Source organism: Halomonas sp. Ps84H-12 (genome assembly GCF_024124725.1).
Taxonomy (GTDB): Bacteria; Pseudomonadota; Gammaproteobacteria; order Pseudomonadales; family Halomonadaceae; genus Vreelandella; species Vreelandella aquamarina.
This window is the reverse complement of the sequence record NZ_JAMXSJ010000009.1, coordinates 1-57,671: the sequence shown is the minus strand read 5'-3', so window position 1 is coordinate 57,671 and position 57,671 is coordinate 1. Positions and strand designations below refer to the sequence as shown.

The window sequence follows — 57,671 nt, the reverse complement described above, 5'->3', positions numbered from 1 at the left end:
TCACTATAAAAATCTATCTGGAGGAGAAAAGGCGGCATTCGACCTCCTATTGGATTTTATCATTAAACGAAAGAAGTTTAATGACACCATCTTCTGTATCGACGAACCAGAGTTGCACATGCACACACGCCTGCAGGCCACGCTGCTAGAAGCCATGTTCAACCTGATCCCAGACAACTGTCAACTTTGGTTATCCACGCACTCTATTGGCATGGCACGCAAGGCAGCCGAGCTCAATGCAGCCAATCCAGGGCAAGTTGCATTCATCGACTTTCATGAGCAAGATTTCGATCAACAAGTGAAGTTAAAGCCGATAAAGCCCGGCAGGCAATTTTGGCAGCAGATGTTCCATACCGCTCTTGATGATTTAGCAGAGCTTGTTGTTCCAGAGTATGTTGTTTTTTGCGAAGGCCGAAAGGTTAATCAAGCAGGCAAAAAGCCAAGCTTCGATGCAGCTGTCTATCAGATAATTTTTAGCCCCTGGCATCCGGAGATTGAATTTATTCCTTTGGGCGGCACGAATGAAGTTCAATTTGATGGGAAGGCGTTTGACTACCTACTTACCAAGCTCGCTCCTGGAATAAAAACTTGGAAGGTTCTTGATCAAGATGATCGGAATTCAACCGAAGTTGATCAATTAAGGGGTGAAGAAACATACGTTCTATCTCGCAGGGACATCGAGAGTTTCCTGTGGGACGACGAAGTTTTGCGGAAGCTCTGCGAGGTTCATGGATCGCTTGAATCCTTCTCAGAAATACAGCTGGAAAAGCAGTCCCAGCTTCAGTCGCTTCCGAGTCGAGGTAAACCCGCTGATGACATTAAGGCTATATCCGATAGTTTATATAATAAGTGTAAGCAAGTGCTCAATCTACACGGTTGCGGAAACACAGCGGAAGCCTTCTCTATAGAAAAACTTGCACCGTTGATTCAACCCGGGATGGCCGTTTATGAAGAGCTGGCTGAAACAATATTGGCACCTCTAAGAAAGCAGGATAAATAATGGCCTCGATCAAATCTCCCAAAAAACTTATCGAAGTGGCCCTCCCGCTGGATGACATCAACGTCGCCGCCGCTCGCGAGAAATCCATCCGCCACGGCCACCCCAGCACCCTGCACCTTTGGTGGGCGCGCCGGCCTTTAGCTGCTGCGCGGGCGGTGTTGTTTGCACAATTGGTGAACGACCCCGGCTATCAGCGGGAACTGGGGCATGGCGTCAACAAAAAAGAAGCGGAGATCAAGCGGGAAAAGCTGTTCCAGATCATCCGTGATCTGGTGAAGTGGGAAAACACCAACAACGAAGAAGTGCTTGGCCGTGCGCGGAAAGCCATCCGGGAGAGCTGGCGGGAAACTTGCCGCCTGAACCGCCATCATCCGCAGGCGGGCGAACTGTTTGATCCAGAAAAACTACCCGCCTTCCATGATCCCTTTGCCGGTGGTGGTGCCATTCCGCTGGAAGCCCAGCGCCTGGGGCTGGAAAGTTACGCCAGCGACCTGAACCCGGTCGCGGTGATGATCAACAAAGCCATGATCGAAATCCCGCCCAAATTCGCAGGCCAGGCGCCAGTTGGCCCGCTGCCGGACGGCGAAAAGCAGCAGAACATGATGGAAGACTGGGCCGGTGCCAAGGGCCTGGCTGAAGACGTGCGCCGCTATGGCCACTGGATGCGCGAAAAGGCTTTCAAGCGCATTGGCCATTTGTACCCAAAAATCAAGATCACTTCGGATATGGCCGCGGAGCGGCCCGACCTGAAAGCCTATGAAGGCGAAGAACTAACTGTGATCGCTTGGCTGTGGGCCAGAACGGTGAGAAGCCCGAATCCCGCGTTCAGTGATGTAGATGTCCCCTTGGTGCGCTCGTTTGTGCTGTCCTCCAAAAAGGACAGGGAGGCTTGGGTAGAGCCGGTTATAGAGGGTGACAACTATAGCTTTGAAGTCAGGATGGGGCAGCAACCCGCCGGAGCAATTGAAGGTACGGTAAAGCGCACCGGCGCGACTTGCATCATGTCGCAGACAGCTATGCCATTTAAGTATGTCAGGGCAGAAGGTAAAGCGGGGCGAATGGGCGAACGGCTGATGGCTATTGTGGCTGAGGGGACTCGAGGCAGAATTTACCTCTCACCGACCGAAGAAATGATAAAGATTGCTCGGACGGCGCAGCCCGAGTGGAAACCGGAGCACAAATTGCCGGTGAATCCACGAGACTTCAAAACACCAAACTACGGACTCAATACCTTTGGTGACCTTTTTACTCCTCGCCAACTGGTGGCCTTAACCACCTTTTCCGATCTGGTGCAGGAAGCCCGAGTAAAAGCCATTGCCGACGCCAAAGCCGCCGGCCTGCCGGCGGATGGCCAAGGCCTGGCTCAAGGCGGCGCAGGAGCTATAGCGTATGGGGATGCTCTCGCTGTATTCCTCACTTTCGCCTTGGATAAAGTGGTAGACCGAGGATCAACAATAACCCGCTGGGACCCTACTCCCACGCAAAGCGGGATCATTAATACTTTTAGTCGCCAAGCGATTCCGATGACTTGGGACTTTTCAGAGTCTAATCCTCTCGGCGACGCGTCGGGAAATTTTGTCAGCAGCACAATACTAGTTGCAAAGGTAATGGATAAATTCCCGTGCCTGAGAAGTGGATCAATAACCCAGAATGACGCAGCAACTCAAACGGTTTCTCAAAATAAGGTGATATCTACCGACCCCCCTTACTATGACAACATTGGCTATGCTGATCTATCCGATTTTTTTTACGTTTGGATGCGGCGCGCCCTAAGAAATATATACCCGTCTCTATTTGCAACTATGGCTGTTCCGAAAGCCGAAGAGTTAGTCGCTACCCCATATCGCCATGGTGGAAAAGAAGTTGCTGAATCTTTTTTTATGGATGGCATGACTCGCGCTATCCATAACCTAGCAGTGCTAGGCCATCCTGCATTCCCGGTTTCGATTTACTATGCATTCAAGCAATCTGAAACGAAAGACGGCAGTACCACTAGCACAGGCTGGGTGACATTTCTTGAGGCCGTGATTCAGGCGGGCTTTTCTATCGACGGCACTTGGCCAATGCGTACCGAACTGGCCAATCGCATGATTGGGTCGGGCACCAATGCGCTTGCATCCTCAATTATCCTGATCTGCCGCAAACGCGAAACCAACGCCGAATCCATTTCCCGCCGTGACTTCCAACGTCAACTGCGGGAAGAAATGCCCGAGGCCCTGGAAACGATGATCGGCGGGCAGACCGGTCAAACCCCCATTGCGCCGGTGGATTTGGCTCAGGCCGCTATAGGCCCAGGAATGGCCATCTATTCCAAATACGAAGCGGTGCTAAACCAGGACGGCACCCGTATGAGCGTTCACGATGCCCTGGTACTGATCAACCGCGCCATAACCGAGTATCTGAGTCCAGATTCCGGCAGCTTCGATGCCGATACCCAGTTCTGCTCCAGTTGGTTTGAGCAGTACGGTTGGAGCCATGGCCAGTTCGGCGAAGCCGATACCCTAGCCCGTGCTAAGGGCACCAGCGTGGATGGCGTCAAAGCCGCTGGTGTAGCCGAATCCGGGAGCGGCAAAGTACGTCTGCTGAAATGGTCCGAGTACGAATCCGACTGGGACCCCACCAGGGACGCTCGAACGCCCGTGTGGGAAGCCTGCCACCAAATGATCCGTCGTCTGAACAACCAAGGCGAATCCGCTGCCGGTGAATTGCTGGCCAAAATGCCGGAAAAAGGTGAAGCCATCCGCCAACTGACCTACCACCTGTATACCCTGTGCGAGCGCAAGAAATGGGCCGAAGAAGCCCGCGCCTACAATGAACTGATCGGCTCCTGGCACGCTATTGTCGCCGCTTCCCACGATTTGGGGCACAAAGGTGAACAACACGGACTGAACTTTTAAGAGGCACTTATGCTGAACAAACTTACTTTAAACGGTTTTACCGTATTTACTGATACCGAGCTGAGATTCGCCTCTGGTTTAAACGTGGTGATTGGTGAAAATGGCTGCGGTAAGTCCCATTTGCTCAAGGCAGCCTACTCGGTCATCGCCAATAGTGCGGAGGAGGGGAAAAAGCCCACCGCCGGTGAACCGACCAAAGTGGCGCTGCAAAAGTCCATTGCCGATAAATTGGTCCATGTCATGCGGCCAGAGTCACTCGGGCGTCTTGCCAGTCGGATTCAGGGGCGGAAGCGATGTGAATTATCTTTTCAGTTCAACGACGCCAACTTGAACTGCGCGTTGAGCTTCGCAACGTCGAGCAAATCAGAGGTTCAGGTCGATAAGCTGCCCAAAAAGTGGCATGAAAAAGCACCCGTTTTTTTGCCTACCCGAGAGCTGCTGACAATCTTTCCAAACTTCATATCCGTTTACGAAAATCATTATCTGGAGTTTGAAGAAACCTACCGGGATACATGCTTGTTACTGGGGGCGCTCGCCTTGCGAGGACCCAGAGAAAAACAGGCCGCCGAATTGCTGAAACCACTGGAAGAAGCGATGGGCGGCAAGGTGGTGCTCGATAAGAATGGCCGTTTTTATCTTCAGCTGCCGGGTAAAGGGAATATGGAGATGCCTCTGGTGGCAGAGGGTCTGCGTAAGCTTGCAATGATCGCCCGCCTGATCAGTACGGGTTCACTATTAGATAAGGGCTATTTGTTCTGGGATGAACCCGAAACGAACCTGAACCCCAAGTTGATTAAGCTCGTTGCACGTGTGATCTATCACCTCTGCCAGCAAGGTATTCAGGTCTTTATCGCAACTCACTCTCTGTTCCTACTCAGGGAGCTGGAGGTACTTTCTCAGAGCAGTGAATTCAAAAAGATCAAGCATCGCTTCTTCGCTCTGAGGCCCGAACCGAACGGCGTTGAAGTGGAGCAAGGTGATCGAGTAGATGATCTGAATACACTTGTTCTCCTAGATGAAGAGCTGTCCCAGTCTGACCGCTTTATGGAGGTAAACCCCTGACATGAGACAGTTCCACGAGGGCCGTTTAACATTTACCTTTCCAGACCCACTTGAGGCAGCCCAATACGACAGTTGGGCATTCTATCGAAACCAGTTCAACAGTGCTTTCGGCGGCACCAAGGCAATCGACTTTATTTGTATTGACAACGATAAGACCTGGTTAATTGAGGTGAAAGACTACAGAGCCAACCGGCGAACCAAAGCCATCGATCTGGCCGATGAAGTCGCGCTAAAAGTCAGGGACACACTTGCAGGACTTGCCGCAGCAAAGTCCAATGCAAATAACCAAAGCGAGCGGGCTTGTGCCCGAAAGGCTCTCAAGAAAAACCGGTTGAGGGTCGTATTGCATCTTGAGCAACCGAGGAAGCCCAGCAAACTATTCCCTCAAGCAGTTGACCCTTCAAAGCTGATTATGAAACTAAAGCAGGTTTTGAAGGCGGTCGACCCGCATCCGGTCATCGTCGACCAGACATGTTTGAAGCCTGATATGCACTGGCAGGTCACAGGATAATACTATGAGTTTGAAACCATGGCGAGAGATCGCCCGCCCACATAAAGACGTTCTGGAAGGCTCTTTCAAGCAATCCGAATTTGCCGCTGACATATCTCAGGTGGCCGGCGGAACCGCGCCTGATGAGTATCAGAACGCCGAGAAGTTTTTCTCACGAACCTATATAACTGAGGGGATGCGCCTTTTGCTGATCTCCGTGGCCCAGCGTCTGGCAGGTCATGGTGGTGATCCAGTCATTCAGCTTCAAACGGCATTCGGTGGCGGTAAAACACATACCATGCTGGCCGTATTCCACCTGGCCAGCCGTGAAGTCAGCACCGACAAACTGATGGGCATTCCCCCAGTGCTGGATGAAGCGGGTATCAGCGAGTTACCCCGAGCGCGTATGGCGGTGATTGATGGTATTCGCCTGTCGCCCAGTCAGGCTCGGACCTACGGCTCTATAACCGTCAATACCCTATGGGGCGAGCTGGCCTGGCAGTTGCTTGGCGAAGAAGGCTTTTCCCTGGTCGCCGACAGTGATGCGGACGGTACATCGCCGGGCAAGGAAGTGCTGAAAGAACTGTTAAGCCGCGCCGCGCCCTGCGTAATCCTGATTGATGAGCTGGTGGCGTTTACCCGGCAACTGGAGTTGGGCAAGCAATATAAAGCGGGTACTTTTGACAGTAACATCAGTTTTATTCAGGGGCTAACGGAAGCGCTAAAGGCCGTACCTAATGCGATTCTTCTTGCCTCATTGCCAGAATCTGAGCTGGAGGTGGGCGGCACCATGGGCCAGCGCGCTCTGGAATCGCTGGAGACATATTTTGCCCGTGTAGAGTCTGTGTGGAAGCCCGTGGGCTCCCGTGAGGCTTTCGAAATTGTGCGCCGCCGCCTGTTCGAAAGCTCCGGTGAACGTGCCGAGGTCGAAGGTATCAGTCGACAATTTTCAGACTTCTACCGGCAGCACGCGGATAAGTTCCCCGTGGAGACCCAATCCAACGAATACTTTGAGCGACTATGCTCTTCCTACCCGATTCACCCTGAGGTATTCGATAGACTTTACGAAGACTGGTCCACTCTGGACAAATTCCAGCGAACCCGTGGTGTACTTCAGTACATGGCCATTGTGATTCATCGCCTTTGGAACTCCGACAATCGGGACGCGCTTATCATGCCCGGTTCGTTGCCGCTGGAAGACACCAATGTGCGCAACAAGAGCATTCACTATCTGCCCCAAGGGTGGGAGCCGGTTATTGAAAAAGAAGTGGATGGCCCTCGCTCTATCCCCGCCGACATTGATGGCCACCACACTTTGTTCGGCGGAGTCCAGGCTGCCCGGCGTACTGCACGTAGTATCTTTCTAGGCAGCGCCCCTTCCAGCCAGGAACAGATGATACGCGGCATTCAGGCCGAGCGAATTTTATTGGGCACTGTGCAACCGGGACAAACTATCGGTGTGTTTGAAGATGTACTCAAACGGCTTCGGGATCGTTTGCACTATCTGTACGCCGAACAGGATCGCTATTGGCTGGATACCAAGCCCAACCTGCGACGGGAAATGGAAAGCCGCAAACAGAATATCAGTGAGCGCGATGACCTGACTCCCATGCTGAAAGAGCGCGTGAATCGGTCGTTTGGTAAAAATCACCACTTCGGTGGCATTCATGTGTTCACGCCGTCCGTGGATGTGCCCGATGATTACGGTTCTGGTCCTCGTCTGGTGGTACTGCCCACTCAGGCTGGTTACAGTCGCACTGAGACTAACCAGGCCTTTGGCGAGGCAGAAAAGATTCTGCGCAACCGTGGCGAGCAACCGCGCCAGAAACAAAATCGTCTGATCTTCCTGGCACCGGATTTTGATGTCGTCAGCCGCTTGAAGGAGCAAGGCAGAATTTTCCTGGCCTGGCGTTCAATCGTGGCAGATATCGAAAGCGGCACGCTCAATCAGGATCTGTCGCATCTGAACCAGGCCAAGCGTAATCGTGACGGAGCAGAACAATCGCTTACCCAGCTCATCCGGGAAACCTGGAAATGGCTTCTGGCACCCGTTGAGGATTTTGTGAAGGGGCGCCCCGAGTTGAACTGGGAAGTGGTGTCTATTCCGCCGACAGCTCCGAATCTCATTCAGAACATTGAGGATAAACTGCGTGAAGAAGAATGGCTGGTCTACGAATGGTCGCCGATTCACCTGCGCAAAGTGCTCAATGACTGGTACCTGAAGGGTGGTGTGACAGAAGTCAGTGCGCTGAAAGTCTGGCAAGACAGTTGTCACTATCTCTACCTGCCCCGGTTGGTCAACGACCAAGTGTTTCGCAACGCCATCAGCCAGGGTGTAGAAACTGAGGATTATTTTGCGTACGCCTCCGGAAAGGAAGGAGACCGCTACCTTGGTTTCAGCTTCGGGCGAGGATCCATTGCTCCACTGGACGATTCATCGCTGCTGATAGAACGTGAGGCGGCAGCCGCCTATGCTGAGAAGCAGCGTCAGGCACAGCAACCCCAACCTCAGCCCGGAGTAGACATGGGCAGCCCTACGGGCGTTACTGGAGGAATCGGCGGCACACAAGGCGGTGGCGGCTCTCCGGTCAATACTCCACCCGGGGTTATCGACGATACCGGTGGTGCCGGAAACAGTGGTTCCGGAGTGGTAAAAACACACTTTTATGGAACCGCATCACTGGATCCAGTAAAGGCTAAAATGGACTTTGCCACCATCATGGATGAAGTGGTTCAGCAGTTCACAGCGCAACTGGGTGTTGAGGTGACAATCTCGGTCGAAATCGAGGCCAAAAAGAAGGACGGTTTCGACGAGTCATTGCAGCGAACCATTAAGGAAAACTGCAATGTGCTGAGGTTCAGTTCTTCAGAGTTCGAAGAGGACTGATTGGGCTTCTCGTACACGTAAAGGCCGTAACTCAAGCTTGGTTGCGGCCTTCGTATCTTTCTGTCCCTACTTTTTCCCGGTGCCCTCAGTTTTGGCTGCCCTGGCGAGAGGGGCCAGTATTTCCTCCAGATAGGCTTCCAGCTCGGCCAGTAAGCAGACACTCGATTTCAGCGTTCTCCTGAGTTGCGTCAGATTAGCATTAAGCCTGCGGATCAGTTCGAAACCATCTTCTATATCTGCAATAACTGGATTTTCCCAGTCTTGCGCACGCGCGAATGCAGACTTGAAATACCGGTACTGACCCTCTTTAGAAATATGTTCGCTGTAAACGGCGTGTCCGGTTCCGCCTTCTTTTGGCACGAATGAATTGTAATACCAGGACAGTTCCAGTTTTCTTCCCCTCAGCCTGACACGGCATCCATGATGGCCAGGGTAACCCTCCGTCTGATCGGTTCGGTGAGCAATATTGTGCTCCCAATATACATCACAGATACGTTGGGCTAAGTATCGATATCTGGCCTGTTCAATGTCAATCAAGTCCATAAGCGTTTGCAAAAATGCTTTAGATTGCTCAGTCGCTGCCTGGGTGCCCCGTGTGTGATCAACCCCTTCTAGTCGACTTGCATGACACCAGTGGTCGACTACCTGCTGCTTGTTCATTCGCGTCATTCACTTACTCCTCTCGCTCTGAATGCACGAATGATGCTAACCGGATTTGATCATTACGGTGGCCCGTGCTTTTGCCCTTTTTGGGCGCAACGGCGAACTTGGGATGAAAAAGTCACAAAATGCCAAGGGACTTTCCAGTTCCTTTCCACATAACTATCTGATTTGGGACTTCTGCGCTGTGCTCCCATCCCCAAAGGCATAAGTGGCATGGGCTAAAAGCGTGGATCGCCGTTATTTATTTGGGACCTACCGCCCCATTTGCTGGGAAGACTCAGGTATGCAACGGCTTGATGTAACCGGACTGACTGTCGTCGCTACAACAATTCCCGGTACCTCCTCGGGGCACTCACAAAGGGCTTGGAAGAGACCTTTTGGAGCCCCTGTGTGATACGGGCATGCCCCGTAAAATAACAGGGCCTCGAAAAGGCTCTTTAAGAGGCTGTTTTGATCACGTCAAGCATTGACTTTCACATGTGAAAGTCAATGAGCATTACCGAGTCACAAAATGATGCCGTGATGGTGGCGGGCAACAGCGATTGCTTACATTTTCGCCAGATTTTGCCCGTAAACCGATGGGATTCACATGGAAATCGCCCAAATAACAAAAAATAATATTTAAATTCAGCTGGTTATAAATTTTTCTCTTTGCGCCCAAAATGGCCAATTCCGCGGTTCTAGTGTGAATTCAGGACTATTCATAATCACTCCTGTCCGTTAAACAACGAACCAGGAGTGGATTATGCAACGACAGTATTTCAACGAAACGAATGAACGTTTGCTCACCTATGAAGAGGTTTGTGCCGTCACCCAGCTTTCGCAATCCACGCTTCGAAGGTACGTGAAAGCAGGTCGTTTCCCTGCCCCCATAAAGCCAAGCCCGCAAGGAAGAGCCGTCAGGTTCCGGATTCAGGATGTTCGTGACTGGCTGGACCGGTTGTGACGGAGGGACGAATGAAATTTCAACTGAGAGACTCCGGGCTTTACTGCTATAGCTCTGAAGAATGGCAGAGAGTTGGCGGGTGGATTGAGGTTATTGCCAGAACCCGACTTGTAGACAAGAGGCGCGGTCATGGTGCGCTACTCCAGTGGAAGAATATGGATGGCGTCATGCTTCAAGAAGTTGTCTATGCCCGAATTCTTAATGGGGAAAACTCACGTCAGGTGAGAGAGTTGTTGGTGGATACCGGATACCCTCTGGAACCAACGAATACAAGTTGGTCTAGGTTGCAACGATACCTCCTGGAGGAAATGGCGAAGGCACAGCCTGCAACAACAGTTGATAGAGCTGGGTGGCATGGGTCGATATTTGCGACCAGCGGCTGGACAATCGGGGAGGCAGATGAAAAACATCACTTCGTTGGGCAGCTAGCGGCCTCGCCCGTTCTTCAGGAAAGTGGGACACTTGAAGAGTGGCAAGCCAACGTCGGAAGGCTATGCCGGGGTAACCCTCTTGCGATTTTCAGTGTTGGAGTTGCCTTGGCTGCCCCCCTACTCAAACACGCAGAAATCGAGAATGGTGCCAAGCACATCGTTGGTAACTCCAGCGGTGGCAAGTCGACGCTTCTTCAAATAGCAGCCAGCATCTATAGCTCTCCAAGCTTTGTGCGGAGTTGGGCCTCCACTTCAAATGGCCTATCTGCTGCTTCAGCGGAACACAACGACATACTACTCGCCCTTGACGAAATCGGCCTGGCACGGCCTGAGGACGTGGATACAGCGATCTATCAGATTGTAAATGGCACAAGTAAATTGAGGGCGACCATCACGGGCGAGCTCGCTGGACAAGCCTGTTGGCGCACTCTCGTGCTCAGTACAGGCGAAATTTGGCTGTCTGAGGTTTTTCAAAGGCTGGGAAAGGAGGTGAAAGCAGGGCAAGAGACACGTCTCGTCGAAATACCGGTTTTCGGTCGTTACGGAGCATTTGACGAGCTCCACGAATTCTGCAGCGCTCAGGAGCTGGTTGACGCCCTGAAAAGTGCGACACGGCACTATTACGGCACACTGTTTCGCGCATGGATAGAATGTTTAACAGAGCGGGGGGATGAGCTCTCGATATACGCAAAGGGGGAGGTAAAGAGGCTAACCGATCAATGGACCACACCCTTGATGGCATCGCAAGTTGTCCGAGTGATGCGGCGGTTCGCGTTAATCTCTACGGCCCTTGGATTGGCCTGTAGAAACTATTTGCTGCCCTGGACCGAGGAAGAATCTGAACAAGCAGTGCATCAAGTGGCCGACGCCTGGATAAAGTCGAGAGGACACATATTCAACAAGGAAGAGTACCGGATCCTGTTGAAGCTCAATGAATATATGAGGTCGCGGAGACATAGCTTCGCCCCAATCGAGAAGGGCAGAGCGGAGCCACCCTACGAGGGATTCAAGAGAATGGTGGATGGTGAAAAGCAGCTACTTGTTAGGAAAGCCAACTTCTTGCAGTTTTTCGGGCTTCCTACTCGGTATATGCGTGAAATCGAATTCCTGATCCAGAAAGACCTGTTGGAAACTAATGAAAGGAGCCGGGGCACCCTGAGAGTCAAAGTAAATGGCAGATTTGAAAGGTTTTTCGCCTTATGGCCGGATCGCATCAGGAGCTATCTGAATTCCTTATCAGATCTTGATGGGCTATCCCAGTTTCCCACTCTTCCCAGTGAAAATTCGGAGGTAACGGAGAATGAGTGACAAAACTTTCAGTCCGCCTTCGGAGGAGCTGCGCACTAAGCTGCTGGCTCGTTCTGGACAGTGTGAGCGGCTGGTCCGGGAGTCAGACCGTCGAGCGATTACAGGTGTCAGCCGGACTCAGTGGTGGACCTTGGAACGAAAGCGAGCGGCTCCGGCACGGCTCAAGCTGGGCTGCAACTCGGTGGCGTGGCGGCTATCGGATCTGTTGGCCTGGATCGAGCAGCAAGGGGCTTGATCTGGCCCCTTTTACTCTCCAGAACTGACCTCCCCTCTCACGATGGGCGCTAGCCATTCGCAGAGCGCCTCGTGGGCCTCTCTTCGTTCTTCAAAGTACGCATGCTTGTTATAGACCCGGTCCGTCCGGTTGCCGGGTAGCTGATTCAGGCAGCGCTGAGCCAGATTATCATCAAAACCGAGCTTGCCTAGCTTCGTCCGGGCCGTGCCACGCAGATCGTGGACGCGGCGCTTGTCGAATGAGAAGAGTTTTTTCTCAAAGAGCTTCTTGAGCGCATGGTTCAGCGTGTTTTCACACACATGCGGAGTCCGTGCCTTTTTACTGATCCTGCGAGCTGGAAACACCCAATCACTCCCACAGGAGCGTACTTTCAGTTCATTCAACCATTCCACGGCGGGTTCCGCCAACGGGATATCGATGGCCCTTCTCTTTTTGGTCCTTTCCTCGGGCAGGTACCAGATACGGCTCTCCAGATCGAATTCCGACCAAGGCGCTGCCAGAAGCTCCATTTTTCTCGTACAGGTCGCAATCAACAAAGCACAGGCCAGGTAGTTTTCACGGCTGAACTGCGCCGGAATCACCCGGAGCTTGTTGAAGAACTCGATAACCTCGGGTTCCGTCATTGGGTAGTTGGCGGCCTTCTCCTCCCCGCCGGCGTCCCGGGGGCGGAATGGCGAGGCTGGATTGAACCTGGTGACGTCCAATTTGATGCCATGATCAAACAGGTTTCTCAGCAGGCGCATCAAATCATTTGATAGGGTTGGGCGGGGCTTATTGTCGTCATAGCCAGTGGCCACGTCCCGCAGGATTTCACTGATATCCACTGGTCGGATCTTTTCAAGTTCCACCTTTCCGATGCGCCAGGCGACCTCACGCTCGTACAGGCTCTTCTCTTTATGGTGGGACGCGATTTCTCGTTTGCGAAGCTCGTAGTAGTCCGCGTACAGGTCATTTAGCGTTTTGAAGGGGTTTTGGTTGACCTTCTGCCGCTCCTGAACCGGGTCAGCACCCTCACGCTTGATCGCCAACCTCAGCTTCGCCGCCTCATCACGGGCGTCGGCCAATGACCAGTCGTCCACCTTGCCGATGGTGTATTCGCGCCGGAGCTTGGTAGCTGGGGTGGTATAGCGCAGCATCCAGTAGGCATCGCCGCGCTTCGGGGTCATGAGGTAGAGGCCATTGCCGTCGGCATGTCGCACGGATGGATTCTCTTTGATCAGTTTCTTGACGGTCTTGTCGTGTAGCTTGCCCACTTTCCTGCCTTAAAAAAATTGGGGAGTACAATCTCGCTGATACAATATAGCGAGAAAATACTCCCCAATCTACTACCCATCACTACCCAAACTTGGCAGAACTTACATGAACGCGGTGACTGTAAAAATTACATAACCATTTGATTTTTAAAGAACTAAAGAACAACGATAAACACCCAAGAACATCACTCTATGTTTTGAATCTGCTCCCGCATCTGCTCGATCAACACCTTCAGCTCCACCGCGCAGCGGGTCGTCTCTGCTACCACCGATTTTGACGAGAGCGTATTGGCTTCCCGGTTAAGCTCCTGCATCAGGAAATCCAGGCGGCGGCCTTTGGGGCCTTTTTGGGCGAGCTGGTGGCGCACTTCTTCAATGTGCGCGGTCAGGCGGTCGAGTTCTTCATCCACATCGGCTTTTTGGGCGACCAGTACCAGCTCGGCTTCCAGGCGTTGGGGATCGAGTTCGGTTTTGGCGACTTCTAAGCGCTCTAGCAGCTGGGCGCGTTGGCGTTCCAGAATCTGCGGCAGCAGGCTGCGTACGGTGGCTACTTGCTCGCTGACGGCGTCCAGGCGAGTGGTGATCATCTCGGCCAGTTTTTCGCCTTCCCGGGCACGGGCGTCGATCAGTTCATCCAGCGCTTGGTTAAAGAGCGCGTTGGCGGCGGCTTTGATGGCGTCTTGGTCGAGGTGCTGGGTTTCCATCACGCCGGGCTGGTTGAGCAGCGCCAGCGTAGTGGGCGGCACGGCGCTGGGCACCTGCTGCTGAATGGCGGCCAGGGCGTCGGCAATCTCTTTTAGGCGCTGGGCGTTCACGGCCGGTGCTTGGGCGGTGTCGGCGCTCTCGAAGCGTACGCTGCACTCAACCTTACCTCGGGCCAGGCGCGTGCGTAGCGCTTCGCGCAGCACAGGTTCTAAATCTCGCAGGCTTTCATGAAGGCGAAAGTGCGGCTCTAGGTAGCGCTGGTTCACTGAGCGAATCTCGACCTGCAGGGTGCCAAACGGGGCGGCCTGCTCGGTGCGGGCGAAGGCGGTCATGCTGTGTACGCGGCGGGAAGCGGCCATAAGTCGATGCATCCTTTACATCAATGTGATTCCGAACAGTCTAACCGATAGGCCCATCCGCGCACGCTCAGACGTGTACAATAGAGGGCTTTTCCACTTTTAAGATGATGTGAGGTGCTATGCGTCCTGATGTTGTTCGCCCCAGCGGTCGCGAGGCCGACCAGCTCCGTGAGATTCGCTTGACCCGTGATTACACCCGCCATGCGGAAGGCTCCGTGCTGGTGGAGTTTGGCGATACCAAGGTGCTGTGTAACGCGAGCGTGGAAGCGGGCGTGCCGCGCTGGCTGCGCGGTAAAAATCAGGGCTGGATTACTGCCGAATACGGCATGCTGCCCCGCGCGACTCATACCCGCAGCGGCCGCGAAGCGACCCGTGGCAAACAGGGTGGCCGCACGCTGGAGATTCAGCGCCTGATTGGCCGCAGCCTGCGTGCGGCGGTGAATTTGAAGAAGCTGGGCGAGTTCACCATCACCGTGGATTGCGATGTGATTCAGGCCGATGGCGGCACGCGCACGGCAGCCATTACCGGCGGCTGCGTGGCGCTGGTGGATGCGCTCCGCTACCTACAGCGAGAAAAGAAGATCAAAGGCGACCCCTTCAAGCAGCTGGTCAGCGCGATCTCAGTCGGCATCTACAAAGGCGTGCCGGTGCTGGACCTGGATTACCCCGAAGATAGCAAAGCCGACACCGACCTGAACGTGGTGATGACCGAAAGCGGCGAGCTGATTGAAGTACAGGGCACGGCGGAAGCGGGCGCGTTTAACCGTAAAGAGCTGAACGCGATGCTGGATTTGGCCGAGAAAGCCGGTGATGAATTGCGTGAGAAGCAGCGTGAAGCGCTGGGGATTCGCGGTTAAAGGAGCCCAGCATGACTCGGGCCCTGAAACCCAACAGGCCAGCGGTAAGCTGGCCTGTTGGCGGTGCGACGCGGGAAGTAGCTAACGCTTAAAGCGTTAGATCATACTCAACGATCAGCGGTGCGAACTCTGAGAAGGTCGCATCGTAATCAATCCACGCGTCCACCACGTGACGACGGAAGTTGGGGCCGACCAGTTGGTAGTCGATCCGCCAGCCTTCTTGACGATCACGGGGCACGTCTTGGTCAAGTTTTGGCCACCAGGTGTACTCGCCTGCATCGCGATTAATTTCGCGGAAGGTGTCGATAAAGCCTGTTGGGCCAAGCACCTGATCCATCCAGGCACGCTCTTCCGGGCGGAAACCCGAGGTGAGCTGGTTGTCCGACCAGTTGGCCAAATCGATGGTTTTGTGGGCAATGTGCCAGGTACCGCAGATGATGTATTCGCGGCGTTTGCGCGACATCTTCGTCAGGTACTCCTGGTACTGCTCCATAAACGCCTGTTTGGCTTTTTGGTCGCTGCCATCAGGCATCAGGAAGGTGGCAATACTGAAGCGGTCGTAATCCGCCTGCAGAAAGCGCCCTTCGTGGTCGCACTGAGGGAACCCCAGGCCGTACATGATGGCTTTGGGGATTTTGCGGCAATAGAGTGCCACACCGGAGAAACCATCCTCCTCAGCATCCAGGAAGTAGCCTTCGTAGCCTTCCGGATAGAGGATGTGGTCACCCAGTTCGAAACTTTTCGCCTTGATGTTCTGCACGCAGACCACGTCGGCATCCTGCTGAGCCAGCCAGTCCAGGAAGCCACGGTCGACGGCATCACGTATACCATTGACATTGATGCTGGCAATTTTCATAAATCGTCCCTTTTGCGTCGCTGCTGTATGATACCCGACGTTTAGACGTTTGGGTAAAGGCAGCGAGTAAAACTTGCCATTTACCCTACTTTTATTGTTGCTTTCGTGCCGATTGAAACCTACCGCTTAGTGAGGAATGCCGTGGCCACCACTCTACAACCCTACCAGCGCGATTTCATTGCTTTTGCCATTGAACAGGGCGTACTTAAGTTTGGCGAGTTTACGCTAAAATCTGGCCGCGTTAGCCCCTACTTTTTTAATGCTGGGCTGTTTCAAACCGGTCGGGCGCTGGCCAAGTTAGGCCGCTTTTACGCTCAAGCGATTGTCGATAGCGGCCTGCAGGCGGATGTACTGTTTGGCCCCGCCTATAAGGGCATTCCCTTGGCGGCGGTCACCGCGGCGGCCCTAGCCGACCACCACGACCGGGATATGCCTTATGCGTTCAATCGTAAAGAAGCCAAAACCCACGGCGAGGGCGGCAACATCGTGGGTGCCCCGCTTTCTGGCGATATTTTGATCATTGATGATGTGATCACCGCAGGCACCGCAATCCGTGAGGTGATGGGCCTGATTGAGCAAAGCGGCGCTCGCGCAGGCGGCGTTATTATTGCGCTTGACCGTCAAGAGCGCGGCCAGGGCGAACAGAGCGCTATTCAGGAAGTACAGGCCCAGTACGGCATGCCAGTGGTCAGTATCGTTACCTTAGAGCAAGTGCTGACGTATCTAGAAGAGCACGCGGGCGGCGAAATGCTGGCTTACGCCGAGGCCGTTCGCGCTTATCGCGACCGCTACGGCATCGCTGGCTAGTCTTGCCTGTTACTCGCTGCCTAATGCGCCAGCATAGCCTTGCTGGCGCCACGCTTCATAGCTCACCACGGCGACCGCGTTGGAAAGATTCAAACTACGGTTATTGGGCTGCATGGGGATGCGCAGTTTCTGCTCAGCCGGCAGCATAGCGTGCACCTCCGGGGAGAGCCCGGCGGTTTCTGAGCCGAACAGCAGCACGTCTCCCGGCGCAAAAGCCGCGTCGCTGTGGGCACGGGTGCCTTTGGTGGTAATCGCCCAGATAGTACGCCCCTGCATGGCGGTGTAAAACGCCGTAAAATCCGCATGGCGCGTCACGTTGGCAAGGTCGCGGTAGTCTAGCCCAGCGCGACGTAGCTTTTTCTCTTCGAGATCAAAGCCCAGCGGCTCGATCAAATGGAGACGGCAGCCGTTGTTCGCCACTAGGCGCATAATGTTGCCCGTATTGGGAGCCATGCGCGGCTCGAATAGCGCTACTTCAAACATCACCACCTGCCTATGAGTTACCTGCTGTATTAGCCTGCTGCGCCTTCGTCAGCGCTGCTGATTGTAATAGAAATTGCCCCGAAACACTTGTAGAGGTCACCCTTCGCCATGACGCCCCAACCGCCAAAGAGCATTCTTAGCCGTATCAAAGGGCTCAACCCACGCCAGCAAGAAGCGGTGCGCTATATCGATGGCCCCTGCCTGGTACTGGCGGGCGCGGGGTCGGGCAAAACCAGCGTGATCACCACCAAGATTGCCTACCTCGTGCAAGAGTGCGGCATGAGCGCCCGCCGGATCGCCGCGGTGACCTTTACCAACAAGGCCGCCCGGGAGATGAAAGAGCGGGTGGGCCAGATGCTGAAGGGCAAAGAGGGCCACGGGCTAACGGTTTCGACGTTTCACAACCTGGGGCTCAACATCATTCGCGGCGAGCTAAAGACCTTGGGCTACAAGCCGGGGTTTTCGCTGTTCGACCCGGAAGACGCCAAGGCGCTGCTGCGGGACTTGATGAATAAAGACGCTCAGGTCGATGCCGAGCAGATCAACGCCGTTCAGGCCAAGATTTCCCAGTGGAAGAACGACCTGGTGCTGCCCGGGGATGCGCTTTCGTTTGCTGCCGATGACGACGAGCATTTCGCGGCACGGGTGTACGAAGCCTACGTTCGCCACCTGAAAGCCTACAACGCGGTGGATTTCGACGACCTGATTCTGCTGCCCGTAGTGCTCTTGCAGCGTGACCCGGAAGCGCTGGCCCGCTGGCGGCGCAAAATCCACTACATGCTGGTGGATGAGTACCAGGACACCAACGTTTCCCAGTACCTGCTGGTGAAGCTGCTGATGGCCGAACGCGCCACCTTTACCGTGGTCGGCGACGACGACCAGTCGATTTACGCCTGGCGGGGAGCTCGGCCGGAAAACCTGGTCACCCTGGGGGAGGATTTCCCGCGCTTGAAGGTCATCAAGCTGGAGCAGAATTACCGCTCTACCGGCACGATACTGCGCGCCGCCAACACGCTGATTGCCAATAACCCCCACGTCTACGACAAAACCCTGTGGTCGGAGATGGGCGACGGCGCGCCGATTCGCGTGGTGGTGAACCGCCATGAGGAGGCCGAAGCCGAGCGAGTGGCCAGCGAGATGCTCACTCGGCGCATCAAGGAAAAAGCCGAGTGGCGCGATTTTGCGGTGCTTTACCGAGGCAACTTTCAGGCGCGGCTGCTGGAGCTGAAGCTGCAGCACTACCAGATTCCGTACAAGCTCTCCGGCGGCACGTCGTTTTTCTCGCGTAACGAGATCAAGGACGCCATGGCGTACCTGCGGCTTTTGATCAACCCCGCCGATGACAACGCCTTTTTGCGCATCGTCAACGTGCCCCGGCGTGAAATTGGCCCCGGTACGCTGGAAAAGCTCGCCAACTACGCCACCGAGCGCTCCATTTCGCTGTTTTCCGCCTGCCACGAGCTGGGCCTGGAACAAACGCTGCCCACCCGCGCCGTGGAGCGGCTGTCGCGCTTTACGCACTTCATCGATGGCGTGCGCAAACGGATGGACCAGGGCGATGCCATTGCCGCGATACGCGACATGCTGAGAGATATGGATTACGAGGCGTGGCTGTACCAGAACGCCAGCGCCCCGACCATTGCCGAGCGCCGCATGGCCAACGTATGGATATTGATTGATCAGTTGGAGAAGTCGCTGAACCGCGACCCGGAAGACGCAGATGACTCTACCGCAACAGAAACCGACGGCGTAGAAGCGGCCATTTCACGCTTAGTGCTGCGGGATATTTTGGAGCAACAGGCCGAAGAGGATGACTCTGACCGGGTGCAGCTGCTCACCATGCACGCCTCGAAAGGGCTAGAGTTCCCCCACGTTTACTTGATGGGCCTGGAGGAGGATCTGCTGCCCCACCGTAACGCCATCGAGATGGGTACCGTGGAAGAAGAACGGCGTTTAGCCTACGTGGGCATTACCCGCGCCCGACGCACGCTAACGCTGACCCTGGCGCGCCAGCGCAAGGCCTATGGCGAGCTGATGGACTGCCAACCCAGCCGCTTTTTGGATGAGCTGCCCGCGGATGATTTGGAGTGGGAGGGCCGCGCTGATAAAGAGGACCCGGAGAAAAAGCAGGCACGCGGCAAGGATGCCATTGCTGGGCTGCGCTCGCTGCTGGGATAAGCGTGCTGAGCAAGCGCTATGTATCGCGCAAAAAAATATCCACAGAGGGTTTGGAGCACCCACCTGTGGATATTTTATAACGCCTGGCCTCCCCACCCCATGAGAGCGGGCTGCTAACGCTTACTGTACTTGTGAGACCATGTAATCAACCACGGCCATAATCTCTTCATCGGAAGCGCTGCTACCACCACGCGGCGGCATCACGCCTTTACCGTTGAAGACGCTTTGGTAGAGTGCATCGGTACCCTGCTCAATACGCGGGCCCCAAGCTTCAGCGTCGCCAATCTTCGGTGCACCCGCCACGCCAGCGGCGTGACACGCCACACAGCCCACACTGGCGTAAAGCGCTTCACCGTCTAAACCGCTGCCACCGCTGGAAGCGTCTTCTTCACTGGCGACTGCTTCATCTTCGCTGGCCACAGCATCTGCCGTCGCCATCTCGTCGCTACTACTCTCGTCAGTTGCTTCGGCAGCCGCGCCTTCATCACCGCCACCTAGCTCAGGAACTTCCATGACAGGCTCGACCATATACGCTGTCACCGCTTCCATTTCTTCGTCTGACAAGTTGGGGTTGCCGCCACGGGCAGGCATTGCGCCAATACCATTAATGGCGTGGTCTAGCAGCGTGGCAAAACCTTGCTCAGTACGCTCAGCCCAGGCCGCTTCGTCACCGCGCACCGGTGCTCCAGCGGCACCCGTTTCGTGGCACGCCATACAGACGTTGTTGTAAATACCGGCACCGTCAATTTCACCACCACCGCCACTGCTGGCCGCGGCCGGAGCTGCCGCCGTACCACAGTCTTGGCCTTGAAGGCAGAGTTGTCCTACCGGCGCTAGGCGCTCAGCGATTGCGTCACGCGCTGCATCTTGGGCATAAGCACCGGATGTGCCTGCCATGACGCCGAGGGCCGCCAGCCCGCTCATGATCAGCTTAGATTTCACTCTCACCACCTCTTAAGTTTTATTTAATAAAAGCTTAGTGCTTCAAAATTAGTGCTTATGCTTGATACCTAGCGCTTGGAGACGCCGCACTTGCCCCTGATGCAGCAATACCACTATCTACTTTGGCAACCCAGACGCCAAGACATACGTATGGAGTTAGTATACCGAGAACATAAAGGGTAAGAAAATGCTACTAAGCGCGGCAATTCAACCCACGGTAATGGCGCTCATTCGTTGCGACCGCTGAAAACGACTTCAATACCACCCTAACAGGCGCTCGCGCCCCCGTAGTTCGAAGCCTGTGTGGTCATATACACGCCGTGCGGGTGTGTTTTGCGCATCGACCGTTAAGCTCAGGCTCTGCGCCCCAGCCTCGGCGGCCAACGTTTGCGCATGGCCGATGATGGCTCTCCCCAGCCCTTGGCCCCGCCATTCGGGCACCAGCCCCATCAGTTGCAGGCTCCAGTGTGAGGAAGAGGTGCCCAGTAACAATACCCCCACCTCTCGCTGCTGGTACGTCAACCCAAACCAATGCGATGGTTGAGACGACCCCGCCTGAGCCTGGAACCCCGCCAGCAAAGTCGTCACGGGCAGTGCATCGCGCAGCGCTGGGCAATCCAACGACGCTTCCCCCACCCGCGCCAACAGCGCATGCTGTTCAGCCAGAGGAAACATCGTAAACGGACGTAACCCCAGCGATGGCTGGGGAGCAACGGAAGTTCGGCATGTCCATACCCGATGCTCCAGCGTGGCCATGGCCCGCATTCCGCCATGAACCAGCGTTCTTTCCCATGCGTCCCACGGCGCGGGTAGCACCACATGGCACAACGCGATGGGTTCGCGCCTTATCCACTCTCGTAGGGCGTTTAACAAGGGCAGCGCGGCATCGACGTGCCTGGGCAACCATAGCTGCGCCGTTTGGCTCGACAGCGGCTGCACCCAAGCAGCCGCGAGAATATGCTCGCCCGCCATGGCCACCCATAGGCCTCGCCAATCGGCCGAGCGGGCCGTGGTCAGGGCGTGCTGCAAATCCGCCTGCTGGGTAGAGTTATGAACGGCTGCCAAATGCAGCAGCGCCTCGCGCCGACGGTGGTCGGAGCAGGGCCGAACGACAAGGTGGCTGAGTGGCGAACGACGTGTCATGTTAGATAACCGGGTAATATGAAAAAGCCCCTATGAGTCAAGGAGGGTCCCCCTACGTTATGCGCCTGTTATTAGTAGAAGACGACCCCAGCTTAGCATCGGGAATTCGCATCGCCCTAAAACCCGAACACTATACGGTGGATCATCTTACCGATGGAGAGAGTGCGCTCAACGCACTCCAAAGCGAACCCTTTGATGCCGTCATACTCGATCTCGGTTTACCCAACGTGGATGGTATAGAGGTATTACGGACGATTAGACGTCACGGCAATCACGTGCCCATTTTAGTACTCACTGCCCGTGATGCCGTGGATCATCGCATTGAAGGACTCGATTCAGGCGCCGATGACTATCTCACCAAGCCATTTGAGGTGGATGAACTCAAGGCACGTTTACGCGCCCTGCTACGTCGTAGCCAAGGCCACACGAATGACGTGTTGAGATTTCGCGGCATTAGCTTGGATCCTCAATCATTGATCGTGACCTATCAACACCAGACGGTTCCCCTGTCACGTCGTGAACTCGCGTTGCTTCAAGAGTTTATGAGTCATCCAGGACGTGTTTTCACCCGCGATACGCTCACTCGATTGATTTATGGGTGGGAAGAGGAGGTAGAGAGCAACGCCATTGAAGTTCATATCCATCATTTAAGGCGCAAGCTATTTCCCGATGTGGTGCGAACGGTACGAGGGATTGGTTATGTCATGGATAAACCCGAGCTGGTAGCTCCATGACCTCCATTCGCCGTCGCACGTTAGGCCTCGTCCTACTCGTCTTTGGCATTAGCATGCTGATCATTGGCTATATCAGCTATCGCTATGCCGCTCGCGAAATCGAGGCGTTGCATGATAGGAGCTTGGCGCAAAATGCCGTGTTGCTAGAGGGACTACTTCAAGCCCCTTTGCCCGAATACGAACAGTCATTGCTGATTAGTAGCCTAGAAAAAGCCCTATCGGCCCCCCACCAACGTGTTACCTCTGCGACAGCTGACACCCTGCGTGAACTCGCCTTTCAATTGTGGGAAGAGGATCGTCTGCTACTACGCTCTGCCAGCGGACCGAGCACGCCGCTGGCTCAGCAACCGGCTGGCTACTCGACGATCACGGTGGACGAGTACGAGTGGCGCGTGTACGTCCTGGATATTCCCAACAGCCCCAAACGCGTGGTGGTCAGCGAGCGCGAGGACGTGCGCGGCGAGCTGATCAGCGCCGTGGCGCTTCGCACGCTGCTGCCAGACCTGATCGGCTTACCTTTCTTAACGCTGCTGCTATGGTGGTCCATCGGCTGGGGGCTGGCGCCCCTTTCCCGCATGGCGGAACAGATCCGTAATCGCGACCCACATAACCTACAGCCGCTAACACTCTATCCGCTGCCCCAGGAGCTAGGCACTATTGCCGGGGCGTTGAACCGGCTCTTAGAGCGGCTGCGCCAGCTGCGTGTGCGCGAGAAACGCTTCATTGCCGATGCCGCCCACGAGCTGCGTACCCCACTGGCGGTGCTGGATCTTCACGCCCAGAATGCGTTAGCGGCCGATAACGCCGAAGATCGTGAAGCGTCGCTGCACTACTTGCGTAGCGGTGTCGCTCGCTCGACGCGTCTAGTGTCCCAGTTACTCACCCTAGCGCGCCTAGACCCCGAAGAGGAACCGTTGCCTGAACTGCGCCATGCCAACGTGCTGCTGGAAACCCGAGAAACCCTGGCCAAGCTTTCGCCACTGGCGGCAGAGCGCCAACAACAGCTGCTGCTCAATGCCGATGATCAAGCCGACTGGACGATGGAAGAGGAGCCTGGTGCCATCGAAACACTCATACAGAATTTGGTCGGCAATGCCATGCAACACTCCCCGGCTCAGAGCATCGTGACGGTGACCCTCGAAGCCGCTTCCCAGGGCATTACGATCATGGTCGATGACCAAGGGCCAGGCATACCGGTTCACGAGCGCAGTCAGGTAGTAGAACGTTTTCAGCGCGCAGGCCCAGGGGCGGGAGCAGGGCTAGGGTTATCCATCGTCGAGCGCCTAGTAAAGCGCCATGAAGGCTTGCTACGACTCGAAGATGCTCCCGGTAATGGCCTACGCATCAGGGCAGTATTAGCGAGAGATGCGCTGACTCAGCGCCAGGCAAAAAAATGAGAAAAAATGTAACACAAGGGATGTCTTAAGATTGTGATAAGAATTCCGTGCAAATGTGAAGGTACAAAGCAGGCGCGTGGTGAATGACCTGCTTCTTCACAACCACGGAGGTACCCCTCGATGAACCAAACACTGCATTCTCATAAGCCGCTTGTTCAATTCGGTGCTACCCCGCTACTCACCACTCCGGCACCCAAGCAGCTCACCCCGGACAGCCCGGCAATGACCGTACTGACCGATTTTACCCAGGTCATGCCGCAGTCTATTGCCGGAGACACTCCGATTGATGACGCCCACCTTAAAATGCGTCACGGCGGTGTTCGTCTGCTGTTTGTCATGGACAAGCAGGCTCACTGCATTGGCGTGCTCACCGCCAAAGAGGTGATTGGCACTCGGCGCATCAACTTGGCGATGCAGCAGCGCAATCTTGAGCGTTCGGAAGTCACCGCCGCGATGATCATGACGCCCTGGGAAAAACTCAGCGCCATGCCGCTGGAGCAGCTGGCATCGCTCACCATCGAAGACCTCGTGTTATCAATGGAAAGCTTTACCGAGCAGCATCTGTTGATTACCGAGCGCAAGCCAAACCAGGAGCTCAGCGTAAGAGGCATCATTTCTGCCACTGATATCCAGTCGGCCATGGGTAGTCGTTTGAATACCCAACCACCCACGACGGTGGTTCCCATGGCACGCAGCTTCGCCGATATCTGCCAAGTCATTACCGGCCACGACTTATAAGCCACCAAGGCGCGTAGTCTTAAATGCCACGCCGCCTGTCGACATATAAGCTCCTAACGAAACGCCCTTATCCAACGATAAGGGGCGTTTTTATTGGCCTGCCTAACCAAGCGGCTAGGCAGGATAGCCAACCGCCTTAGAAAAGACTGGCGTTGATCAGCAGGTGTGTCACGATACTGGCTACGTAACCTAACAAAATAGCGGGCACCCAGCGCAAATGCACCGCAAACGTGTAGATACCACGGGCTTGCCCCATCAGCGCTACCCCGGCAGCCGATCCCATGGAGAGCAGGCTGCCCCCCACACCGGCTGTCAGAGTGATCAGCAGCCAGTTGCCTTCCGACATATCCGGCGCCATGGAGAGCACGGCGAACATCACTGGAATGTTATCCACCACCGCTGAGATCAGCCCCAGCACCACGTTGGCCCACACCGGGTCCCAGCCGCCGTAAAGCGTTTCCGAAAGCAGGCTGAGATAGCCCATGAACCCCAGGCCACCCACACACATCACCACCCCGTAGAAGAACAGCAGCGTGTCCCACTCGGAGCGGGCGATACGGCTGAAGATATCGAACGGCACCACGCTGCCTAGCTGCTCCAGCTTTTTCCAATCTCCGCGGCGGGAGTAACGCTCACGTTTGCGCTCCAGCGAACGGGGCAAACTGCGACGCAGGTAATAGCCAAAGAATTGCAGCAGGCCTAGACCAAACATCATGCCCATAGCGGGCGGCAGGTACAGAATCGAGTGGCACAGCACCGAGATCGCCACGGTGATCAAGAACAGTACGATGATGCGCCGAGCGCCCCGCTTCAACCATACGTTCTCGGTGAGCGCAGCGGGCTGACGATTGACGATGAAAAAGTTCATGATCACCGCAGGCACCATGAAATTCACGATGGCAGGTACCAACAGTGCAAAGAAGCCTTCGAAAGGCACCTGACCGGCTTGCCACACCATCAGTGTGGTGATATCGCCAAACGGGCTGAACGCACCACCGGCGTTGGAGGCCACCACCACGTTGACACAGCAGAGGCTGATAAACTTGTTATCCCCCTCGGCGACCTTTAGCACCACCGCACACATCAGCATGGCAGTCGTCATGTTGTTGGCGATGGACGAAATACCGAACGCCAAACAGCCGGTAATCCAGAATAGGCTCCGGTAGCTAAACCCCTTGCGCACCAGCCACGCACGCAGTGCATCGAACACACGACGCTCTTCCATGGCGTTGATGTACGTCATCGCCACCAGGAGGAACAGCAGCAGCTCGGTATACTCGAGCAGCGTCTCTTTGAAGGCGCTCTCTGCCTCATGGGGCATACCTGCTTGTACGTAGACCCACGCGACCATGGCCCAGATCAGGCCAGCAGCCACCAGAACCGGTTTGGATTTACGCATGTGGATGATTTCTTCACTCATGACCAGGGCATAGGCCAGAATGAAAATGGTCACGGAGGCAATACCGGCAAGTGAGGTGGTGAGATCGAGGGGGCCAGCAGCAGCAAAAGCAAGAGAAGGAAAAGCGAAGAGGCAGAGTGCGGTCAACAACCAAGCAACGCGGCAAGCGGGATGCCGAGTTGCAAGGACGTTAGGTGGTTTCATAGCAGCGTGATCCTGGCAGGGTTAGAGAATACCGCCACGATAATAAGCACACTAACTATGTGCTGCAACGCAGCGATGGCGCATAAGATGCGGCTATTTGCCGCATCTTGTAAAGCGCTTTATTCATCCAACTGCAATTAATTGTGACACGGCACTTATTCGACGGTCACACTCTTGGCAAGGTTACGCGGTTGATCCACATCGGTGCCTTTGAGCACCGCTACGTGATAGCTCAGCAGCTGCAACGGTAGAGTGTAGAGCAGTGGTGCCAGTGCTTCGTGTACTTCAGGAAGTTCCAACACACGGATATCATCTTGAGAGCTGATTCCCACCTTTTGATCGGCAAACACAAACAGCTGGCCGCCGCGGGCGCGCACTTCTTGGAGGTTGGATTTCAGTTTTTCGAGCAGATCATCATTCGGGGCAACTGAAATTACCGGCATCTCGCTATCCACCAATGCCAGCGGGCCGTGCTTAAGCTCCCCGGCAGGATAGGCTTCCGCATGGATATAGGAAATCTCCTTGAGCTTCAGCGCGCCTTCTAAAGCAATGGGGTAGTGCGCCCCACGACCCAGGAAGAGCGCGTGATGCTTCTCTGCAAATGCCTGAGAAAGCACTTCGATCTGCCGATCGAGACCCAGCACCTGCTGACAGAGCGCGGGCAGTGCCTGCAGGGCGCCAATGATCTCTGGCTGCTCTGGCTGGCCTTTTGCTTTACTGACGGAAAGCGTCAGCAGCAGCAGTGCGATCAACTGGGTGGTAAAGGCTTTAGTCGAGGCCACACCAATTTCGGGGCCAGCGCGGGTCATCAGCGACATATCCGATTCGCGCACCAGCGAACTGCCGGGCACGTTGCAGATTGCCAGCGTGCCGACATAGCCCAGGGTTTTGGCAAACCGCAGCGCTGCCAACGTATCGGCGGTTTCCCCAGACTGAGAGAGGGTGACGAATAACGTGCCTTCCGGCACCACCGGGTGGCGGTAGCGATATTCCGACGCCACTTCGACCTGTACCGGCACCCCAGCATAGCGCTCCAACCAGTAACGCGCGACCATGCCTGCATGGTAGCTGGTGCCACAGGCTATAATATGTACATGACGCGTTTTCTGGAACAGCGCCAGCGCATCCGGCCCAAAACTCTCTACCAACACGCCGTGGCTACTTAAACGCCCTTCCAGCGTGGCACTAATAACGGCGGGCTGCTCAAAAATCTCTTTGAGCATGTAATGACGATATTCGCCTTTGCTAGCCGCACCGTCGCCATGTTCAAAGGTATGGATAGGGCGCTCAACGTCATTGCCTTGGCGATCAACAATGCGAATCACTCCATGCTCTCGCAGCTCGACTAAATCGCCCTCTTCCAGATAGATAAAGCGGTCGGTCACTTGAAGCAGCGCCAGCGGATCAGAGGCTAAAAAGGCTTCATCAATACCAACACCTACCACCAAGGGGCTGCCTTGGCGTGCGCCCACGACCACGCCAGGCTCGGCCGCACTCATTACCCCCAGGGCGTAGGCACCGCCCAAGCCACTAACAATCTCTTGTGTCGCATCAAACAGCGTCTTGCCCGTAGCGAGTTTGTCCGCCAGCAAATGGGCAATCACCTCGGTATCGGTTTCCGAAGTGAACGTGTAACCGCTGCCTTGCAGCGTCTCTTTAATCTGCTCGTAGTTTTCGATAATGCCGTTATGCACCACGGCGACGTTATCGCTGCTGTGGTGCGGATGGGCATTGGCCTCGGAGGGTTTGCCGTGGGTGGCCCAGCGCGTGTGCGCGATACCGCTGTTGCCTGGCAGCGCGGCGGCGTCCAACTGTTCAGCGAGTGCCGCGACTTTGCCCAAAGCCCGGTGACGCGTTAACACACCGCTGTTAAGCACCGTCATGCCAGAAGAATCGTATCCGCGATACTCCAAGCGTTTCAGCCCTTCCAACAAGATTCCCTGCACATTACGCTGCGCAACCGCCGCGACGATGCCACACATAACTTGTTCTCCTAAGGCGCTCTCACGCCGTGTAATCCAACGTGCTAATACGTTTATTTAACCTTTTTAACCGGGCGCGGCCAGTCGGGCTTCTCTAGCTGCCGGCTGCGGGTGACCGCTAATGCATACTCAGTCACATCTTTTGCAATCGTGGAACCAGCGCCCACAGTGGCACCCTTACCTACCGTGACAGGTGCCACTAAGGCAGTGTTGGAGCCGATGAAGGCGTTATCGCCAATTTCGGTGCGATGTTTGTTCACGCCATCGTAGTTGCAGGTAATGGTGCCCGCGCCCACGTTCACATCGCGCCCCAGGCGCGCATCACCCACGTAGCTTAAATGGTTGATTTTACTACCTTCACCCACGTCGGCATTTTTGGTTTCGACAAAATTGCCCACCTTGGCTTTCACGGCTAAGCGCGTGCCAGGACGCAGCCGTGCGTAGGGGCCGACCTGGTTAAGACCCGCCGCCACGGCCGTGTCGATGACGCTGTGGCTGTGAATCTCACTCTCTGCGCCAATGGTGCTGTTTTTGATAATGCAGTAGGGGCCTACCCGCACGCCTTCGCCAAGTTCGACGTCCCCTTCAAAAACACAGCCTACGTCGATGAAGACGTCGTGGCCGCAGGTAAGCTTACCGCGCACATCAATTCTCGCTGGGTCAGCCAAGGCAACGCCTTGGGCCATGAGCGTCTCTGCCGTCTGCTGCTGGTAAGCACGCTCCAAGCGGGCCATTTGCGAGCGGTTATTGACCCCCTCTACCTCGGTGGCGTTATGAGGCTGCGCCGTGGCGACCTTGACGCCTTCGCTGGCTGCCATGGCGATAACGTCCGTCAGGTAGTACTCGCCCTGGGCATTTTCCGCTGATAGCTGGGGCAACCAGCGCTTCAACTGGGCACTGGTCATGGCCATAATGCCGGTGTTGCACTCGTTAATCGCCAGCTGCTCCTCATGAGCATCTTTCTGCTCGACGATCGCCACGGCGTGGCCCTCGGCATCGCGCACGATACGCCCATAGCCACTGGGGTCTTCCAGCGTGACGGTGAGCAGGCCCATGTGCTGCTCATCCACCTTGGCCAGCAGGTCGGCCAACGTATCGCGACGAATTAGCGGCACGTCGCCATACAGTACCAACACGATACCGCTGCCCAACTGAGGCTGCGCCTGAGCCACCGCATGTCCGGTGCCTTTTTGCTCTTCTTGCAGTGCAAACGAGACATCATACTCCGCCAACGCGTCGCGAAGTTGGTCAGCACCATGGCCAATCACCACGTGGGTACGACTCGGGTTCAGACCACTGGCCGTTGCCAGTACGTGCTCTACCATGGGCTTACCCGCTAGCGTGTGCAGTACTTTGGGCAACTGAGAGCGCATCCGTGTGCCTTTACCTGCGGCTAAGATGACGATATCGAGGTCGTGCATGTTATTCACCTGTTTGCATTTGGCGATTCGCTGAGGAGGCCGTCCAAGGCTCGATGCCCAGTTCATCGATCAGCGCATCACCGAAATAGTTGACGAAGGCGGGGCTAGCCAAGCTACGCCAACGCTCCCCCTCACGTACTAACATCAAAATATTGAGGTTGTTTTCGACGGCCAGCTGCATACCCTGCTCGCTCCCCACGACGGTGAGCGCCGTGGCCCAAGCATCGGCCCAGGCATTGGAGGGGTGGAACACCGATACCGACGCTAGCCGATGCTTGATGGGCTGACCGGTTCGCGGATCCAGAAGATGCGAGAAACGCTCACCATCGACTTCAAAGTAGTTACGGTAATCACCGGAGGTAGCCACCGACATGCCCTCCAACGCAATCACATGTTGCGCTTCCGGTACCCCGCTTTGCGGCACTTCAATGCCGACACGCCAAGGCGTTTGATCTTCGATGTCCCGGTAACCACGGGCAATCAGCCCGCCACCGATATTGACCAGGTAATTATCGATGCCCTGCTGATCCAGATACGCCGCCACGCGATCGGTAGCGTGGCCTTTGGCGACGCCAGAGAGATCGGCAAATACATCCCGCAGGCGACGCGCCTGCATCCGCTGGGTATCCACCTCGACTGCATCGAACCCAATCGTGGCCATGCGCTCGCTTAACTCGGCCTCGCTAGGCACCTCTTCGGGACGTGCCTCGGGACCAAAGCTCCATAGATTCACCACATCGCCAATGGTGATATCAAACGCCCCTTTGCTTGCTTCCGACACCGAGCGGCTTATCGCCAGCACTTCGATCAGCTCGTTAGAGAGCGGCTGCCACTCGTTGAGCGGCGCGTCGTTAAAGGCGACTAGTTCTGAATCGTCACGGTAGGTCGACATCGCTTGGTCAACGTCTTCCATCTCGGCCAATATGCCCTCTTCCAAAGCATTGGCTTCGCCCTGCGTCAGCGGGTCGACCAGAGTAATTTGATAATAGGTGCCAAAAATACCGCCTTCAAAGCGCACTGGTGACTCCAGCGGCCGATCATTTTCTGAACAGCCCGCCAGCAAAACGCCCACCAGCGCCACGACGCCCAGTCGCTTACACGCAGTTTGATAGCCTTTCATCCGATGTCCTTCATTGAACGCGCGGGTTAGAAATGAAAAAACCAGAGTAGCCAGGCACCAAACAGCACGCGGTATACCACGAACGGCTGCATCCCCAGCTTTTTGATTACGACGAGAAAGTAGTGAATACACACGAAGGCGCTGATACCCGATAAAAGCACCCCTATTAGCATAGCGGGTACGTCGATCGAGTGAGGCGCTTTGACGAGATTCACCGCTTCGAGGCCACCGGCGAGCACGATGACGGGAATCGAGAGCAAAAACGAGAAGCGCGCGGCGCCTTCTCGATTCATGCCAACCATCAGCGCCGCGGTCATCGTGATCCCCGAGCGCGACGTACCGGGGATCAGCGCTAATACCTGAGCGCCGCCGATGATCAGTGCGTCTTTTAGCGTCAACTGATACTCGCTGCGGGTACCGCGCATTTTCCAGTCGGCGTAGCCTAGCAGTAAGCCGAACCCTATCAGGCTAAGGCCGATGATCAGCGTCGAGCGCATGTAGCCTGCGATCAGGTCATGGAGGAGAAAGCCGACGATGCACACCTGCAAGGTGGCCACGACTACCCAAAACGCTAGACGCGCATCCTCATTGACGCCGCTGCCTCTTACCGCCGTGAGGCTGCTGGCGATCATTTGCCAAATTTCCTGGCGAAAATAGATCACCACGGCACTTAAACTGCCTAAATGCAGGGCGACATCGAAGGCAAGACCTTGATCTTCCCAGGTGGTCAGCACCGGCACCAAAATGAGGTGGGCAGAGCTAGAAATAGGAAGGAATTCAGTGAGCCCTTGCACCACCGCCAATACCACCACTTGGAGCCAATCCATAGGTCATCCTGTCTGTATTACGTCATTAAATGATGTGTAAGCACCTGCAGCGGCGCTTAGGATACACATCCAGCCATTCATTGTCCGCACCGGTGAAGCGCGCAAATTCATAAGAAGGTATAGAGCTTATGCAACGGTAAGCTACAATAGGCGCCTATTAGAAGTGTGCGTCCCTGCAGGTACCTCATGACTCAGACCGTAAAAACGCCAGTGGTTCCCAATCGCGAGTTAGATAGCCAAGAGGCTAAGCGCGTAACCTATATCGGCGCTTGGCTGGACGGTTTGCTGAGCATTATCAAAGTCGCCGTTGGTTTTTTTGTCGGCTCTGCTGCGCTGATTGCCGATGGTATCCATTCGCTCTCTGATCTTGTGACCGATGGGTTCGTGCTGGCAGCCATTCACTATGGCCGCCAGGAGCCAGATAACGATCACCACTACGGCCATGGCCGAATCGAAACCCTCACCACGCTGCTATTAGGCAGCGTCCTAATCTTCGTGGCGGGGGGTATTGCGTGGTCAAGCGTGGATCGCCTGTTGAGCGGCACAGAAGTGGGCGCCCCGGGGGCGCTTGCGATCGTCATCGCCATACTGGCACTGATTAGCAAAGAGTGGATTTTTCGCTACACCATGCGGGTCGCGAATCGCTTGAAATCCAAGCTTTTAGAAGCCAACGCTTGGCACTCGCGCAGCGACGCACTTTCAACCGCCGTGGTGCTGGTGGCTTTAGTAGGCGCACAGTTTGGCTTGGGCTGGCTAGATGCTGTGGCCGCCATTATCGTTGGCCTGATGGTCGGTAAAGTGGGTTTAGACCTGTTGTGGGAGTCCGCTCGCGAACTGGTCGACACCGCACTCCCCGAAACAGTACAGCAGCAGATGCATGACGTGGCGTGTAGCGTCCCCGGCGTGGATAGCGTGCACGACCTGCGCACCCGTCAATCGGCAGGTTGGGTGATGGTCGACCTGCATGTGGTGGTGGGGCCTAAAATTACCGTCTCGGAAGCTCATGAAATCGGTAATGAAGTGAGCCGCCGTTTGCGCCACGAGTTTCCTTTGCTCACAGATGTTATCTTCCACGTTGACCCAGAAGATGACGCCGGTGAAGGCGACCCCAGCCGCTTGCCCGGCCTGCCGCTGCGTCCAGAAGTGGAAGCGGCGCTGAACGAGCGCTGGTACAAACATCCGGTATGGCGCACGCTGAACGAGCTACAGCTCCACTACTTAGAAGATAAGGTATCGGTATCGCTGATTATTGGCGACGCCGTTCACCAGCCGCCTCAGTGTTTGGCGAGCCAGCTCAAGGCGCTCGCCAGCGACATCGAGTGGCTGGGTCATGTGGAGGTCATGTTCATCACCCGGGCGGCCAGCAGCGCCATGCGCTAGGCTACCCTAACCCAGGTCAGACGCCGGCAAGTATGGCCGTTGCAATACTGAAGTAAATCAGTACGCCGGTGGCGTCGATCAGCGTGGTCACCAGCGGAGCCGAGGCCGTCGCGGGGTCTACTTTGAAGCGCTCCAAAACGAACGGCAAGCACATGCCGATCAAGCTGCCAAACAGCACGATGGTCACCATGCTGAGCACCACGATGATGGCCACCGCTTCCCCGCCACGAAAAATCCCAATGGGGGCGACGGCAATGGCCATGGTCAAACCCAATGAACCAGCCACCAACAGCTCACGCCCCAGCATCTTGCTCCAATCCTTCACGCCTACGTCGCCGGTGGCCATGCCGCGCACCATCAGCGTGGCGGCCTGCGCACCGGCATTACCGCCGCTACCGATCAGCAGCGGTAAGAAAAATACCAGCGCCACCTGAGCAGCAATGGTCTCCTCGAAATAAGCGATACCAGCCCCCGAAAAAAGGTTGGCAAAGACCAGTAAGACCAGCCAAAACACGCGTTTGCGGTAAAGACTCCACAGCGGTACCCGGCTCACGCCATCCTCTAGCTGACCGATGGACATCCCTTTGTGGATATCTTCGGTGGCCTCTGACTCAGCAACATCCATGGCATCATCGTGAGTCACGATGCCTACCATACGGCCATCGGCATCAACCACGGGCAGCGCCAGTAAGTCATACCGAGCCACAATTCTCGCCACCTCCTCCTGCGCTTTATCCACAGGGATTTTGATGACATCTTTGATCATGATGTCATCCACCAACGCCCCAGGGCGCGCGACCATCAGTTGACGCAGCGACATGGTGCCGATCAGATGGCCATCATTATCCAGCACGTAAAGCTGGTAGACCGTTTCCGCATCAGGGGCGGTTTGGCGCACGCGCATCATTGCTTGTGACACCGTCATGCCACTGGCTATGGCAACATAGTCAGAGGTCATGATGGCGCCGGCAGTGCCCTCTTCATAGCTCGCCAAGCGCTTGAGATCCTCGCGCTCCTGGTGCGCCATACGACGCAACAGCGCTTCGCGACGGTCTTCCCCAAGCCGGTTGAACAAATCCGCCCGCTCGTCGGAGCCCATCTCTTCGAGCAGTTTGAGCACCTGGCTATCGGACAGCTCTCCCACCACCTCGAGCTGGCTCTCTTTGGGTAGATAGCCCAACACATTGGCTGCTCGCTCGGTGGAGAGAATGTCCAACACCGTCAGGGCCGCACGTAGCTCCTCATCCTTCTCGATCAGCTCTTCCAGCACTTCCCCAATGTCGGCCGAGCGTATTTCAGCGAGGCGTTCCGCCAATTGCGACTTACTGGGCTCTTCCTTGACCAGCTCCTCGAGCAGCTCGGTTTTCAATTCCTGTAAGGCTTCTTCGTTTAGCGCCATCGCTCGCTCCTGAGACGTTCAACTCTGGGATGACTCACCCGCATATTAACAGACAAAAAAAACGCCCCTTAAACCCTGAATCGGGTTTAAGGGGCGTTTGATTACGCAGAGCGTCTAATTAGCCTTTACCCGCCTTCTTACGCAACTGCTGAATCGTTCGCAGTTGGGCAACGGCTTCGGCGAGTTCAGCGGCAGCGCGGGTATAATCCAGCTCCGCTGACTTCTCATTAAAGGCTTTCAGCGCCTGCTGACGCGCTTCTTCAGCAGCGGCCTCGTCGAGGTCGCTGGCACGCGCCGCAGCGTCTGCCAGGATCGTCACGACATCTGGCTGAACTTCCATGAAGCCGCCAGAGACAAAGAAGTTCTCTTCCTTGCCATCATCGTGGATCACGCGGATCGGGCCCGGCTGAAGCTCGGTCAGCAGCGGGGCGTGCCCCGGCAAAATGCCGAGGTCACCCATAATCCCGGAAGCAATCACCTGCTCAACCTTACCTGAGAAGATGGATGCTTCTGCGCTGACGATATTGCAAGTGAAGCTATTCGCCATAGCGAATCCCCCTAATGGACGGGATTACTTCTTCATCTGGTTGGCTTTTTCGACAGCTTCGTCGATGGAGCCGACCATGTAGAAGGCCTGTTCCGGCAGATCGTCGTAGTCACCCGCGAGGATGCCCTGGAAGCCACGGATGGTGTCTTTCAGCGACACGTACTTACCGGGCGAGCCCGTGAAGACCTCGGCCACGAAGAACGGCTGCGACAGGAAGCGCTGGATCTTACGCGCACGGGCAACGGCCAGCTTGTCTTCGTCAGACAGCTCGTCCATACCCAGAATCGCGATGATGTCCTTCAGTTCCTTGTAACGCTGCAGAACGTTCTGCACGCCACGCGCTACGTCGTAGTGCTCTTCACCAACCACCAGCGGATCCAACTGACGCGAGGTAGAGTCCAGCGGGTCGATCGCGGGGTAGATACCCAGCTCGGCGATGGAACGCGCCAGTACCACGGTCGCATCTAGGTGCGAGAAGGTGGTCGCCGGCGACGGGTCGGTCAAGTCATCCGCAGGAACGTAAACGGCCTGTACGGAAGTGATAGAACCGGTTTTCGTAGAGGTGATACGTTCCTGCAGAACGCCCATCTCTTCGGCCAGCGTCGGTTGATAACCTACCGCAGACGGCATACGACCCAGCAGGGCGGATACTTCGGTACCGGCCAGGGTGTAACGGTAGATGTTGTCGACGAACAGCAGAACGTCGCGGCCTTCATCACGGAATTTTTCCGCAATGGTCAAACCGGTCAGCGCCACGCGAAGACGGTTACCGGGCGGCTCGTTCATCTGACCGTAGACCAGCGCTACCTTGTCGATAACGTTGGATTCGGTCATTTCGTGATAGAAGTCGTTACCCTCACGCGTACGCTCACCGACACCAGCGAATACAGAGTAGCCGCTGTGCTCGGTGGCGATGTTGCGGATAAGCTCCATCATGTTAACGGTTTTACCAACACCCGCACCGCCGAACAGACCAACCTTACCGCCCTTAGCAAAGGGGCAAACCAGATCGATGACTTTGATACCGGTTTCCAGCAGCTCGTTAGAGGCTGCCTGATCGGCATAGCTCGGGGCCTTGCGGTGGATCGGCATGCGCTCTTGCTCACCGATCGGGCCAGCTTCATCGATCGGCTCGCCGAGTACGTTCATGATGCGACCTAGCGTTTCCTTACCTACCGGTACGGAAATCGCGGCACCTGTGCTGGTCACGTCCATGCCACGCTTTAAGCCCTCAGTGGAGCCCATGGCAATGGTGCGCACCACGCCGTCGCCCAGCTGCTGCTGGACTTCGAGGATGGTCTCAACATCGGAGACCTTCAGCGCGTCGTAGACCTTGGGCACAGAGTCCCGCGGAAACTCTACGTCAATCACCGCGCCGATGATTTGTACGATACGTCCGCTCATCTTGGTTCCTCTCAAAAACCTGCAAATGAAACCTGTTTGCCGGGAGCCACCTTAGCGATGGCAGGCTCCCTTGGCGTTATACGGCTGAAGCGCCGCCGACGATCTCGGAAATTTCCTGGGTGATGGCGGCCTGACGGGCCTTGTTGTACACCATCTCCAGATCGTCGATCAGGTTGCCCGCGTTATCAGTGGCACTCTTCATAGCGATCATTCGGGCGGCCTGTTCGCACGCACCGTTTTCGACTACCGCCTGATACACCTGCGATTCGATGAATCGAACCAACAGGCTGTCTAGCAACGCCTTGGCATCCGGTTCATACAGGTAGTCCCAGCTTCCGGGACGGGCGTTTTCTTCGTCATGCTTAGCGTCTGCGCCCATATCGGACGACAGAGGAAGAAGCTGACGCACTACCGGCCGCTGCGTCATGGTGTTAACGAATTCGTTATACACCACGTACAGGCGGTCTAGGCGTCCTTCGTCGTACGCTTCGAGCATCACCTTAACACTACCGATCAGACCCTCGACGGTCGGTGACTCTCCTAATCCGCTTTTCGCAGCAATCAAGTTGCCGCCGTAGTTGCGGAAGAAGGCACCGGCCTTCGAGCCGAGGGCGCAGAAGTCTAGCTCAGCGCCTTGCTGCTTCCAGGCAACAGCGTCTTTCACCACTGCCTTAAACAGGTTGACGTTTAAGCCGCCACACAGGCCACGGTCGGTGGAAACCACAATGTAACCAACGCGCTTTACCTCGCTACGCTCGACCATATAGTCGTGCTTGTACTCGGGGTTTGCGTCGGCAATGTGGCCTACCACGTTACGAATCTGCTTGGCGTACGGCTGGCCAGCCTTCATCAGATCTTGCGCTTTACGCATTTTCGATGCAGCCACCATTTCCATGGCACTGGTAATCTTCTGCGTATTTTTAATGCTCCCGATCTGGGTGCGTATCTCTTTTGCAGCTGCCATAGCGATCTACCTTTCGTTCGTGGCTCTCAGAAAGCATGCAAGCCCGCCCGCAGGCGGGCCGGACATTACCAGCTCTGAGTCGCCTTGAACTTCTCGAGACCTGACTTCAAGCCGTCCTGAATCTCGCCGTTGTAGTCGCCGGTCTGGTTGATCTTGTCGAGCAGCTCGCTGTGCTCGGACTTCATGTAGTCGTGCAGGGCACGTTCGAAGTCCAGCACCTTGTCGACGCTCACGTCATCCAGGTGACCTTCGTTAGCGGCGTACAGCGACAGCGCCATTTCTGCAACTGACATCGGCGAGTACTGCTTCTGCTTCATCAGTTCGGTAACGCGTTGACCGTGCTCGAGCTGCTTGCGCGTCGCTTCATCAAGGTCAGAGGCAAACTGCGAGAATGCCGCCAGTTCGCGGTACTGAGCCAGAGCCAGACGCACACCGCCACCCAGCTTCTTGATGATTTTGGTCTGCGCAGCACCACCTACACGAGAAACCGAGAGACCTGCGTTAATCGCCGGACGAATACCGGAGTTAAACAGGTTGGTTTCCAGGAAGATCTGACCATCGGTGATGGAGATAACGTTGGTCGGAACGAACGCCGATACGTCACCACCTTGTGTTTCGATGATCGGCAGTGCGGTCAAGGAACCGGTTTTGCCTTTCACTTCACCGTTGGTGAACTTCTCAACGTAGTCAGCGTTAACACGCGCAGCGCGCTCCAGCAGACGTGAGTGGAGATAGAAAACGTCACCCGGGTAAGCTTCACGGCCCGGCGGACGACGCAGCAGCAGCGATACCTGACGGTACGCAACGGCCTGCTTGGAAAGATCGTCATACACGATCAGCGCGTCTTCACCACGGTCACGGAAGTACTCGCCCATGGTGCAGCCAGAGTAAGCGGCCAGGAACTGCATCGGTGCCGGGTCGGCAGCGCCTGCAGCGACGATGATGGTGTGTTCCAGCGCGCCGTGCTCTTCGAGCTTGCGAACGACGTTAGCAATGGTCGATTGCTTCTGACCAATCGCTACGTAGACACAGGTCACGCCTTTGCCTTTCTGGTTGATGATCGCATCGATGGCAATGGCAGATTTACCAATCTGACGGTCACCGATGATCAGCTCACGCTGACCACGACCGATTGGCACCATGGCATCGATAGATTTCAAACCAGTTTGGATCGGCTCATCAACGGACTGACGGGTGATAACGCCGGGCGCTACTTTTTCTACCGCGTCGGTCATTTTAGCGTTGATACCGCCCTTGCCATCGATGGGATTACCCAGCGCATCGACAACACGACCAATCAGCTCAGGACCTACCGGTACTTCAAGGATACGACCGGTACATTTAGCGGTCATACCTTCTTCAAGCTGCAGGTAGTCACCCAGGACAACAGCACCGACGGAGTCACGCTCCAGGTTCAGTACCATGCCGAAAATGCTGTTGGGGAATTCAATCATTTCACCAAACATCGCGTCTTCGAGGCCGTGAATTTTCACGATACCGTCGGAAACGCTGACGATGGTGCCCTGATTACGGGCTTCAGATGCGACGTCAAGCTTTTCAATTCGCTGCTTGATGATGTCGCTGATCTCGGAAGGATTCAGTTGCTGCATGCCATGTCCCTCAGACTCAAGCGGTCAGCGCTTCGGAAAGCCGGTTCAATCGACCACGCACCGACCCGTCAATGACGGTGTCGCCGGCACGCAGGATGACACCGCCAATCAGCGCCTTGTCCACCTGAGTAGTAATGGAGATTTCGCGATTTAGACGTTTCTTGAGCGCGTTGCCTAGCTTGGTCTTCTGCTTGCTGTCCAGCTTATAAGCTGAAACCACAGTGACGTCGATACGCTGTTCATGCTCTGCGCGAAGGTGTTCAAACTGGTCAGCAATAGCATCCAACGCCGCTAAGCGACGCTGATCGGCCAAGGTGGTCAGAAAGCGTTTAAACGCATCGTCTGCGTTGTCGCCCAGCATGTCTGCTACTAACGACACTTTCTGTTCACTGCTGAGTTTGGGGCTACCTAGCAGGCCAGCAACTTGGCGATCGATGACGATTGATCCCGCCATTGCCAGTGCCTGCGACCAAGCGTCAAGCGCTTGGTGATCGCGCGCGTATTCAAACGCCGCTTTGGCGTAAGGACGAGCGACGGTAGATTGTTCCGCCATGGGTCACCTCCTTACAGTTCAGCGGCAAGCTTATCAAGCAAGTCGCGGTGCGCTTTCTCGTCAACAGAGGCTTCAAGAACACGCTCAGCGCCTACGATCGCAAGGTGGGAAACCTGTGCACGCAGTTCGTCTTTCGCGCGATTAATTTCTTGCTCAATTTCTGACCGAGCATTAGCCACTAAACGTTCGCCTTCAGCACGCGCTTGTTCACGTGCCTCTTCGATCATTTGGGCAGAGCGCTTATTCGCTTGCTCGAGAATTTGAGATGCCTGTTCCTTGCTCTCGCGTAGCGTCTGTTCAGCACGCTCTTGAGCTAGCTCAAGATCACGGGTAGCACGGCTAGCTGCGTCCAAGCCATCAGCAATTTTCTTTTGACGCTCGTGAAGCGCGTTGCTGATCGGAGGCCACACATACTTTATGCAAAACCAGACAAAGATCGCGAAGGCGATCGTCTGCCCGATAAGCGTCATGTTGATATTCACAGGGATGTACCTCTGACAAATTCGTGGCGACCGGAGTGAAACAAAACCGAGCGGAGAGCCGCTCGGTTAAGCTGCATTAACCGGCAACAACGAAGATCAGGTACATCGCGATACCAACACCGATCATCGGAACGGCGTCAAGCAGACCGGCCATGATGAAGGTTTTGGTTTGCAGCTGGTCGCCCAGTTCCGGCTGACGCGCAGTAGACTCAAGCAGTTTGCCGCCCAGAAGAGCGAAGCCAATGCCGGTAGCCAGTGCGCCCAGACCGATGATGATGGCAGCTGAGAGATAAACCATTTCCATGATGTTGCTCCTGAGTTTAAGTTTTGGTTAAGGGTTGAGGGTTAATGAAAACGTCGTTGCTTGGTTTAGTGATGTTCGTGCGCCGCGCTGAGGTATACAACCGACAGCGTGGTGAAAATAAAGGCCTGCAGCGTTACCACAAGAATGTGGAAGATGGCCCATGGCACGTCCAACAGCCAGATTGCCCAGAACGGCAGTAGAGCAATCAGAATAAAGATAACTTCACCGGCAAACATGTTACCGAACAGACGCAGGCCAAGGCCTAACGGCTTCACCAGCAGGCCAATCACTTCAAGTACCAGGTTGAAGGGGATCAGCGCCCAGTGATTGAACGGCGTAAGCGACAGCTCTTTGGCAAAACCACCGGCACCTTTGACTTTAATGCTGTAGTAAATAATCAGGCAGAACACGCCCAGCGCCATACCCAGCGTGGCGTTCGGGTCCGTGGTCGGTACAATTTTCATGTACTCAACGCCTAACCGTTTAAAGAGCTCAGGGCCATAGTCGACCGGAATAATTTTCAGCGTGTTCATGAGCAAAATCCACACGAACAGCGTCAGTGCCAGCGGGGCAATGACCGGGTTACGGCCATGGAACGTCGCGCGGGTGAGGTTCTCGATGAACTCAACCACCATTTCAACAGCGTTTTGCAGTCCGCTAGGAACGCCCGTTGTTGCTGCTTTACCGGCTTTACGGAAAATCCAGATAAACAGGAGGCCCATGGCGATCGACCAGCCCATGGTGTCCAGATGAATGGCCCAAAAGCCCATTTCACGAGCTTCTTCGGCGGAGTGCGCCAGCGACCAGCCATTCTCTGGATGTTTACCAAAGGTCAGGTTCTGCAAGTGGTGCTGGATATAGTAAGTCGACGAGACTTCGTTTCCTGCGGCCATAGACATGTCACCTCAATCAGTTGTGCGATTTCCCAGGCATTAACCAAGGTGCAAGCCAATGCGTTAGAACAATCGCAACATAAGCACTAAAAAAGAAAGCGGGGTTTGAGGGAGGCACTACCACGAACACCAGAGCAAACAGTGCCACCGTCAAACCAAACTTACCTGCCTCGGCGCGAAACAGAACCATAGCGCCTGGAGAACGACGCGTTTTACCAAAAATTCCCATGCGCTGTATAAAGAAAGCGTGTGGCAGCAACGCTACCAGTGCTCCCGTTATGACCGATAGCACCCCTGGCATCTGGGCTACCGGATAAGCCAGCAGCACTCCAAGCAGCATCACCACGAGCTGGGCGCCGGTTAGCCGAGCGAAGTAGGCTCGCTGCCGCTGGGTTTCAATTCGCTGCATAAGCTTTCAACATATCGCTAGTAAGCAAATGATTCCCCAGCGCGTTAGATGGGTTGCTGCCGATGTGCCTTTCAAGCGCATCGATAAGCAACCTGCACAAATCTTGCGCGATTATAGGGAAGCGCTATCACACCTTCAACCGAAGTTGCACGGAATTCGCGCGTTTCAGCGCCGACTTGCGACCAAAGGGCTAAAAACAGGCCATATCTTTCATTAGCGTGCTATTTAATGTGCGCCAGAATTCCATCCAGCTCTTCAAGGCTTGTATAACGAATAGTGACTCGGCCTTTGCCTTTTTGACCATGATCAATCGAAACAGGCGCACCGAGAATTTCGCCCAGGTGGGTTTCTAAGCGGGCCACATCCGGTGTCTTGGCCGCTTGCTTGGCGGTCGGCGCAGGTGCCTGATTGGTTTGCACCTTTTTCACCAGCGCTTCGGTATCGCGCACGGTAAGGTCTTTATTGACCACTTCGTGGGCGACTTGGCGCTGCTGTGCACTGGTTAACGAGAGCAGTGCGCGAGCGTGACCCATATCTAAATCGCCCCGCTCTAGCAGGGTTTGCACCTCTGGGTCGAGGGCCAGCAGACGAAGTAAGTTGGCAACCTGGGTACGAGACTTACCCACTGCATCAGCAATCTGTTGCTGAGTGAGCTCAAATTCATCGCCCAAACGCTTCAGCGCAATCGCTTCTTCAATCGCGTTGAGGTTTTCCCGCTGGATGTTTTCAATCAGCGCTAAGGCCAGCGCGACTTCATCACTCACATGGCGTATGACCGCCGGAATAACGTCCAGCTCGGCCAGTTGCGCGGCGCGCCAGCGGCGCTCACCGGCAATAATTTCATAGCGGTCTTTACCTACCGGACGCACCACGATGGGCTGCATCACGCCTTGGGCACGGATCGAGTCGGCAAGCTCTTCCAGGGCTTCAGGCTGGATGTCTCGGCGCGGCTGATACTTCCCACGCATCAGTTGCCCAAGTGGCAGACGCTCCAGGCGTTCAGCCATTGCGTCATCCACCGCCACGTCTGGCATCGGGGCGTCGGCGCTCTCAAGCGTTGCGCCACCGGTCAGGTCTAAACTGTCACGACGACGGGCGCCCGCACCAATCAGGGCATCCAGGCCACGTCCTAGCGCGCGTTTACGCGTCATTCGCTTTCCCTCGTACTTTTAACGTTATGTACTTTGAACGCTACAGCGGCAACCGTTACAGCGATAGACGCCGAATCATCTCTTTGGCCAACACGCGATAGGCTTGGCTCCCCCGCGAAAAACGCGCGTATTGAGTGACCGGTACGCCGTGGCTTGGCGCTTCAGCGACTTTCACGTTGCGCGGAATCGTCGTTTTCAAAAGCGCATCGCCGAAAAAGTCGCGTAGCTGCTTATCTACTTCTCGGGTGAGACTGGTGCGCTTATCGTACATGGTGCGCAAAATGCCGGAGACAGCCAGCTCAGGATTCACGCTTTGCTTGATCTGCTCCACCGTATCCAGCAGCGCCGAGAGCCCCTCTAGGGCGTAAAATTCACACTGTAGCGGAATCAGTACGCCATGCGCGGCGGTGAGCGCATTCACCGTCAGCATATTCAGCGATGGTGGGCAGTCGATCAGCACCACGTCGTAATCGTCCGCGACGCTGGCAAGTGCAAGCGATAGGCGGCTTTGACGTTGGTCGCTATCCAGTAATTCCACTTCCGCGGCGGTCAGGTCGCCGTTACCGGGTAGAACATCGTAATGAACCGGCAGCCCGCGAACGATAACCTCGCCCGCAGTGGCTTCGCCAAGCAACACGTCCAGCACGCTTTTCTCAAGATCGTACTTGTCGATCCCGCTGCCCATGCTGGCATGGCCCTGTGGATCCAAGTCCACCAGCAGTACGCGGCGGTCAAGAGCAGCCAGGCTGGCGGCCAGGTTAACGGCTGAAGTGGTCTTGCCCACGCCGCCTTTTTGGTTGGTCAGGGCAATGATCTGGCTCACTACTCAACTCCTTTTGGGGTCAGGATCAACAGCTGCCGCTCGGCCGTTTCAAAGGGTACATTCAACAGGTGGCGCTCGCTGAGTTCAATGCCTTCCGGCAGGTTACGCAGCTCGTCATCAGCACCGGGGCCTTTCATTGCTAGCCACTGGCCATTTGCAGATGGCAGGGGGCGCGTTAGTGTCACGAAATCCACCAAACTGGCAAACGCACGTGAGATCACCTGATCAAAGTGCTGGCCGGTGAACTGCTCTACCCGTGCCTGAGTAGGCGTCACGTTGGTCAGCGCCAACTCCATCACCGCTTGGCGCTGGAAGCGGACTTTCTTGCCATTGCTATCCAGCAGCGTCACCTGAAGTTCGGGCTTCATAATCGCGAGTACCAAGCCGGGTAACCCAGGCCCTGCCCCCACATCCAGCAGCGTTGGGCCGTGAACGTAGGGAGCAACGGCGGCGCTATCCAGCACGTGGCGAGAGACCATCTCTTCAACATCGCGCACTGCGGTGAGGTTATAAGCCCGGTTCCACTTGTGCAACAGCGCCAGTAAACCAAGTAGCTGCTCTCTCTGTTCAGCGCTGATGATTACTCCCAGCGCCGATAGGCCTTGATCAAGTCGTGGTGCAACGCCATTGGGTAAGCTGTTGACCAGCGGCTGGAGTCGACTCATCCGTTGGCCACCTCGGCGTTGGTAATCAGGCGGCGTTTTTTCAGATGCACGAGCAGAATCGATATGGCTGCGGGCGTTACCCCAGAAATCCTGGCTGCATGTGCAAGGGTTTCTGGACGGGTATCGCTGAGTTTTTGGCGAATCTCGTTGGAGAGACCTTCCACCTGGTGATAATCAAGCTCCGCAGGCAGCGGCGTAGCTTCATGACGCTTAAGCTTATCGATCTCATCCTGCTGACGATCAATATAGCCCTGATATTTGGCTTGAATTTGCACCTGTTCGGCCACGGCTTCGTCATGCACATCACCGCTTTTCATACCGGGGAGCGAGGTAATATCGGCATACGTTAGCTCAGGGCGTTTCAGCAAATCGCTTAAGCAGTACTCTCGGGGTAGCGGCCTGCCGGTTTTTTCAGCGATTTTTTCTGCCGCCGGGCTATTGGGTTGCACCCAAGTGGTGGCCAAGCGTGCAGTTTCCCGCTCGATGGCTTCGCGCTTTTGACTAAATGCGGCCCAGCGCGTGTCGTCGACTAAGCCTAGCTTGCGGCCTTTTTCGGTCAGGCGCAGATCGGCATTGTCTTCACGCAGCAGCAGGCGGTATTCCGCCCGCGAAGTAAACATGCGGTAGGGCTCTTTGGTGCCCATGGTGATTAAGTCGTCTACCAAAACGCCAAGGTAGGCTTCATCACGGCGGGGGTACCAAGCGTCGAGCTGTTTAGCGCGGCGAGCGGCGTTTAAGCCCGCCAGTAGCCCCTGGGCACCCGCTTCTTCATAACCGGTTGTGCCGTTGATTTGTCCGGCAAAAAACAGGTTGTGGATAAATTTGGTTTCCAGCGAGTGTTTCAAATCCCGCGGATCAAAGAAATCGTACTCAATGGCATAGCCAGGACGCGTGATGTGTGCGTTTTCTAACCCTTTGATCGAGCGCACCACCTGCAGCTGCACATCAAACGGCAGCGAGGTCGAGATGCCGTTTGGATAGAGCTCGTGGGTATCCAGGCCTTCAGGCTCGATGAACACCTGATGGCTCGATTTGTCGGCAAAGCGGTGCACTTTATCTTCAATCGAGGGGCAGTAGCGCGGGCCGATCCCTTCAATCACGCCAGAGTACATTGGCGAGCGATCCAAGTTACCCAGAATAATCTCGTGGGTGCGCTCGTTGGTGTGCGCGATATGGCAGCTCACCTGCTGGGGATGCATCTCCCGCGAGCCGAGGTAAGACATCACCGGCGTTGGGGTATCGCCCGGCTGCTCTTCCAACTGCGAAAAATCGACGGTTTTGGCATCGATACGCGGCGGCGTGCCGGTTTTGAGCCGGTCAACGTGAAACGGCAACGCACGTAGTCGTTCTGCCAGCGCGTTGGAGGGCGGATCACCCGCGCGGCCTCCGCGGCTTTGATCCAACCCGATGTGGATAACGCCACCGAGGAAAGTACCGGTTGAGAGCACGACCGATTCCGCGTGAAAGCGAATGCCGGTTTCAGTTACGACGCCGCGCACGGTGTCGTTATCCACAATGAGATCACCTGCTGCCTGCTGAAAAATTGTCAGGTTGGGTTGGTTTTCCAGCATCCCGCGAATGGCTGCTTTGTAGCGGATGCGGTCGGCCTGGGCACGGGTTGCGCGCACCGCTGGCCCTTTGCGTGCGTTGAGCACGCGAAACTGGATGCCGCCTAAATCTGTGGCTAGCCCCATTGCACCGCCGAGCGCATCAATTTCTTTCACCAAATGGCTTTTGCCGATGCCGCCAATGGCGGGATTGCACGACATTTGGCCAAGTGTCTCGATGTTGTGGGTTAGCAATAGGGTTTGACAGCCCATACGAGCAGAGGCCAGTGCGGCTTCAGTTCCCGCATGGCCACCGCCGATGACAATCACGTCAAAGCGGTCGGGGTAGTTCAAGTGACACCTCGTCTTGTGCCTGTTGGCACGGATGATGTGGTCAGCATATCGGCGCTGATGGAATAAGCCCGCCAGTATAAACCTCCTGTGGGTAACCGTCAGGTTTTTCCACACCCCGGTTTAAGGGTTCTGTCTTTATTAATAACAAAATAAAAATAAATAAGAGAAGTTCTGTTGATGTAGTAACTACTGGTGTGGACAAAATCTGTTGATAAGTCTACTAACGCTAGCTTTATCAGTATTTTACATTGTTGACCTTTAGGTGATTAAGCAGCGGAGTGCCTGCGTAGAAGCGGTGTTGGAGCTGTGGATGAAAGTGCGACTTACCCACAAGGCTGACTGACAACGGGTTATCCACCGCTGGGTACCTGGCTTGTTACCGCACCTGTGAACAACCTGCTTCACATACTCAAATCATGCTGATAAGCGCTCATGGTGGGCTTCGTGGCGAAGTAGCGAGGAGCGTGTAAAAAATAGTATCCACAGGCAAAAAAAAATGGCCTGTCATGAAGACAGGCCATTAGATAGGACGTTTTAAGCGCAATATTGGCGATTTAAGAGCGCATGGTTAGCACGACATTAGTGCTTCAGTACCCGTGCCAGGAACGACTGAGTGCGTTCGTGTTGAGGGGAATCGAAGAGCTGCTCAGGGGTGCCTTGTTCGGCAATTTCGCCTTTATGGATAAAGATGATGCGGTCGGCTACCTCACGTGCAAAGCCCATCTCGTGAGTAACAATCACCATGGTCATCCCCTCTTTGGCAAGCTCCCGCATGGCGTCTAGCACTTCGCCAATCATCTCGGGGTCAAGGGCTGAGGTTGGCTCATCAAACAGCATGAGGCGCGGCTCCATGGCCAACGCACGCGCCAGCGCCACACGCTGCTGCTGGCCACCGGAGAGCTGGCTGGGGTACTTATTTGCCTGGTCGGCAATACCTACGCGATCAAGTAGCCGCTTGGCAGTCTCTTCGGCATCCTGACGGCTCCAGCCACGCACCTTCATCGGTGCGAGAGTGACGTTATCGAGCACGCTAAGATGCGGGAACAGATTGAACTGCTGAAACACCATGCCCACTTCGGTGCGGATGGTTTGTAGCGCCTGACTGCTTTTACCGTTCGGTAGCAGCGTATTGCCGTCCACATCCAAGCTGCCTGACTGAAACTCTTCTAAGCCGTTGATACAGCGAATGAGTGTGGATTTACCCGAGCCGCTGGCCCCGATGACCACGACGACTTCACCAGGCACAATTTCCAGGTCGATATCTTTGAGTACGTGCAGGCTGCCAAAGTGCTTGTGGAGCTTTTGCATACGCACAATGGGCGTTTGAGTAGAAGTCATTGTGCGCTCCTTATTGTCCGGCGAGGCCGCGGCGCTCGATTTGGCGCAGCACCAGTGAGAGGGTCCAGGTAATGGCGAGATACATCAGTGCCACCATGAAGTAGACCTCCAGCGCGGTGAAGGTGGTGGCGATATAGATCTGCCCTTGGCGTACCAGCTCACTGACCCCGATAACCGAAAAAAGCGAGGTATCTTTGATACTGATAATGCCCTGGTTACCCAGCGGTGGAATCATACGGCGCAGTGCCTGCGGCCAGATCACATAGCGGAACGCCTGCACCCGAGAGAGGCCAAGCGATAGCGATGCTTCCCGCTGGCCGCGCTCGATGGACTGAACGCCGCCGCGCACAATTTCAGAGATATAGGCACCGGAGTTGACGGCAATGGCCGCTATACCCGCTACCAGGGCGTTGATGGGCCCACCCAACAGTTGCGGCAAGCCGTAAAAGATAAACAGCACTTGGACCAAAATAGGGGTGCCGCGGAATACTTCAACATACACAACCGCAGGCCAGCGCAGCCAGCGTACCGGGCTAATACGCAGTAACCCAAAGAAAATACCGATGAAAAAACCAATCGCCAGGCCGCCAAATGAAATCAGTAGCGTCCAGGGAATACCGGGTAACAAGTAGGGGATCGACCCGAACGCAGCCGACCAATCAAACTGAAAGTTAACGTCCACGCGTTATCTCCAGGCAAGGGGAACAACGACACAGGGCCGGGGGTAAATGGCCGCCCAGCCCTGTGGTGAGAGTCGCTTTAAGCGTTGGTTATGGCATATAGCGCTAATTACTCAGCGCTGGGTGCTTCACCGAACCACTTTGTGTAGATCTCATCGTAGGTGCCGTCTTCACGCATAGCGGCCAGCGCTTCGTTGGTCGGCTCTACCCACTCGCTGCCTTTGTGAAATACGATGCCGTACTGCTGACCTTCGTACAGCGGGCCGACGACTTTAGTGCGACCTTCGCCACGGGTTTGTGAGAAGTAAGCCACGTTTGGTGCATCATAAAACACGGCGTCTACGTTGCGGCCCAGCAGCGCCATGTACATATCAGCGGTGCCTGGGTAGGGCGTGATATCGGCGTCTTCGCCAAGCTCTTGTTGTAAGAAGTCGTAGCTGGTGGAGCCGATTTTGGTGGCCACTGACAGTCCTTCGAGATCCTCGATGGAGGAGACCTCTTCGTTATCAGCACGTACGATGATTTGCAGACCGGAGTCGTAGTAGGGATCAGAGAAGTCAACGACCTGAGCACGCTCTTCGGTGATGGTCGTGCCAGCAATGGCAATTTCCTGGCTGCCGGTTTGCACCGCAGGAATGATGCCCGAGAACTCCATGGTGGTGAGGTTGACGTCAAAGCCAGCGCGATCAGCGACTTCATTGATGATGTCCATATCAAAACCGATCATTTCACCGGTCTCGGGGTCGAGCATTTCGAAAGGCACAAAGCTTGGGTCAGTGGCCACGTTGACGGTAGGCGTTTGCGCAAACGCAGTGGTACTGCCCAAACCCAGTGTGATGGCGGCCGCAATAGTAGAGGTAGTGAATAGGTGTTTCATTAGTTTCCCCATGTTTTATGTGGTTAGCCGCGCAATTTATAGAATTTTTTTTCTTATAAATTGGCTAGGCAACCGTTATTGACCTTTCAACCTTGGCGAGAAACCGCCAAGGCGTCAAGTCATGGGGAGGGGTTGTCACCAACGTTGGTCACACCATAAACGAGGCGCCACATCCGCACGTGGTAGTGGCATTGGGGTTTTGGATACGAAATCGAGCCCCTGCTAGGCCCTCCTCGTAATCCACTGTGGAGCCTACCAAATACTGATAAGAGAGCGGGTCGACCACCAGCGTGGCATCGCCAAACTCAATCAGCGTGTCGTCTTCGGCAACGCTGTCCGCGAAGTCGAAACCGTATTGAAAGCCAGAACAGCCGCCGCCGGTCACGTACACGCGCAGCTTAAGCGCAGGGTTACTCTCTTCTGCCATCAGTGCTTTGATACGCTTACGGGCGCTATCAGAGAGTAATAAAGGGGTTGGAACAAAAGCTTCTGCACCGCTCATGGGTACCTCCCGCGAGCTTTAAGAACGAATAATCCGTATTAGGGGGTGATTATGGGTAATTCCCAGCAAATTGGTCAACTATTGCTGGGAATTCCTCAAACGTTAGGGCATCAGCGCGGGGGCGTTAAGCCCCATGTGCTCATCAAAGCCAAACATCAAGTTAAGGTTTTGAATGGCTTGCCCAGAAGCGCCCTTCACCAGGTTATCAATGACTGAAAGCACCACAACCGTATTGCCGTTACCCGGGCGGTGGACCGCGATGCGGCAGGTATTGTTGCCTTTGACACTGCGGGTTTCCGGGTGGCTGCCGGCGGGCATGACATCGACAAACGGCTCGTTGGCGTAGCGCTGCTCAAAGAGCGCCTGTAGATCTTCTGGCTCGGCGGTCAGCGTGCTGTAAAGCGTGGCGTGAATGCCGCGAATCATAGGCGTTAGATGGGGAACAAAGGTCAACCCCACTGGGTTGGGCTGCATATCGCCCAAGCCTTGACGAATTTCCGGCAGATGGCGGTGGCCACCCGCGCCGTAGGCCTTCATGGATTCACTGGCCTCGGCCAGCAGCGAAGCAACTTTGGCACCGCGGCCAGCACCGGTCACACCAGATTTGCAGTCGGCAATCAGCTGGTTCGGATCAATTAAGCCAGCTTCTAACAGCGGCAGATAGCCTAGCTGAACGGCGGTGGGATAGCAGCCAGGGACAGCAATCAAACGAGCCGTTTTGATCTTTTCGCGGTGCATTTCGGGCAGGCCGTAAACGGCTTCTTCAAGCAGCTCCGGCGCGCCGTGGGGCTGGTCGTACCAACGGCTCCACTCGTCGGCATCCCGCAGGCGGAAGTCCGCAGAGAGGTCGATGACGCGGGTGCCGTTGGCCAGCAGCTCGCCCGCTAAGGCATGGGCAACGCCGTGGGGAGTCGCAAAAAACACCGCATCCATTGCGCCTAGCGCCTTGGCGTCGGGTTCGCTGAATGCCAGCGTGTCGTAGTGACCGCGTAAATTGGGGTACATGTCGCACACTTTTACGCCAGTCTCCGAGCGAGAGGTGATGGCCTTGACGTTTACCTGAGGGTGCTGAGCCAGCAGTCTGAGAAGTTCGACGCCGGTATAACCGGTGCCACCCACGATGCCAACGTTAATCACAAACCACTCCTTGTGCGCTTCGCGCAATCGACGCTTGAATAATTAACAGCCTAATCAGTGTGGCCAGGCTGTTGAAGTGTATCCAGCTATGATACACAAGAGAGCCAGCGCTTAAGAGCGCTGCGCAACGCGAGACAATGAAACGAACAATAAACGCAAGGACGGACGTTGTGGCACGTTTTTCTCGGTCAGATTTCACTCTAGAGAGCTTTCGCCGCCAGTTGGCGAACGTGGATGCCTTACCGCAGCTGTGTGTGCTGGGGTTGGTGTCTGGGGTGATTACTGGGGCAGTGATGGTGGCGTTTCGCCTGCTGCTTGAAGCCGGGGCGGTGCTCTATATGCCGGAGGGGGAGCCGGAAGCCTTCGAAGGATTGTCACCGTGGCTGAGAGCACTTCTGCCGATCGTCGCCGTCACATTGATTGGCCTGTTGCTATATCGGCAGCGCTCCGCTGCGCGCAAGCTCGGGGTCAGCCATGTGATTGAGCGTCTCACCTATCACCAGGGGCGCTTTCCACTGCGTAACTGGCTGAACCAATGGTGGGTGGGGGTCGTCTCCGTGTTGGGTGGCTTATCCGCCGGGCGCGAAGGCCCTGCGATTCATTTAGGCGCGGCGGCTTCCAGCGGGTTAGGGCTAAAGCTGCGGCTGCCCAATAATAGCTTGCGGGTGTTGGTCGCTTGTGGCACGGCAGCCGGTATTTCGGCCTCGTTCAACACGCCCATTGCTGGGGTGATCTTCGCCATGGAAGTGGTGATGATGGAGTACACCCTGATGAGCTTTATGCCGGTGATTTTAGCCTCCACCATGGGCGCGCTGGTGGCGCAGGTGATGTATGGCAATGCGCCCGCATTTCGGATTCCTGAGGTGGCGTTAGGGTCGCTGATGAACCTGCCCTGGATCGTGGTGATTGGCTTGGTCATAGGTTTGATGGCAGGCCTCTTCATCCATATTTCACGAAGTCAGCGCCTACAAACCCTGCCGCTGTGGTTGAGATTGGGCGTCGTGGGTGTCGGCACCGGGGTATTGGCGTGGTGGTTTCCTGAAATCCAAGGCATTGGTTACGACAGCGTGGCGGCAGCGCTGAATAATCAGTTGGCGATCAATGTGCTATTGGCGCTGATGGTTGCCAAGCTGTTGATTACTGCGATTACCGTTGCAGGCGGCGTGCCGATCGGCATTATTGGCCCGGTACTGGTCGCTGGGGCGGCCACTGGTGCACTAGGCGGTATGTTAGGGGGCTGGCTATGGCCTGAGAAAGCTGCTGACCCAGGGATTTATGCCATGCTCGGTATGGCAGCCATGATGGGGGCTGTTCTTCAGGCACCGTTGGCGGCGTTGATGGCACTGCTAGAACTCACTCATACACCGACGATTATGCTACCGGGGATGCTGGTCGTGGTGGTGGCCTGCTTAACGTCGCGGCAGTTGACGGGGTGTGAAGGTTTTTTCATTAGTTCAGTACGCTATGGATTGCATCCGTTACAGCAGCCGCTGATGCAAGCGCTTTCCCGAGTGTCGGTGCCTGCCGTGATGGAGCGTCAGCTGGTGCGTACCGAGCGCATGATCACTCTCGACCAGGCGCGCCGCCTGCTAGAAACGAATCCCATGTGGCTGGTGATTGAGCGCTCCAGTGAGGATAAGCCGGTACTGGGGCTAAAGGCAGCAGAGCTTGCCCGCTGGCTGCTGGAGCACGATAAGGCGCTCGATGGAGAAGTGCCGCCGGAAGATGAGTTAATTGATCTTTTGGAGATTCCCGGCCAGCGGCTGGAAATGGCCCCGATTGGTTTGCAGGCAACACTATCGGAAGCGTTTTTAAAGCTTCAAGACAGTGCGCTTGGGGCGCTTTATGTGGTGCATGGCTATCGACCAAAGCAGCAGCGAATTTCAGGTATCATTACCCGGGGCGCGATCGAGCGTTATTACCACTACACTGACGCTCGGCAAACAGATGCCCGCGAGACTGATTCCTAGCCATACGTCACCGCCTAAGGAGAGACCATGTACGAATGGGTAAAGGCTATTCACTTGATGGCCGTTGTTACTTGGTTTGCCGCACTGTTCTACCTGCCAAGACTTTATGTGTACCACGCCATGGCACGCGACAAAGGTGATGAGCAAGCGATCACTTACTTTAAAACCATGGAGCGCAAGCTTTACCGTGGCATCATGACCCCGTCGATGATCCTGGTACTGATTTTTGGGGGCTGGATGCTCTATTTGGTGCCCGCCTGGTTTAGCCAAGGATGGATGCACGCCAAGCTTACCTTGGTGGCACTGTTAATTGCTTACCACCACGTTTGCTTGATTTACCTTAAGCAGTTTGACCAGTCGCGTTGTACCAAGAGCCACGTATTTTTTCGCTGGTTCAATGAAGCTCCCGTGATTGCACTGGTCGCGATTATTCTTTTGGCGGTAGTGAAGCCCTTTTGATGCGTCAACCTCTTCCCCCTGTTGTTTTAGTGCTAGCGGGTCATGACCCCACGGGCGGTGCCGGACTGGTCGCTGATAGCGAAGCCATCGCCGCCTGTGGCGGTTGGGCGGTGACGATCCCCACGGCGATGACCGTGCAGAACTGCCATAACGTGTCGCGGGTAATGCCAGCCGACCCTGGCGCCATGCGGCAAATGGCCGAAGCTGTCGGTGATATGCAGATTGCCGCGATCAAGCTCGGCCTGCTGGCGGATGAAGCTACGCTGCGGGCTGCGGAGCAAATTATTTGCCGTTTTCCAGGGGTGCCCGTGGTTGCTGACCCGGTTCTCAAAGCAGGGGGAGGCACTATGTTATCCACAGAGGCTTTGCAGGCGCTTTACCGTGATCGGCTGTTACCGCTTGTGGATATCTTAACCCCGAACCGCTTTGAGCTAGCGGCGCTGACGCCTGAGATCCATGAGCCTTATGACGATACCGCCCGTGCGGTGTCACTACTGTCTCAGGGTTGCCAAGCGGTGCTGGTGACGGCAACGGATGACCCATTACCCGGTACGGCACAGCAAGTGGTGCATACACTGCATTCGCCCGACACCACTCGCCAGTGGCAATGGCCGCGGCTGCCGGAAGTATTTCATGGTTCCGGCTGTACGCTCGCGTCAGCCTTAGCAGCGCGTCTAGCGGTAGGTGAGCGCTTACCAACGGCGTGTGAACAGGCGCAGCACTTTACCTGGGAGAGCTTGTCTCACGGCTACCAGCCCCCGAGCGGGCAGTGCTTGCCGAATCGCTTGCCACGCCCCGTGCGCTTTTGATCTCATTGGTAGTAAGACATTTATATAGAGGATGCCATGACCACATCTGCTGAACTGTTTGACCTCGCGAGTCGCCATATTCCTGGGGGCGTGAACTCTCCCGTGCGAGCCTTCAAAGGGTTGCACCGCCCGCCGGTATTCATGGAACGTGCGCAGGGCGCTTACCTCTTCGATGTCGAGGGCAACCGCTACGTCGATTACATCGGTTCCTGGGGGCCAATGATCACCGGTCACGCCGATCAAGACGTGCTGGCAGCCGTGCGTGCGCGGTTGGATAACGGGCTCTCGTTCGGTACCCCCACCGCCGTGGAAACCACCATGGCAGACCTGATCTGCGACATGATTCCCTCCATGGAAATGGTGCGCATGACCAGCTCGGGCACCGAGGCTACCATGTCAGCGATTCGGCTGGCGCGGGGCACCACGGGGCGCGATAAGATCGTTAAATTCGAGGGTAACTACCACGGCCACTCGGATTCCCTGCTGGTAAAAGCGGGCTCCGGTGCCTTGACCCACGGCGAGCCCAGCTCTCCGGGCGTGCCGGCCTCGCTGGCCGAGCACACCATCACGCTCTCCTACAACGACCCGGAGGGGGTGGAAGCGTGCTTTGCCGAGATCGGTGAGCAGATTGCCTGCATCATCGTCGAGCCGGTGGCGGGCAATATGAACTGCATTCCGCCTCAGCCAGGTTTCTTGGAAACCCTGCGCCACGTTTGTAACGAGTACGGCAGCATCCTGATTTTTGATGAGGTGATGACCGGTTTCCGCGTCGCGTTGGGCGGTGCCCAGGCTTACTACGGTGTCACGCCGGATTTAACCTGCTTGGGTAAGATCGTCGGTGGTGGTATGCCGGTCGGCGCGTTTGGTGGCAAGCGCGACATCATGCAAAACATCTCTCCGCTGGGGCCGGTATATCAGGCGGGCACCCTTTCGGGTAACCCGCTGGCCATGGCCGCCGGGGTGGCGCTACTCACCAAGCTGCAGGTACCGGGCTTCCACGACGCCTTGAGCCAGCGCGTACAAACGCTGTGTAACGGCCTGCAAGAGCGTGCCAATGCGGCGCGGGTACCGATGATGACCCAATCTGCAGGCGGCATGTTCGGCGTGTTCTTCACCTCGCAATCCCGTGTGGATAACTTTGCGCAGGCAACCGCTTGCAACCCCGATGCTTTCCGCCGTTTCTTTGGTGCCATGCTTGATCACGGTGTTTATCTCGCACCTTCCGCTTATGAAGCTGGCTTTATGTCGAGTGCCCACACACCGGAAGATATTCAGCTAACGTTGGATGCTGCAGAAAAAGCCTTTGCTGTTATGTAACACTAGGTAACTGGTAGTTAGAACGCCTGCTACACTGCAAGAGCCGCTCATGTTGAGCGGCTCTTGTGGTTAATGAGGTAGCTAACATGAAACGATCATTGGCTTGGCACGTTTCACGACGATACGGCACGCTGTTTATCGCCGTACTTACCCTTGGCTTGCCCATCTCAGGGCTAGCCGCACAGGAGCAGGATATGACCCAGATCCACATCACCATGAGCGGCTCTCCCGGCGCTGAGTTTTCCGCCGAGTGGCGCATTACCCATAACGGCGAAACTGTCGAACATCCTGAAACCCGCGGCACTGTACCCGCAGAATTCACCTTTGAAGGCGACACCCTAGAAGGAACGGTCAAGTTGTTGAGTGACGACGAGCGGCTAGAGGTCGATATCGTCAAAGGCAGCAACCGCTCGCGCTCTTCAACCCAAGGCAAGGGCGGCACGCTGACGGTGGTGGTGCGTTAGGTGACAACACAAAAAAACCGCCCCGGAAGGGGCGGTATGAGAATATTGGACTGGCTAATGATTAATACTGGATAGTGGAAGCGCGGTTGCCACTACCTGTCTGCATCACACTCGCAGATGCGTTGACTGTACCAGTTTGAGTGATAGTTGAAATGTTATTCCAACCGCCAGCAGGAGCATGTGCTTGATTGACATATGCTGTGTGCGCACCTGCTCCACTTTGAATAATGAACGATTCATTAAATTCGGCACCAGGAACACCCACACCTGATTGTTCGACAGTGGCAGATTTATTGTCACCGTTCTGAATTACCCAAGAGATATCTCCTTCTCCTGATTGTGAGATATCAGCGAAGTTACTGTTACCATTTTGTAACACATTAGACTCTCCATATGTGCCACTTTGATTAACATTTGCTTTGTTATCATTGCCGTTTAGTTGGGATACATATGAGTCGTTATAACTACCGGACTGATCCACATATGCGGTATTGAAGTCGCCAACCCCCGCCGAACCTTGCAGAATGTAGGACGTATTCTCATCGCCACTTTGATCCAGCATTGCCATATTAGCATCGCCTGCTTGTTTAATATGGCTAATATTATCCATACCACTTTGGTTAGCATCGGCATAGTTATCAGACCACTGCTGACGAATATAACTTTGGTTACTTTCGCCAGTTTGATTTACCCATGCATTATTATCAGCTGCTCCACCAGTCAGTACTCCCTGATGAATAATCGATTGGTGGCCATTACCGGTTTGAGATACATCCGCGCCATTACGGTCGGCTCCAAACTGATCTACTCGAGACAGGTTACTATCACCTTGCTGCGAAATATTTGCAATAGCACCTGTGCTAAGCTCTTGATCAACATCTGATCGGTTACTATTACCAATTTGGATGACATCAGCTTTTAATGCTGAGCCAGTACTACTTAATTTGTTTTGTGTTACGTTTGATTCGTTTTGTGAACCACCACTCTGTGTTACACTTGCTTGGTTGCCTGTAGTACCAGTAGCTGTCTGGTCAATGGTCGATAAGTTTTCATTTGGGCCTGCAGTAGAGCCGTCCATGTTATCCAATTCATCCTGAAACGTAGTAAACGCTCCATCACGGGATGGCGGAAAACCTGTCCATTCGGCATTATCTACGGTTGAATTTCCATTGTCGACACCATATCCGCCTCCTTGAGGCTGGCCAATACTTGTATAGTTCAGGTTTGAATTCGATGTTACTGTTGTTTGAGCTATAGCAGCGCTGGACAAAGCTAAGCTAACAGCGGCAGCAAGAGCGGTTAGTTGCAGTTTCATGGTGTTTCCCCTTTATTTCGATCAACTTGCTTTGGTGGTGAACTGAGAAGCCAGGTGCGACTCAGTTGATATCGATAGTGACCGGTCGTGAAGTGCCCGAGTAGTTTTGTTGGTGGACATTTACATCGCGTAGGCCACTGCCCGATTGTGAAATCATTAGGTTACTGTTAAAGCCAATTTGAATAGCGTTCAGTGCAACTCCAACACTGTTCCCTTCTTGAATAGCCGTAACGCTATTGTTATAGCCTTGCTGAACAATCACGCCAATGTTGTTGCCATTGTGCTGGATCAAATTGGCCTGATTGTTATATCCAGTTTGTTTAATGTAAGCGAAGTTTTTAAATTGGTAATTCGCTGAACGAGATTGAACGACGCTCGCGCTGTTGTTAATGCCTTGCTGCTGAATGATGCTCACATTGCCTTTTAAATGGCTGACATCTTGAGACTCTACGTATTGTGTGACTCTAGACATGCTGTCAATGAACTGGTCGTTTGCTGAAGCTTCTGGATTTAAACTGGTTAGTAAGACACCCATTACCAATGCCATGCAGGAGGCTACGGATCCTGTCTTTTGATGGGCTGGTAATTGGTTGAACGGTTTCATTGGGCCTTCCTTTTGAAACGTTATGTGTCTTTTTGTTTCCTGTGTTGAGTTTGGACGATTTAAAAGAAGGCGCTATCGGAAATTTTTCTAATCCTTAACTTATAAAGTTGGTGTTTTTTATGAATATATAGGTTATGGTTTTAATCTTAATTGATGAGTTTTTTAATACTAGTACCTATAGCCTGAAAGATAGAAGCCTTTAATAAAAAAGCCGCTTAAGGAAGCGGCTTTGATTAATACCTGAATCCGTGAGACCGGCCCCAGGAAGCACTTCTAACCCACTGACCTGCATGGCAATATAGCCATTATCGCCATTCACCCAGACAGTGCCATGCCCAACATAAAGTTCCGCGCCAGTCGCCGCACCCTCACCAGCCACGCCGGGCTGTC

Annotated in this window: 54 protein-coding genes (1 of these 54 running past the window's edge); 20 read left to right on the top strand and 34 right to left on the bottom strand. The window is 55.3% G+C overall.

The genetic code is table 11. The features are described 5' to 3' along the window. The 5 genes in view from NH344_RS06655 to NH344_RS06635 are tightly spaced (at most 9 nt apart) and all read left to right on the top strand, a layout consistent with a single transcriptional unit that may run on beyond the window. Positions 1-1,000, top strand: partial view of an ATP-binding protein gene (locus tag NH344_RS06655; RefSeq protein WP_044628629.1) — the 3' portion only. 677 nt of this gene lie to the left of the window's left edge; the window shows 1,000 of its 1,677 coding nt (coding positions 678-1,677); its start codon lies beyond the left edge, outside the window; the stop codon is at positions 998-1,000. Beyond that, complete coding sequence (locus NH344_RS06650) at positions 1,000-3,897, top strand: DUF1156 domain-containing protein (RefSeq protein WP_044628628.1); 2,898 nt, start codon at positions 1,000-1,002, stop codon at positions 3,895-3,897. The genes NH344_RS06655 and NH344_RS06650 overlap by 1 nt, the downstream gene beginning before the upstream one ends. A gap of 9 nt (positions 3,898-3,906) precedes the next feature. Next, entirely contained in the window at positions 3,907-4,959 is a 1,053-nt protein-coding gene (locus NH344_RS06645) for an AAA family ATPase (protein ID WP_044628627.1), read from the top strand. 1 nt (position 4,960) lies between these two features. Further along, positions 4,961-5,470, top strand: a complete 510-nt coding sequence (locus NH344_RS06640) for a hypothetical protein (RefSeq protein ID WP_044628626.1) — start codon at positions 4,961-4,963, stop codon at positions 5,468-5,470. 4 nt (positions 5,471-5,474) lie between these two features. Further along, the gene (locus NH344_RS06635; protein ID WP_253027667.1) at positions 5,475-8,336 is read left to right on the top strand and encodes a DUF499 domain-containing protein; all 2,862 of its coding nucleotides are present in this window, start codon (positions 5,475-5,477) and stop codon (positions 8,334-8,336) included. Positions 8,337-8,402: 66 nt separating this feature from the next. Here the strand turns inward: NH344_RS06635 and mobI are convergent, their stop codons facing one another. Next, positions 8,403-9,005, bottom strand: a complete 603-nt coding sequence (mobI, locus tag NH344_RS06630) for a conjugative transfer protein MobI(A/C) (protein WP_052509918.1) — start codon at positions 9,003-9,005, stop codon at positions 8,403-8,405. A 739-nt stretch (positions 9,006-9,744) separates the two neighbouring features. Between mobI and NH344_RS06625 the strand changes: the two genes are divergently transcribed. From NH344_RS06625 to NH344_RS06615, 3 genes are read left to right on the top strand one after another with little or no spacing between them, the layout of a single operon-like run. Further along, positions 9,745-9,945: a helix-turn-helix domain-containing protein gene (locus NH344_RS06625; protein ID WP_044628624.1), complete on the top strand. Its 201-nt coding sequence runs from the start codon at positions 9,745-9,747 to the stop codon at positions 9,943-9,945. A gap of 11 nt (positions 9,946-9,956) precedes the next feature. Next, a complete protein-coding gene (locus NH344_RS06620) occupies positions 9,957-11,684 on the top strand; it encodes a DUF927 domain-containing protein (protein ID WP_044628623.1) in 1,728 nt (575 codons plus the stop codon). Then, a complete protein-coding gene (locus NH344_RS06615) occupies positions 11,677-11,919 on the top strand; it encodes an AlpA family phage regulatory protein (RefSeq protein ID WP_058577355.1) in 243 nt (80 codons plus the stop codon). The genes NH344_RS06620 and NH344_RS06615 overlap by 8 nt, the downstream gene beginning before the upstream one ends. An 11-nt stretch (positions 11,920-11,930) precedes the next feature. Here the strand turns inward: NH344_RS06615 and NH344_RS18335 are convergent, their stop codons facing one another. Then, positions 11,931-13,172, bottom strand: coding sequence for a site-specific integrase (locus tag NH344_RS18335; protein WP_044628622.1), 1,242 nt, complete (start codon positions 13,170-13,172; stop codon positions 11,931-11,933). 185 nt (positions 13,173-13,357) lie between these two features. Then, positions 13,358-14,236 (bottom strand): YicC/YloC family endoribonuclease, encoded by an 879-nt coding sequence (locus NH344_RS06605; RefSeq protein ID WP_044628621.1) that lies wholly within the window; start codon positions 14,234-14,236, stop codon positions 13,358-13,360. A 119-nt stretch (positions 14,237-14,355) separates the two neighbouring features. On the opposite strand from NH344_RS06605, the gene rph reads away from it, so the two are divergent. Beyond that, the gene (gene rph, locus NH344_RS06600) at positions 14,356-15,093 is read left to right on the top strand and encodes a ribonuclease PH (protein WP_058577354.1); all 738 of its coding nucleotides are present in this window, start codon (positions 14,356-14,358) and stop codon (positions 15,091-15,093) included. 88 nt (positions 15,094-15,181) lie between these two features. Here rph and NH344_RS06595 read toward each other — a convergent pair whose 3' ends face one another. Beyond that, entirely contained in the window at positions 15,182-15,949 is a 768-nt protein-coding gene (locus NH344_RS06595; protein WP_044628619.1) for an exodeoxyribonuclease III, read from the bottom strand. Between the two features lie 141 nt (positions 15,950-16,090). Here NH344_RS06595 and pyrE point away from each other — a divergent pair, with 141 nt between their 5' ends. Further along, a complete protein-coding gene (gene pyrE / locus NH344_RS06590; RefSeq protein WP_044628618.1) occupies positions 16,091-16,756 on the top strand; it encodes an orotate phosphoribosyltransferase in 666 nt (221 codons plus the stop codon). Between the two features lie 9 nt (positions 16,757-16,765). Here the strand turns inward: pyrE and NH344_RS06585 are convergent, their stop codons facing one another. Continuing rightward, entirely contained in the window at positions 16,766-17,239 is a 474-nt protein-coding gene (locus NH344_RS06585; protein ID WP_044628617.1) for a tRNA (cytidine(34)-2'-O)-methyltransferase, read from the bottom strand. Positions 17,240-17,347: 108 nt separating this feature from the next. Between NH344_RS06585 and rep the strand changes: the two genes are divergently transcribed. Beyond that, positions 17,348-19,417, top strand: a complete 2,070-nt coding sequence (gene rep / locus NH344_RS06580) for a DNA helicase Rep (RefSeq protein ID WP_044628616.1) — start codon at positions 17,348-17,350, stop codon at positions 19,415-19,417. Positions 19,418-19,537: 120 nt separating this feature from the next. Here rep and NH344_RS06575 read toward each other — a convergent pair whose 3' ends face one another. Further along, complete coding sequence (locus NH344_RS06575; RefSeq protein ID WP_044628615.1) at positions 19,538-20,359, bottom strand: c-type cytochrome; 822 nt, start codon at positions 20,357-20,359, stop codon at positions 19,538-19,540. Positions 20,360-20,614: 255 nt separating this feature from the next. Continuing rightward, positions 20,615-21,502 carry a GNAT family N-acetyltransferase gene (locus tag NH344_RS06570; protein ID WP_213262514.1) on the bottom strand — a complete coding sequence of 296 codons (888 nt, stop codon included), beginning with the start codon at positions 21,500-21,502 and terminating at the stop codon, positions 20,615-20,617. Positions 21,503-21,561: 59 nt separating this feature from the next. Here NH344_RS06570 and NH344_RS06565 point away from each other — a divergent pair, with 59 nt between their 5' ends. The 3 genes from NH344_RS06565 (at position 21,562) to NH344_RS06555 (ending at position 24,371) form a co-directional block, all read left to right on the top strand. Then, the gene (locus NH344_RS06565; protein WP_062375215.1) at positions 21,562-22,236 is read left to right on the top strand and encodes a response regulator transcription factor; all 675 of its coding nucleotides are present in this window, start codon (positions 21,562-21,564) and stop codon (positions 22,234-22,236) included. Then, a complete protein-coding gene (locus NH344_RS06560) occupies positions 22,233-23,633 on the top strand; it encodes an ATP-binding protein (protein ID WP_213262513.1) in 1,401 nt (466 codons plus the stop codon). Before NH344_RS06565 ends, NH344_RS06560 begins: the two co-directional genes overlap by 4 nt. A gap of 120 nt (positions 23,634-23,753) precedes the next feature. Then, a complete protein-coding gene (locus NH344_RS06555; protein WP_172515144.1) occupies positions 23,754-24,371 on the top strand; it encodes a CBS domain-containing protein in 618 nt (205 codons plus the stop codon). Positions 24,372-24,507: 136 nt separating this feature from the next. On the opposite strand, the gene nhaD is transcribed toward NH344_RS06555, so the two are convergent. The 5 genes from nhaD to NH344_RS06530 form a co-directional block, all read right to left on the bottom strand. Continuing rightward, the gene (gene nhaD / locus NH344_RS06550; RefSeq protein WP_213262512.1) at positions 24,508-25,974 is read right to left on the bottom strand and encodes a sodium:proton antiporter NhaD; all 1,467 of its coding nucleotides are present in this window, start codon (positions 25,972-25,974) and stop codon (positions 24,508-24,510) included. Between the two features lie 155 nt (positions 25,975-26,129). Next, positions 26,130-27,956, bottom strand: coding sequence for a glutamine--fructose-6-phosphate transaminase (isomerizing) (gene glmS / locus NH344_RS06545; protein ID WP_253027666.1), 1,827 nt, complete (start codon positions 27,954-27,956; stop codon positions 26,130-26,132). Between the two features lie 53 nt (positions 27,957-28,009). After that, positions 28,010-29,377 (bottom strand): bifunctional UDP-N-acetylglucosamine diphosphorylase/glucosamine-1-phosphate N-acetyltransferase GlmU, encoded by a 1,368-nt coding sequence (glmU, locus tag NH344_RS06540; protein ID WP_054640725.1) that lies wholly within the window; start codon positions 29,375-29,377, stop codon positions 28,010-28,012. Between the two features lies 1 nt (position 29,378). Then, a complete protein-coding gene (locus NH344_RS06535; protein ID WP_044628610.1) occupies positions 29,379-30,497 on the bottom strand; it encodes an FAD:protein FMN transferase in 1,119 nt (372 codons plus the stop codon). 26 nt (positions 30,498-30,523) lie between these two features. Beyond that, entirely contained in the window at positions 30,524-31,324 is an 801-nt protein-coding gene (locus tag NH344_RS06530) for an undecaprenyl-diphosphate phosphatase (protein ID WP_253027665.1), read from the bottom strand. A gap of 186 nt (positions 31,325-31,510) precedes the next feature. On the opposite strand from NH344_RS06530, the gene NH344_RS06525 reads away from it, so the two are divergent. After that, entirely contained in the window at positions 31,511-32,704 is a 1,194-nt protein-coding gene (locus tag NH344_RS06525; RefSeq protein ID WP_253027664.1) for a cation diffusion facilitator family transporter, read from the top strand. Between the two features lie 16 nt (positions 32,705-32,720). Here NH344_RS06525 and mgtE read toward each other — a convergent pair whose 3' ends face one another. From mgtE to argC, 19 genes are all read right to left on the bottom strand, one after another. Further along, a complete protein-coding gene (mgtE, locus tag NH344_RS06520; protein ID WP_253027663.1) occupies positions 32,721-34,103 on the bottom strand; it encodes a magnesium transporter in 1,383 nt (460 codons plus the stop codon). Between the two features lie 118 nt (positions 34,104-34,221). Beyond that, complete coding sequence (locus NH344_RS06515) at positions 34,222-34,650, bottom strand: F0F1 ATP synthase subunit epsilon (protein WP_044628606.1); 429 nt, start codon at positions 34,648-34,650, stop codon at positions 34,222-34,224. A gap of 24 nt (positions 34,651-34,674) precedes the next feature. Next, complete coding sequence (gene atpD / locus NH344_RS06510) at positions 34,675-36,054, bottom strand: F0F1 ATP synthase subunit beta (protein ID WP_253027662.1); 1,380 nt, start codon at positions 36,052-36,054, stop codon at positions 34,675-34,677. A gap of 76 nt (positions 36,055-36,130) precedes the next feature. Beyond that, positions 36,131-37,018 (bottom strand): F0F1 ATP synthase subunit gamma, encoded by an 888-nt coding sequence (gene atpG / locus NH344_RS06505; RefSeq protein ID WP_074211250.1) that lies wholly within the window; start codon positions 37,016-37,018, stop codon positions 36,131-36,133. 65 nt (positions 37,019-37,083) lie between these two features. Beyond that, positions 37,084-38,628, bottom strand: a complete 1,545-nt coding sequence (atpA, locus tag NH344_RS06500; protein WP_074211249.1) for a F0F1 ATP synthase subunit alpha — start codon at positions 38,626-38,628, stop codon at positions 37,084-37,086. Positions 38,629-38,644: 16 nt separating this feature from the next. Then, a complete protein-coding gene (locus tag NH344_RS06495; protein WP_054640722.1) occupies positions 38,645-39,181 on the bottom strand; it encodes a F0F1 ATP synthase subunit delta in 537 nt (178 codons plus the stop codon). Positions 39,182-39,192: 11 nt separating this feature from the next. Beyond that, a complete protein-coding gene (locus tag NH344_RS06490; protein WP_054640721.1) occupies positions 39,193-39,663 on the bottom strand; it encodes a F0F1 ATP synthase subunit B in 471 nt (156 codons plus the stop codon). 76 nt (positions 39,664-39,739) lie between these two features. Further along, entirely contained in the window at positions 39,740-39,967 is a 228-nt protein-coding gene (gene atpE, locus NH344_RS06485; protein WP_007112217.1) for a F0F1 ATP synthase subunit C, read from the bottom strand. Between the two features lie 65 nt (positions 39,968-40,032). Then, a complete protein-coding gene (gene atpB, locus NH344_RS06480) occupies positions 40,033-40,860 on the bottom strand; it encodes a F0F1 ATP synthase subunit A (protein WP_044628644.1) in 828 nt (275 codons plus the stop codon). A gap of 16 nt (positions 40,861-40,876) precedes the next feature. Further along, positions 40,877-41,269: an ATP synthase subunit I gene (locus NH344_RS06475; protein WP_044628600.1), complete on the bottom strand. Its 393-nt coding sequence runs from the start codon at positions 41,267-41,269 to the stop codon at positions 40,877-40,879. Between the two features lie 221 nt (positions 41,270-41,490). Next, positions 41,491-42,420 (bottom strand): ParB/RepB/Spo0J family partition protein, encoded by a 930-nt coding sequence (locus tag NH344_RS06470; RefSeq protein WP_062361056.1) that lies wholly within the window; start codon positions 42,418-42,420, stop codon positions 41,491-41,493. 55 nt (positions 42,421-42,475) lie between these two features. Continuing rightward, positions 42,476-43,243 carry a ParA family protein gene (locus NH344_RS06465; protein ID WP_054640719.1) on the bottom strand — a complete coding sequence of 256 codons (768 nt, stop codon included), beginning with the start codon at positions 43,241-43,243 and terminating at the stop codon, positions 42,476-42,478. Continuing rightward, entirely contained in the window at positions 43,243-43,908 is a 666-nt protein-coding gene (rsmG, locus tag NH344_RS06460) for a 16S rRNA (guanine(527)-N(7))-methyltransferase RsmG (protein WP_054640718.1), read from the bottom strand. Before rsmG ends, NH344_RS06465 begins: the two co-directional genes overlap by 1 nt. Further along, positions 43,905-45,809 carry a tRNA uridine-5-carboxymethylaminomethyl(34) synthesis enzyme MnmG gene (mnmG, locus tag NH344_RS06455; protein WP_062361054.1) on the bottom strand — a complete coding sequence of 635 codons (1,905 nt, stop codon included), beginning with the start codon at positions 45,807-45,809 and terminating at the stop codon, positions 43,905-43,907. The genes rsmG and mnmG overlap by 4 nt, the downstream gene beginning before the upstream one ends. A gap of 579 nt (positions 45,810-46,388) precedes the next feature. Continuing rightward, positions 46,389-47,147 (bottom strand): amino acid ABC transporter ATP-binding protein, encoded by a 759-nt coding sequence (locus NH344_RS06450; RefSeq protein ID WP_054644921.1) that lies wholly within the window; start codon positions 47,145-47,147, stop codon positions 46,389-46,391. A 10-nt stretch (positions 47,148-47,157) separates the two neighbouring features. Next, entirely contained in the window at positions 47,158-47,829 is a 672-nt protein-coding gene (locus NH344_RS06445; RefSeq protein WP_054640716.1) for an amino acid ABC transporter permease, read from the bottom strand. Positions 47,830-47,936: 107 nt separating this feature from the next. Beyond that, positions 47,937-48,704, bottom strand: coding sequence for a transporter substrate-binding domain-containing protein (locus tag NH344_RS06440; RefSeq protein WP_062361052.1), 768 nt, complete (start codon positions 48,702-48,704; stop codon positions 47,937-47,939). A gap of 148 nt (positions 48,705-48,852) precedes the next feature. Then, positions 48,853-49,206: an iron-sulfur cluster insertion protein ErpA gene (gene erpA / locus NH344_RS06435; protein WP_062361049.1), complete on the bottom strand. Its 354-nt coding sequence runs from the start codon at positions 49,204-49,206 to the stop codon at positions 48,853-48,855. Between the two features lie 102 nt (positions 49,207-49,308). Further along, positions 49,309-50,343: an N-acetyl-gamma-glutamyl-phosphate reductase gene (gene argC / locus NH344_RS06430; RefSeq protein ID WP_062361047.1), complete on the bottom strand. Its 1,035-nt coding sequence runs from the start codon at positions 50,341-50,343 to the stop codon at positions 49,309-49,311. Positions 50,344-50,513: 170 nt separating this feature from the next. Between argC and NH344_RS06425 the strand changes: the two genes are divergently transcribed. The 5 genes from NH344_RS06425 (at position 50,514) to NH344_RS06405 (ending at position 55,362) form a co-directional block, all read left to right on the top strand. Further along, the gene (locus NH344_RS06425) at positions 50,514-52,313 is read left to right on the top strand and encodes a chloride channel protein (RefSeq protein ID WP_062361044.1); all 1,800 of its coding nucleotides are present in this window, start codon (positions 50,514-50,516) and stop codon (positions 52,311-52,313) included. Positions 52,314-52,340: 27 nt separating this feature from the next. Next, positions 52,341-52,772: a protoporphyrinogen oxidase HemJ gene (gene hemJ, locus NH344_RS06420; protein ID WP_058577321.1), complete on the top strand. Its 432-nt coding sequence runs from the start codon at positions 52,341-52,343 to the stop codon at positions 52,770-52,772. Further along, positions 52,772-53,581: a hydroxymethylpyrimidine/phosphomethylpyrimidine kinase gene (locus tag NH344_RS06415; RefSeq protein ID WP_054644923.1), complete on the top strand. Its 810-nt coding sequence runs from the start codon at positions 52,772-52,774 to the stop codon at positions 53,579-53,581. Before hemJ ends, NH344_RS06415 begins: the two co-directional genes overlap by 1 nt. A 36-nt stretch (positions 53,582-53,617) precedes the next feature. Then, positions 53,618-54,898, top strand: coding sequence for a glutamate-1-semialdehyde 2,1-aminomutase (gene hemL / locus NH344_RS06410; protein ID WP_058577319.1), 1,281 nt, complete (start codon positions 53,618-53,620; stop codon positions 54,896-54,898). An 86-nt stretch (positions 54,899-54,984) separates the two neighbouring features. Next, the gene (locus tag NH344_RS06405) at positions 54,985-55,362 is read left to right on the top strand and encodes a hypothetical protein (protein WP_172515158.1); all 378 of its coding nucleotides are present in this window, start codon (positions 54,985-54,987) and stop codon (positions 55,360-55,362) included. Between the two features lie 61 nt (positions 55,363-55,423). Here the strand turns inward: NH344_RS06405 and NH344_RS06400 are convergent, their stop codons facing one another. The 3 genes from NH344_RS06400 to NH344_RS06390 all read right to left on the bottom strand — a co-directional run. Beyond that, positions 55,424-56,677: a hypothetical protein gene (locus NH344_RS06400; protein WP_058577318.1), complete on the bottom strand. Its 1,254-nt coding sequence runs from the start codon at positions 56,675-56,677 to the stop codon at positions 55,424-55,426. A 61-nt stretch (positions 56,678-56,738) separates the two neighbouring features. Next, entirely contained in the window at positions 56,739-57,281 is a 543-nt protein-coding gene (locus tag NH344_RS06395) for a hypothetical protein (protein ID WP_052509917.1), read from the bottom strand. A gap of 199 nt (positions 57,282-57,480) precedes the next feature. Next, positions 57,481-57,671 (bottom strand): hypothetical protein (locus NH344_RS06390; protein WP_253027661.1); only part of this gene is annotated, 191 nt, incomplete at its 5' end.

What these genes read in the sequence shown, in the direction of transcription:
- NH344_RS06585 (WP_044628617.1), bottom strand. Translation starts at nt 17,239, where the DNA reads ATGTTTGAAGTAGCGCTATTCGAGCCGCGCATGGCTCCCAATACGGGC.
- glmS (WP_253027666.1), bottom strand. Translation starts at nt 27,956, where the DNA reads ATGTGTGGCATCGTCGCGGCGGTTGCGCAGCGTAATGTGCAGGGAATC.
- mgtE (WP_253027663.1), bottom strand. Translation starts at nt 34,103, where the DNA reads ATGGCGCTAAACGAAGAAGCCTTACAGGAATTGAAAACCGAGCTGCTC.
- NH344_RS06450 (WP_054644921.1), bottom strand. Translation starts at nt 47,147, where the DNA reads ATGACTTCTACTCAAACGCCCATTGTGCGTATGCAAAAGCTCCACAAG.
- mobI (WP_052509918.1), bottom strand. Translation starts at nt 9,005, where the DNA reads ATGACGCGAATGAACAAGCAGCAGGTAGTCGACCACTGGTGTCATGCA.
- NH344_RS06415 (WP_054644923.1), top strand. Translation starts at nt 52,772, where the DNA reads ATGCGTCAACCTCTTCCCCCTGTTGTTTTAGTGCTAGCGGGTCATGAC.
- NH344_RS06470 (WP_062361056.1), bottom strand. Translation starts at nt 42,420, where the DNA reads ATGACGCGTAAACGCGCGCTAGGACGTGGCCTGGATGCCCTGATTGGT.
- atpA (WP_074211249.1), bottom strand. Translation starts at nt 38,628, where the DNA reads ATGCAGCAACTGAATCCTTCCGAGATCAGCGACATCATCAAGCAGCGA.
- NH344_RS06495 (WP_054640722.1), bottom strand. Translation starts at nt 39,181, where the DNA reads ATGGCGGAACAATCTACCGTCGCTCGTCCTTACGCCAAAGCGGCGTTT.
- erpA (WP_062361049.1), bottom strand. Translation starts at nt 49,206, where the DNA reads ATGAGCGGTGCAGAAGCTTTTGTTCCAACCCCTTTATTACTCTCTGAT.
- hemJ (WP_058577321.1), top strand. Translation starts at nt 52,341, where the DNA reads ATGTACGAATGGGTAAAGGCTATTCACTTGATGGCCGTTGTTACTTGG.
- NH344_RS06535 (WP_044628610.1), bottom strand. Translation starts at nt 30,497, where the DNA reads ATGAAAGGCTATCAAACTGCGTGTAAGCGACTGGGCGTCGTGGCGCTG.
- NH344_RS06400 (WP_058577318.1), bottom strand. Translation starts at nt 56,677, where the DNA reads ATGAAACTGCAACTAACCGCTCTTGCTGCCGCTGTTAGCTTAGCTTTG.
- rph (WP_058577354.1), top strand. Translation starts at nt 14,356, where the DNA reads ATGCGTCCTGATGTTGTTCGCCCCAGCGGTCGCGAGGCCGACCAGCTC.
- NH344_RS06525 (WP_253027664.1), top strand. Translation starts at nt 31,511, where the DNA reads ATGACTCAGACCGTAAAAACGCCAGTGGTTCCCAATCGCGAGTTAGAT.
- NH344_RS06515 (WP_044628606.1), bottom strand. Translation starts at nt 34,650, where the DNA reads ATGGCGAATAGCTTCACTTGCAATATCGTCAGCGCAGAAGCATCCATC.
- glmU (WP_054640725.1), bottom strand. Translation starts at nt 29,377, where the DNA reads ATGCACGACCTCGATATCGTCATCTTAGCCGCAGGTAAAGGCACACGG.
- NH344_RS06650 (WP_044628628.1), top strand. Translation starts at nt 1,000, where the DNA reads ATGGCCTCGATCAAATCTCCCAAAAAACTTATCGAAGTGGCCCTCCCG.
- atpE (WP_007112217.1), bottom strand. Translation starts at nt 39,967, where the DNA reads ATGGAAATGGTTTATCTCTCAGCTGCCATCATCATCGGTCTGGGCGCA.
- atpB (WP_044628644.1), bottom strand. Translation starts at nt 40,860, where the DNA reads ATGGCCGCAGGAAACGAAGTCTCGTCGACTTACTATATCCAGCACCAC.
- NH344_RS06645 (WP_044628627.1), top strand. Translation starts at nt 3,907, where the DNA reads ATGCTGAACAAACTTACTTTAAACGGTTTTACCGTATTTACTGATACC.
- NH344_RS06555 (WP_172515144.1), top strand. Translation starts at nt 23,754, where the DNA reads ATGAACCAAACACTGCATTCTCATAAGCCGCTTGTTCAATTCGGTGCT.
- NH344_RS06395 (WP_052509917.1), bottom strand. Translation starts at nt 57,281, where the DNA reads ATGAAACCGTTCAACCAATTACCAGCCCATCAAAAGACAGGATCCGTA.
- nhaD (WP_213262512.1), bottom strand. Translation starts at nt 25,974, where the DNA reads ATGAAACCACCTAACGTCCTTGCAACTCGGCATCCCGCTTGCCGCGTT.
- hemL (WP_058577319.1), top strand. Translation starts at nt 53,618, where the DNA reads ATGACCACATCTGCTGAACTGTTTGACCTCGCGAGTCGCCATATTCCT.
- atpG (WP_074211250.1), bottom strand. Translation starts at nt 37,018, where the DNA reads ATGGCAGCTGCAAAAGAGATACGCACCCAGATCGGGAGCATTAAAAAT.
- rep (WP_044628616.1), top strand. Translation starts at nt 17,348, where the DNA reads ATGACGCCCCAACCGCCAAAGAGCATTCTTAGCCGTATCAAAGGGCTC.
- NH344_RS06620 (WP_044628623.1), top strand. Translation starts at nt 9,957, where the DNA reads ATGAAATTTCAACTGAGAGACTCCGGGCTTTACTGCTATAGCTCTGAA.
- NH344_RS06625 (WP_044628624.1), top strand. Translation starts at nt 9,745, where the DNA reads ATGCAACGACAGTATTTCAACGAAACGAATGAACGTTTGCTCACCTAT.
- NH344_RS06475 (WP_044628600.1), bottom strand. Translation starts at nt 41,269, where the DNA reads ATGCAGCGAATTGAAACCCAGCGGCAGCGAGCCTACTTCGCTCGGCTA.
- NH344_RS06635 (WP_253027667.1), top strand. Translation starts at nt 5,475, where the DNA reads ATGAGTTTGAAACCATGGCGAGAGATCGCCCGCCCACATAAAGACGTT.
- NH344_RS06605 (WP_044628621.1), bottom strand. Translation starts at nt 14,236, where the DNA reads ATGGCCGCTTCCCGCCGCGTACACAGCATGACCGCCTTCGCCCGCACC.
- atpD (WP_253027662.1), bottom strand. Translation starts at nt 36,054, where the DNA reads ATGAGCGGACGTATCGTACAAATCATCGGCGCGGTGATTGACGTAGAG.
- NH344_RS06640 (WP_044628626.1), top strand. Translation starts at nt 4,961, where the DNA reads ATGAGACAGTTCCACGAGGGCCGTTTAACATTTACCTTTCCAGACCCA.
- NH344_RS06405 (WP_172515158.1), top strand. Translation starts at nt 54,985, where the DNA reads ATGAAACGATCATTGGCTTGGCACGTTTCACGACGATACGGCACGCTG.
- NH344_RS06570 (WP_213262514.1), bottom strand. Translation starts at nt 21,502, where the DNA reads ATGACACGTCGTTCGCCACTCAGCCACCTTGTCGTTCGGCCCTGCTCC.
- NH344_RS06615 (WP_058577355.1), top strand. Translation starts at nt 11,677, where the DNA reads ATGAGTGACAAAACTTTCAGTCCGCCTTCGGAGGAGCTGCGCACTAAG.
- NH344_RS06560 (WP_213262513.1), top strand. Translation starts at nt 22,233, where the DNA reads ATGACCTCCATTCGCCGTCGCACGTTAGGCCTCGTCCTACTCGTCTTT.
- NH344_RS06595 (WP_044628619.1), bottom strand. Translation starts at nt 15,949, where the DNA reads ATGAAAATTGCCAGCATCAATGTCAATGGTATACGTGATGCCGTCGAC.
- NH344_RS06565 (WP_062375215.1), top strand. Translation starts at nt 21,562, where the DNA reads ATGCGCCTGTTATTAGTAGAAGACGACCCCAGCTTAGCATCGGGAATT.
- rsmG (WP_054640718.1), bottom strand. Translation starts at nt 43,908, where the DNA reads ATGAGTCGACTCCAGCCGCTGGTCAACAGCTTACCCAATGGCGTTGCA.
- NH344_RS06440 (WP_062361052.1), bottom strand. Translation starts at nt 48,704, where the DNA reads ATGAAACACCTATTCACTACCTCTACTATTGCGGCCGCCATCACACTG.
- NH344_RS06530 (WP_253027665.1), bottom strand. Translation starts at nt 31,324, where the DNA reads ATGGATTGGCTCCAAGTGGTGGTATTGGCGGTGGTGCAAGGGCTCACT.